The organism is Roseovarius sp. EL26, assembly GCF_900327775.1.
Classification (GTDB): domain Bacteria; phylum Pseudomonadota; class Alphaproteobacteria; order Rhodobacterales; family Rhodobacteraceae; genus Roseovarius.
On record NZ_OUMZ01000002.1, the window covers coordinates 57672 to 115342 of the forward strand.

Consider the following 57671-nt stretch of genomic DNA (forward strand, 5'->3'; position numbering starts at 1 on the left):
GTTGTGTACAAAGGTATCATTACCAGTCCCGCCAGTTAGCACATCGGCTCCGGGCCCACCAGTCAGCGTATCGTTGCCACCACCGCCGGTGAGTGTGTCATCTCCAAGATCGCCGTTGACGCTATCGTCACCAAAAGAGGCGTCGATGACGTCGTTTCCGGCCCCACCCGTAATAACATCATCATCGACCAAAGGCCCGACAGCACCTGTCGTTTCAAGCGGCGTTGGCGTCGCGCCAAACTCTGCACCACTGATGTTAACATTTAAATTATCTGGGGTAGCAGTGGTGTCCTTTGCATAGATGATGACAACATCATGAGCGCCTTCGGTTAGCGTAACAGACCCATTAAAGGTTGCGTTTCCGAAGGATTGAGTGCCGCCAAGTAAAACCCCGTCAACATAAATTGCCGCAGAATTGTAGAAATCCATATCAAAGGTATACGTTCCACCCTCAACATGAAGCTTAGTTTCAAACCGGTATGCATGGCCAAAAGTATCACCAAAGCCGATTTGACTATTCAGTGCATTGGGGTCGATGGAATTTGTGTCAGCGTCACCAAATGGATTGACCGCGATTGTCGCCCCTTCAGGGGTAGTTTGCCCTGTTGCAACATCAATCGATCCGTCGGCCAAGTTAAAGTATGTATCGAGAAGAACGGATTCTAGATTCGTCGTGAGGCCGTTAACATCAACGTATTGAACATTGAATATCCCAATGTCTGTGTTGCTGATCGCGTCGGACCCACTAGTACCATTAATCGTTACCACATCGTTAATCCTTCAATTCTCGATCGGTCCAATGCCAGAGGCTCACCGAATAAGGCCGTTTGACGATTGATATCGTATTTTCGAGGTATTGGCTATTTGTGAAAACTGAATTTTTGGCAGCGTCAACTTATTGACCTGCTATCGACACATATACTCTTGGGAATTGAGATGCAGGAAGACTTGTTTGGCCATTCAGTGATTGGTGGCAATTGGTCATTGCCAAGTTATTTGGAAACAAAAGTGGGCAACCACCTGACAGCTGATTACGGGCGCATTTCGCGCGTATATTCGGCCCAAAAATCGAAAACATCGCTTCTTGCGTGGCGGTATGACTTTGCAAAAAGGCGATATTTGCGGGGACGAAAAAGCATGTTGATTTGGTCATAAGCTGCAAGAAACCTCTGAGCTTGGCGCGGAGATCTGAAACGTCCCATGGTCTTTTCTCGTTTTCGTGTGGGTCTATGCGACCCCTCGCAGAACCTGTTTTTCCGCCGTTCCATAACTTCTTAATTTGTCAGTTATTATGACACGCGGGAGGCCAAATTGGCTAATCAGTTTTTGGAGAAACCGTTTCGCCGCCTTCGTATTCCGGCGCGACTGCATTCGAATATCAAGCACATTGCCATCAGTGTCGACCGCGTGTCACAACCAGTATTTGACGCCATTGATCGGAACAACCACTTCATCCAAATGCCACTTGTCACGAGGTTTCGGCCGTTTCCTGCAGATACAATTAGCGAAAAACAGAATCCTTTCACACGGGGCAAGTCAGCTAATTTCTTCATCTCTACCGCTTCGCCGATCATGTGTGCATCAACAACTTGGCAATGCCGTACATAGTTATTGCTCGGTCTGCGATTTGTTCATCAATCCCCTGATATGGCGTGCAAACAACCATGTTGCCGGTATGCCAAGTGGCAAGGACACCAAAATCGCATTGAGTGGCGTGATAACAGGCACACCGAGCCATGACAAAATGAGAGAGGCAAAATAGACATTGAGTGCCATTGCGCCTGCCCCAAACGGGTAAAGCACAGCAGTGATCTTACCTACACCCCAGCCAGTTTGCGTCATCGGCGCGACACCAGTTTTTGAACGCCCCACAAGGCAACAATCAGGGCGAATGATGCGATCAGAAACCAGAGCTCGGCGGTTGCTGACTGGGCTTGAGGAATAGGACGCTCATAAGCTTCGGCATGTGCAAGAAGTGGAGTGAGCAGAAATGCTACTAAGGCTATGTAACGCATGATCAGGTCTCCTGTGTGAGGGATCTATAAATATCAGGAAGGGCGCGAAGCAGGCGCTCAGGCTGGGGGAGCAGGGTAAAACCGCCGCGCCCGAAAATACGTGCAAACCAGTCTTGCCCGTCTTCATCAACAATGATGCCATGCACAGTCTGGCCAATATTGCGGGCTTCACGCACCGCCATGTGGCTGTCTTCGATCCCATGCTGGCCTTCGTAGTGATCAAGATCGTTGGGTTTCCCGTCAGTTAGAACCAACAGAAGTTTGCGGCTGGCTGGCTCCTTATCAAGCTGCGCGCTGACATGTCGGATTGCTGCCCCAAGACGGGTGTAGTGCCCGGGCTGAAGGCTGCAGATCCGATCCTGCACCTCTTGTGAAAGCGGCGCCTCAAATGCTTTGCATCGGTTGAGAAACACCCGGTCCCGGCGCAACGACGAAAACCCCCAGATGCCCAACCGATCGCCAGCCGCATCAATGCCCCCAGCCAAGGCGGCAAGCGCATCCCGTGCGACGTCAATCACGCTGCTGTCGCCAACGGCTGCCTCGGTGGACCTTGAGGTATCCAATAAGATGGCCACTGAAAGGTCACGGTCAATCTGGCGCAGGCTTTGGTAGATCCGGTCGCTGCTCTGCCCAGTGGCTTGTAAGTCGATCTGCGCGGCAATCACCGCATCAAGGTCAAGCTCAGCCCCGTCCAATTGGCGCGGGCGCAGGATGCGTTTGGGGTGCAGGGTTTCAAATTGGCGTCGCACCTCGCGCATACGGCGTTCATTGGGTACCAGCGCATTGTCGGGATCTGGTACGACCTCAGCATCAAGCACACGACAATGATCGGGCATATAGCTGCGGCTGCGATGGTTCCATTCTGGATAGGTGTATTCGCCAGCCAACCGTTCGTGGTCGGCATCCGCGGGGGAAAGATCAAGGTGCAGGCGAAGTCGCGTTGCGGCCCGGCGATCATGGCGCGACAAGGTGATGTTGTCCTGATCGTCTGCTGCCTTTTGCGCGTTCTCGTCGTCGTCATCGTCCACACTGCGATTAAGATTCATGCTTTCAACCCAGCTTAGGATCGCTTCAAACCGGTGAATGATGAAACTGTCTTTGCGCATCGCTTCCGATGCGTCTTTGCGTAAGCCAAGTTTTCTGGTTGTGGTGCTGGCTGCAGGTGATTGGTTGGTGGTCTCTTCTGGGTTTGCGTCAGCCAGACCGCCAGAGCCGGGAGTTTGAAATGACAACCAAAACGGCACCGGTGCAAACGAATGATACTTGTTTGATGCAGCAAGGGGTGCCGCCACTGTGAATGCACTCCCCTTCAAAGCATCACAGATCGCAGCTTCCAAATGGCCCTCAGGCGCAGGGCGCTTTACATCCGGGCGTGTATTGAGCGTTGCGATACGCATTTTTTCATAACTGTGCCGAAGTCCCGGACAACGGGCGTAGACCGCCTCTGCAGCTTTTGAATTAGCCTGCACTTGCGTCCAATCCGCGGCAAGGGAATCTTTGGGGATTTCTGGACTATCACTAAGCGCGGCTGTGGCCACCAGCCAAAGATAGGTCGCGCGGTTCATGTCTGTGTCAGGAAAAGTGGCTATCTCAGAGGGTAACAAGAGCTTTTCGCCGTCAAAGCTGGCGCGATACAGACGCAGATCAGCGTTGCCCAGTTTTCGGCGTGTCCCGATCCGATGTTGTGATCGGGTGGCCGGGGCTGGCGCAATTTCGACGGCCCCTGATCCACCCAAACCGCGAAACAAGAATAGCAAACTGGTGCGCATACTGTTTAGGGCAACCATCGCCTCTGGATAAGGCAGCGTACAATCGGGCTCTGACACAAGGCCGTGCCAGATATTCCCAACCGTTTCCTCGGGCTCCATCAGATCAAGGGGACGCAGCGCCATTGTCTTAACCGTAGACCACTGTGATTAGATCACGCAGGGCCGTTTTGATATCCTCATCATCGGTCAATGGTTCAATAATTGCAGCCTCTAATGCGTGATTGACGTTCATGCCGGTTTTCATCAACATCGCCGCATAGATCAGCAAACGTGTCGAAACGCCTTCCTCCAGATCCATACCTGACAGGTTACGAATATGCCCCGCAAGCCGTACTAGTGAGGTTACGCGTGCATCATCAAGACCAGATTCTTGCACAACGACAGCGGTTTCCGTCTTAGGGTCAGGAAAGTCGAATGTGATCGACAAAAACCGCTGTCGGGTTGATGGCTTCATGCGCTTCAAAACATTTTGATAACCGGGGTTATAGCTGGCCACCAACATGAAACCGGGTGGTGCGTGCAGCTCTTCGCCCGTGCGATCAATCATCAATGTGCGGCGGTTATCTGTCAGGGGATGCAGAACCACTGTTACATCTTTGCGGGCTTCAACCACCTCATCGAGATAACAAATCGCGCCTTCGCGCACCGCGCGGGTCAGGGGGCCGTCGACCCATTCGGTTTCCCCACCACGCAGTAAATAGCGCCCGATCAGATCCGCGGCAGACAGATCGTCATGGCAAGCCACTGTATAGAGCTTACGCCCGGTACGTGCCGCCATATGTTCAATATAGCGGGTTTTGCCGCAGCCGGTCGGCCCCTTCATAAGAAGGGGCAGACCACTGTTTTGTGCCGTTTCAAATAAAGTGCATTCATCGCCAGTAGGCTGATAAAACGGCGTATGCAGATCTCTGACAGGCATGTTCATTATCATTCACCTGCAACCTGCGCGGCATCACCCGGGGTGATGACCTCGGATTTGCGGACAACCAGCATGGCGTAAATGAACACTAGTGCCCCAACGACCACGGCAAATCCTGCCCCAAACCGCATGACATAAAACAGGCTCAATGCGTCTTGCACATCCATGTAGTAATCACCGACCACACGTTGCAGGTGGGTCTGGACGGTACCCGCAAAAGTCAGCACAAAGGTCATGAACGCCATGCCACCTGTCATCAACCAGAACGATGCCATGTTAAGCACCTGATTGTAGGGCGCACGTTCCCGCAGCATTGGGATCGCATAAGAGAACATCGCAAGGTTCAGCGCGACATAAGCGCCATAAAATGACAGATGCCCGTGTGCCGCAGTGATCTGTGTGCCGTGACTATAGAAGTTCACGCCGTGCAATGTGTGCAAGAACCCCCAGACACCTGCGCCGAAGAAGGCCACCGTCGATGATCCAAGAGACCACAAAAGCGCGGCCTTGTTGGGGTGGTTCCGCCGTCCTTTCCAAACCATGACAAACGCAAAACTCATCATCAGGAAGAACGGGATCACCTCGAAGGTTGAGAAGATCGAACCAATCCACTGCCAATAGCCCGGCAGACCAATCCAGTAAAAGTGGTGACCCGTGCCAAGGATGCCGGAAAACAGCGCGGTGGCGACGATGACATAAAGCCACTTCTCGACCACTTCGCGGTCTACACCGGTCAGCTTCAGCAGCAAGAAGGCCAGAATTGATGCCATCACCAATTCCCATGTCGCCTCGACCCAAAGGTGCACCACAAACCACCAGTACATTTTATCCAGCGACAGGTTGTCAGGGTTGATAAAGGCAAAGACCCACAGCAGGCTGAGCAACCAAAGCCCCATCAGCAAGACATTGGTGATCGCTGTTTTGCGTCCAGCCAAGACGGTCATTGAGATGTTGAACAGAAAGATCAGTGCGGCAACGAGAATGCCAAATTTCACCCAAAGTGGTTGCTCTAAGAATTCCCGTCCACCGTGGATGCCAACAAGGTAACTTCCGACGGCACCTAGTGTTCCCACCATCAGCAGGATCAACTGGATGTAAGCCAGTTTGACTGAATAGATCTCCTGCTCGCTTTCCTCGGGGATCAGAAAGTAAGCCGCGCCAAAAAAACCCAGCAAGAGCCAAACGATCAATGCGTTGGTGTGGATCATGCGGATAATATTGAAGGGCAGCAGTTCCGATAAAAAATTAGGTGAGACGTAAATCCAACCTGCCAATAAACCGCCAACGACCTGAATGCCGAACAGGAGCATTGCACAAAGGAAATAGGCGTAGGCCACTTTTTGAGAAGCGTATTTCATTGGAATTCCCCCTTATCCGGCATCGTTGGGCGGCCAGCCCTGAGTGTCAGTTTGATCGGCCCAACGCAGAAATTCAGACAAAGCCCGCATTTCTTCGTCTGTGATTGCAAAACTCGGCATCTGGCGGCGGCCTTCGATGCCACTAGGCTGAGCATCCATCCAACCTTTGAGCACTTCAAAAGCAGCTTCGGGATCGTCAGCGACACCCCAGCGGGTCATGACGTTGCCAACTTCGGGCGCGAAATAGGCGCCTTCGCCGTGTAATGTGTGACAGTTGATGCAGCTGTGCCGTTCCCAGACATGTTTGCCCAAGGCAACCTCTTCGGTCAGAGGCATGCCAGCGGTTGAAGTCGTGACCACATAGCGATGGCTGTGAACGGTGAGCACGATAAATATCACCACGAAGAACAGTGATCCTCCGTAGAAAATATTGCGCGCGCGCGATTTGGTGAGGAATTCTGACATTTCCTGCGCCCTCTTGAAATTTCATTGCCTTCGGAAATAGCGCGTTCGGGACATTGGGAAGTTGTGCCAGCACAAAGAAAGCGGCAAAAACCGATCTAGGATTGGATCAGGAAAAGGATCCGATTGTGGAACAGGTCGCCGACATTGATGATCCAAATATGTTGCTGTGCGACATCATGGAAAGGTGGCCGCAGACCATTCCGGTTTTTATCAGACATAAAATGCTGTGTGTGGGCTGCGCGATTTCGCCATACCACACAATTCAAGATGCATGTTTAGAGCACAGAGTTTCCGAAACTATGTTTCGAGAGGAGCTCGGCCAAGCTATCAACACGCATTAGCTACTGTGCAACACCAATTTATGCGGGTCGGTGACCACAATCTTTTTGCGCGTGCTTTTGATTGTGCCTTCGCGTTCCCATGCGCTGAGCAACCGGCTGATCGTGTGCAAGGTGCTGCCTGTCATTTCGGAGATATCCTGCCGGGTGATTGGGAAATCAATCTCAATCCCATCGTCAGTTTTACGACCAGTTTGATTGATCAGCCGTAACAAAGTATTGGCAACTCGTTGTTCAACCTGCTGCGTGGCAAGCTCTAAAATCCGGTTGTTCATATCGGCTACACGGGTGCCGACCGTTTTATAAACTCCGTCTGAAAAGCCAGTGTAACTTTGTAGAAATCCGTTCAGATGCCTCATCGGCCAGCTCAGGCACAGGCACTCTGCTGCTGTGACAGAGGTGGCGGGGTATGTTGTGTGACCAAGAGCAGCAGCAATGCCAAACAAATGCCCACTTGGGATATGCAGGGCAATGATTTGTTCGCCAGCTGGAGTCAGGCGCACGACGCGAATATAGCCATCCAACAACAGATAAAAATGCTCGGCGGCTTCGCCCTCTTCAAAAACCGTCGCACCTGCGTCAAAGCGCCGGGTGGTCGCAAGATCAAGTATGTCACGGATCTGGGCACGATCCAGTTTCGCAAAAAGCGGCAGGTTGGCCAACAGGCTCTCGTCGAGTTTGTTCACATTCCGCCCCATAGGTTGTCTTGGCACAAAGAGTGTTAAGCCCAATTCCCTCACATTGCCACCAATTCAAACACATCCAACCCCGGAAAGGAAACTGTGATGTTTGTGAAATCTTTGGCGATTGTCGCCACTTTGTGTATTGGCAGTGGCGCACTTGCGGAAACCATCGAAGTGAAAATGCTTAACAAAGGGGAAGAGGGCACCATGGTGTTTGAGCCTGCTTATATCGCAGCCCAACCCGGTGACACCATCCGTTTCATTTCAACCGACAAAGGGCACAACGTGGAATCCATAAAAGGCATGCTGCCTGAAGGAGTTGAGAAATTCAAAAGCAAACTGGGTGCCGATTTTGATCTGCAGGTTGATGCCGAAGGCGTGTACGGGATTAAATGTACACCGCACTACGCCTTGGGAATGGTCGCGCTGATCCAGGTTGGCGATGCGGTTAATCTTGAGGATGCAAGCACCGTCAAACAAAAGGGTAAGGCCAAAAAGCGGTTTGTTCCTTTGTTTGAAAGCGTTCAGTAAGTTTTCATAGGACGTACACGGACGGCGGCCCTGTAAGGGGTCGTCTAAAATCTATTTTAGCTGGATTAGATGACAACACCTCGGCTTCCCATCTTGTTCAATCTGGGCTTCAGGCCTTTCTTTTTGCTTGCCACCGGGTTTGCAGTGGGCGCCATCGCGCTTTGGATGATGATTTGGCACGGATTGCTGGTACTGCAAGGTCCCTTCTCACCCACGGATTGGCATATTCACGAAATGCTATTTGCCTATAGCTCGGCGGTCATTGCCGGGTTCTTGTTAACCGCAATTCCCAATTGGACCGGAGGCGTACCAATCAAAGGTTGGGCCTTGGCGTTTTTGGTAATTTTGTGGGTGGCAGGGCGGATTGCAGTTCTTGGTGCAACCGGACTATCTGCTGGTTGGATCATGGCAATCGACAGCAGTTTTTTAGCTGTGCTCTGTATTGTTACCGCATACCAGTTGATTGCCTCTCACAACTGGCGCAACTTGATTGTCATTGCATTGATCTTTCTGCTGCTCGCTTCAAACATGGCCTTTCATTATGAGGCGGTGACGTTCGGCACTACTGACTATAGCCGCCGCGCAGGGATGGCTGTGTTGACCCTGCTGATTATGCTGATTGGTGGGCGTGTGATTCCTAGCTTCACACGGAATTGGCTGCTGAAACAGAAGATCACGCCTTTACCCGCGCCATTTGATCGGTTTGATGCCACATCACTGGGCATCGCAGCGATTGCTTTGGGTTTGTGGGTTTTCAAGGGACCTTTGATGCTTACAGCCATAGTATTGAGCATCGCCGCCGCCGCTCATCTGGTCCGGACCCTGCGGTGGCAAGGGTTTCGCGCACGGCGGTCTGCCATCTTACTGATGTTACATGTCTCCTACCTTTGCCTTCCGGCAGGTTTTGCCCTGCTTGCGCTTTCACTGATCCGATCTGATGTGAGTTCAGCGGCGGGCCTCCACGTGCTTGGGATGGGGGCGGTTGGCGGAATGACAACGGCCGTCATGTTGCGGGCTAGCCTGGGGCATACGGGGCGGGCTCTCGCTGCGGGGCCGACCCTCAGTCTGGCGTTCACCTTGGTTTTGATTGCGAGCCTTGTGCGAGCCTTGGTGCCAAACATAGCACTCGCAGGCGTATCAGGCGTTCAGATCTCAGCGCTTCTCTGGATGGCAGGTTTTACCCTGATCTGCACCCGCATCTGGCCTTGGTTTTTAGCTCCAAGGGTGGATTAATTTTCACGGATCAGTCGGATGACGAGATGATCGGGCGGCAGGCCAACCGCACAGCCCCCGACACTGGCGTCACGGACAAAATCGATAATAAACGCCCGGTGCACACCTTGCGCCAGACGAACCCCGCAATAATCTTCGCTTTCCTTGATGACCCGCCCGTCTGCATTGATCTCACCTTTTTTGAAGCAGGTGGTGGTCCACTCCCAGACGTTGCCGCCCAGATAGCCGATACCTAGAGAATTCTCGTCGTATGTTCCTAAGGGGCTCAAGGTGGGGTCGGCGTTGTCACGTTGTATCGCATTCGCCCGGTACGCTTTTATCCAGCGCTGTGCCGGATCGTCAGAGTTATCGGCGTCCTCTGCAACGATTTCATCCACGTATCGTTCTGCCGCCGCATAGGCCCATTCAGGGCCGCTAGGTAACCGCCAGTTTTGCCCCGTGCGATCAGATTGCCACTGTGCAAAATCCACAGCATCACGGTAATTCACCAGCGTTTGCGGAAGGTGTTCCGCTCCTGAAGACAGCGTCACTTTGCAGGCCCCCGCTTCGACGCAAGTGGCATAAGCCGCTTGCGTGACAGGATACCGCATGATTTCCAGCTTGCCGGGGATTGTCACCACTTGTTTTGGGGCGTTGCGTACGCGCGTCCCAGTCCGAAAGTCTCCGACGGGTCGGTAAGTTGTCACACCGGAAGGCAAGGCTCGCATTTCGGGCAAGTCATCAGGCAATTCTGCCGGTCCCCCCAAAAAGCCTGCAAGATAGGCTCCCATCAAGATCGTGACGCCCCCGATACCCAACATGCTGAGAACGAATGCTCTCATAGTTCCTGCTCCTGTTTTGATTGAAAAAGGGGCCCGCAGATGCGCGCCCCCAACCTGTTGCCGTCCAACGTGGCCGCGTACTTATGGCAGGGCAGTACGCCCTTCGTGCATTACGTCATATTCAGTTGGTGCAACAACTTGAGCCATCAGGTCGTTGTTCCATTGGCCTTCGACAACGACGTGCGCAGTCGCACCAAGATTAACAGCTTCGATCAGGTTATGATTCACGTAGGCGTAGACGCCGGGTTGCAGGAACTCATAGAGCGCCGCACCGGCCGATCCGCCGCGAATAAACCAGGTTTCAAGATCGCGCTCTGGGATGTTGTTGAACTTGCCCGCTTCCCAGACCAGGTCACCATGACCACCAATCAAGTGGGGACGGCTATCGCGGTTGGCCTGACTGTGGATGAACAAGACATTTTCGCCTTGCTTGGCCGTCAGTGCGTTGTCGCCAGTTAATGCGCCGACTTTGCCGTTGAAGGTGACATGGGTAGGGATCAATCCGTTCATCACGTCCAATGTCTCGGGATAGCTTTCGCCGACATCTTCGTAGCGCTTGTAATTGCCGTCTGCATCCTTGGGAATGTAGAAGTCATTCTCGCCGATATAAAACACTCGATCATAAGAAACAGATTTGCCGTTGTGATCGCTCAACCCATCGCGAGGCAGGATCATGATGGCACCGGACATGCCTGACACCACGTGCCATGGGATCATCGGGCCACCGGGAGCGCAATGGTAAACAAATGTACCGGGGCGAGTGGCCTTGAACCGAAGCACGGTTTTTTCACCGGGGTTCACCAGAGTTAAAGACCCACCGCCAAGCGCGCCAGTTGCGGCGTGAAAATCAATGTTGTGCTGCATCAGGTTCTCTGGCGGATTATAGAGTGTCAACTCGACATAATCACCCTCATGTACAACCATCAGAGGGCCGGGAACGGACCCATTGAAAGTCATGGCCTGCAGATAAGCATCATCATCGACCTGGATTTCCTTTTCGATGATTTTCATTTCAAATTCATGGATCACCGGATCACCGGTTGCGACTTGCTCATGTGGATGCACAAATGGAGGCTTCACCAGCTTGTGTTTGACCCGTTTCAAGGCTGACAGATCAACCGGTTCGGCGCCCGAGGTATCCATGATTTCCTCAGCGCTTGCTGCTTTTATCAGCGCAGGCGCCGATGCAAGAAATGCGGTTCCCAATAGTGCTGTTCTTCTTGTGATCATGGCTGTGGTCCTTCGTAAATCAGAAAGCTGCCCACAGTGTAATCTTGCGTTGGCTGCCAAACGTTGTGTCAGAACAATGTTTGACTAGTTGGTCGCCACTCAAGCCGGTCGGTATTTATGTATTTGTGCGCCAGCGGTATCTACGACGGATGAGTGGGCAGGCGGCGTGATCATGGTTTTGGGGCATTTCGATAACCATTTGTTCGCATCAGAGTCTCTCACTCCCAACGAACACTTTCTTAATGATTTCTTGACATATCATATCATATGATTAGTATGATTGCATCATAAGGAGAGTCTTGTGTTGAAACCTATTCAGTACGCTCCCGAGCAAGGCATCGTGCAGCCAGTAACGGAGGCAGATAAGATTGCAGCGATTGTCAAAGCCGTTGTACGTGCAGCGGACGCCTGGGATTTGTCCAACGCTGAAGCAGCTGCGCTATTTGATGTCCCAAGCGCGACTTGGAGTCGAATGAAGTCCGGGGCCTACAAGGGGGTTCTTGATCAAGACAAAGTCACACGTGCGAGTCTGTTGATTGGACTCTTCAAAGGGCTGCGCCTCTTATTCAATGGTCCTTTGACTTACGGATGGCCAAAGACCGCAAACTTCGGTTCAGGGTTTAATGGGAAGAGCCCTGTCCAGGTTATGCGCGAAGGAGGCATTCCAGCGATGATGAAGGTTAGACAGCACATTGATGCACTTCGGGGTGGAGTGTGATCAGAATCGGAGATCTCAAGGAAGTAGAATTCACTGATCCGACAACAGTTCGCTTGATCTCAACAGCGTACATCGATGAGCCAGCAATGGCCCCATTGGTGGACGATGAGGACGACTTAGCGATTATAGAAGAGATTGAAGGGCTCACGTCTGCGCGTCGCGCTGTCACGCTTCCCATTCCAGGTGGGCTAGATCCTGCAGAACTTCTAACCGAGGCCGCTGGATACGGATGGACTTATGTGAATGCTGCCTTTTGCTATACGAAGGCCATCGGCAATCGGTTTAATGGACCGGAGCGTGGTGCGTGGTACGCTAGCCACGGAGAAAGTTCTGTCGATACTGCTCAGGCCGAAGTGGCTTGGCATCTGACACGAGAGCTGGAAGCGACGGGTGTATTTGAGAACATCACAGCATACCGCGAGCTACTTGCAGGGTTTACGACACGATTGCACGATCTCGATAGTAGGGTAGGGGACGGCGCTCTGGGTTCGGATCCGACAGAAGCTTACCCGATCGGTCAAACCCTTGCACGGGATGTGCTCGGGTCAGGAGGAAATGGATTGCTCTATCCCTCGATCCGACATGAAGGTGGGCAATGCATGGTCGCTCTTCGCCCGCACTTGGTCCAGAATGTCCGTCAGGGCAACACATGGACGTTCGAATGGGCTGGGGAGCTCAAACCGAAGATCACAAGAGCAAAGTAACATTGCGGCTCGTGCAGATTGGGCGGCTTCCGGTCATTCGCCGCACATGCGATATCAAGGTCTTGAAAATAAAAAAGCCGACATTCCGTGGTGCGCGTGCCGTAGCTAGAGTAGTCTTTGACAAGAAATTAGCACTCAAGTTCGAGAGTGCTAAAGGCGTGGAGTTTGTTCTGGTTTTGTGCTAGCCTCTTGTAGTGGGCGGGTGCTTTGATGCGAATCGCATGAGACGCTGCATCTTGATGAAAGCACAAAAGATGCCACCAAATAATGTGGCGCTGACCTGTTGCACAATATTGAGGCTGCCATCGAGAAGGACAACGAACATGGGCATCGGAGAAGATTTTGAGGAGCTGCTGGACAACCTTCAGGTGTTGAACAGTGAGACAATTAGCTTGAGGTACGGAGAGGTAACCTCGGCTCTCAACAAAGAGTTTCGCGACACCGATTCAAAGACCGCAAACAGCCTTCGAGTTGGATCAATCGGCCGGTTTACCGCGATCGACGGCGTGTCCGATCTCGACATGATATTCATTATGCCTTCATCCAGTTGGGATGACTACAAGGACGGCGGACAGTACAAGTTATTGAAAGCCGCGAAGGATGCTATCAGCGCCAGGTACCCTACGACAACGGTCAAGGTTGATCGTTTGGTGGTGAGGGTTCTCTACAAGGACTTTCACATCGAGGTCCAACCGGCCTTCGAGTTGACAGACGGCAGTTTCAAATACCCGGACACCGTCGGTGATGGCTCTTGGAAAATCACCAAGCCTCGCGAAGAGATTGAAGAGATGGCCGCGTCAAATAATCGAAAGAATAGAAACCTGCGGCGGCTCTGCAAGATGGCCAGGGCGTGGAAAAACAAGCACGGCGTGGCCATGGGCGGACTATTGATTGACACGCTGGCTTACAACTTTTTGGAGTCAACCGACGTCTACGATAAACGCAGTTATTACTACTACGACTATATGACCCGCGACTTCTTCGAATACTTGTCTGAAGAAGAGGATCACGAGTATTACTTGGCAGTTGGTAGTCGGCAGCATGTGAAGGTGAAGAAGAAGTTCCAGAGGAAAGCCAAGAAGGCATACGAGCTTTGCCAAGTTGCCATCGATGCGTCCGGGCAAAAAAATGAGCGCCAAAAGTGGCGCGATGTCTTTGGAAAAGTTTTTCCTGCACCTGCGAAGCTGGAGCAAAATGCCCATGCTCATGTCTTCCGAAATACCGAAGAGTTTGTAGAAGACCGGTTCCGCGTAGATATTCGGTTCGATATGTCGGTCGATTGTCGATTGTCGAGTATCGCAGAAGGGCTTCCGACCGTCCATGTTGACCGAGATGATTTCTCGGCACATCCCATTGTTGCGCAACAAAGACCTGCTTTTCGTCGCCGATACCCGAAACCTTCCGCAAGGTTGTGAACTTTTCTGGAAGGTGAGGAATCGTGGCGCAGAGGCGGAGTCGCGAGATGAAATCCGCGGTCAGATCGTGAGAGATGACGGTTCTAGCCAGAAGAGTGAACGGACGTCATTTGCGGGAGACCACTTTGTCGAGTGCTATGCTGTTCTGCGGGGAGTAGTGGTTGCCCGTGGCGCAACGGTGGTACCTATCAACTGGCGCCAAGCGGAGGCTGCTTGATGCCAGAAGACGGTTTGAAAACGCAATTCGAAGATCAGATCCGTGAGTGTTTCGGCCGCGTGGTCTACAGTCACAAGACACACTTAAAAATGGCGGATCGGTGTGCAGCCAGAATGGCGCAATACAAGGTGGCACAGATTGCAGTCACCGCGCTGACAAGTTCAGGTGCGGTCGGTGTCGTTGTCTTCGATGATTTCCGATTGAAGTTGGCTACGGCCCTACTATCGTTTTTGTCATTATTCATCGCGGCTTACCTGAAGAACTTCGATCCTGGTGGAACGGCGCAGAAACATCGGGATACCGCGTCAAAGTTATGGGTAATCCGAGAAAGCTACTTTTCGCTGATCACAGATCTACCTGAGATGGAACTAGCAGATGCACGTACCAAAAGGGACGAGCTTCAGGAGCTACTGGAACCCATATATGCCTCCGAGCCACAAACTGACGGGAAAGCGTTTGCAGCAGCACAGGACGCCTTAAAGAACAACGAAGAGCTTACCTTTAGTGCGGATGAGATTGACTGTTTTCTTCCGGCCTCACACAGAAGGTCTGAGTGACCTGCATTGTCATTTTAGAGTATTAAGGAGCAGCGATTGTTGAATATTTTTCCAGACCCATTTCCGTGGACGTCTGTTGCAAGCACCCTGTTGACTGTAATCCTCAGCTTCGGCGGCTTCGTTATTGGGATACGTGCTGGGAAAAACAATCGGGATCGCGGCTTCCTCAGAGATACTTACAAGTCCATTTACACCCATCTGAGGACGTTGAAAGAGAGCATTGCGTTAGGTAAGCCCATGCAGTGGGACAGTTTTCGAACCGAAGGGAATAAGTACATCCCTCCTGTAAAAGCACTGGAGCTGGACGGTACGATCAATGCACTGCCAGATGGATTGGCAAAGTCGCTCATTGATGTCGAGCAAACCACACTTTTTAACAATTGGCAGTGGAAGAAGATGATCGAAGATGGCGTCGGTCCGGAAATCAAATCGGCGATGCATGACAAGATCGACGGCGAAGGTAAGTCACTAGAAAAACGGCCGTACAGGCAGGTTAGAATTTCTAGTCTCATGTTGCTTGATTCCAACCAGACCGCCGAACTTGCGGAAGGGCTGGAAACTGGCGACATTGGCTTGGGAATCGAGTTTTCGCTGCAGGGCGGCAGAACCGATATGCTTCACGCTTACCCTGAAACACTAAAGTCAGGAACACTGCCTGATTTCGTGAAAGAGATCAAAGAGCTCAGCTTGGCTTCTGACGAGGCGAGGGGCTTGGCGGACATCCACAGAACCAAAGTGAAAGAAATCGAGAGCCTTATGTTCTTGGTGGCAAAGAGGATCAAGGATCCACACCCCTTTTGGTCATCCGTGCGACAAGCGCTGCGAGACCCGTTCAGTTGAATGGCGGTTCACGTACATTGACCGCTACTCAATGATTGATTGCGAATGTCTGCAATGCTGAATGCAATCGCAGCTACAAGCTAAGTCAGCGGATGGCGGCTTTGGGCCGTCCTTATCGGAACGAACTTCCCTTGCCGAGCAGATGCTGCGATTACTCCGATGGCGGCAGTGAGCCCCTTAATGACGGATACTGCAAATGGTACGAGCGACAGCTTTCGTTATAAAACTGCGCTGAGCTGCACTCCATGTCAGGCTGAGATGGGCTTATTGATCTTCTGTAGTAAGGCTCGATCCATCCAGGTGATGCGCCGATAGCGCGTGCTCTGTAAGGCTGGCGATTAAATCTTGGGCCGCGCCAAGATCGACCGGTTGCGCTCGGGTGGCGTGCTGCAACCAAACACCATCAATCAGGGCTACGATCAGGTGGGCTATGTGCGTCGCTTGATCCACGTCGAACAGAGGCGAGATTGCTGAAAGGATCACCTCCAGGTTTTTCCGTTGATAGCGTATCAGCTCAGCATGACAATCTGCATCCGATCCGGCCAGACAATAGAGAGTGAGCCAGACCGCTGACAGGCGCTTGTTGGATTGCTCTGGCGCAAGTGCCATTCTTACAAGGTCTAACACCTTATCGCGGGGCGGGGTGTCCTGAGCCGCGATGAGTTCAGATTGCTTGCCGTAAGCCGTTACCGCATGGCGTATCACCGCGAGAAGAAGACCGTGTTTGGTGTCAAAGTGATGGCAGATTAATCCTGCAGAGACGCCTGCTCGTCGCGCAACATCTCTTATCTTAAGGGTGCAAAAGCCCTGATCGTTTAGCACGTCCATGGCGGCCTCAATGATCTGGACCTTGCGATGTTCCGTGTCCGTAGTCCGTGACAAAAGTAGAGCCTCCTGATGTTTGCTATAGCTAACGCACCACCAGTTGGAGCGCCACAAAAATTATTGAACAACTGTTCAGCGAATCATTGAACAGCGGTTCAGTCAATGCTAAGCGTTGAGAAACGTCATTAGGAGCCAAGCTATGATTCGCGCCATAGACCTGACCGATGCCCGGACCCATGCGCTGTTGGCTGACCCGCGCCAGATGGTAATGAGCGCGCCTGAGGTTGCATCACCCAAGGAATGGGAAAACCTGGTGATTGATCATGCCTCTGACGAAGTGCGCATAGGCACATGGAAATGCGAGCCCTACACAGATGAGATCGTCGATTATGGATATGATGAATTCATGTACATGATCGCAGGCACGGTTGAGCTGATTTATCCTGATGGAACGTCGGACAATTTTGGTCCCGGTCAGGCGTTTTTGCTGCCCAAAGGGTTCACCGGCACATGGAAACAACCCGAAACAGTGGTCAAATTTATGGCGATGGTTCGCTGATCGGGATGGAGAGGTACGACTACATTATCATTGGTGCCGGATCAGCGGGCTGCGTATTGGCGTATCGGCTTGGAGAGGACACACGCAAACGCATCATGGTGATCGAGGCCGGTGGAAACGACAACGCCACCATCGTTCGGATGCCATCTGCGCTGTCGATCCCCATGAATACCAAGCGGTACAACTGGGGATTTGCAACAGAACCTGAACCATACCTGGATAGCCGTGTAATGAACCTGCCGCGTGGTAAGGGTTTGGGCGGATCAAGTTCGATCAACGGCATGTGCTACGTGCGTGGCAACCCGATGGATTATGAGCGTTGGGTTGATTATGGGGCCACCGGTTGGGATTGGGCAACGCTCCTGCCTTACTTTGAACGCCTGGAATGTGTCGCGGAAACGGGCAAGTTCCGAGGGCGCAGCGGCCCAATCCATGTAAAGCGCGGAACCGAGACGAACCCGCTATATCACGCATTTATCAAGGCAGGTGTCCAAGCCGGTTATGCGCGCAGCACCAATATGAACGATCTGCAGCACGAGGGCTTTGGCCCGATGGAAATGAACGTCAAAGACGGCGAGCGGTGCAGTGCCGCCACGGCCTATCTGCGCCCTGCCATGGCGCGGGGCAACCTTCGGGTTGTGACACATGCTCATGCGACCCGCCTTCTTATGGAAGGCCGCAAGGCCGTGGGCGTCGAATACGAACACAAAGGCAGACTGGTTCAGGTGCGGGCGGCTGAAATGATCCTGTCCGCAGGCTCGATCATGTCACCGGTGGTGTTACAACGATCCGGTATCGGCCCGAAGGAAGAGCTACGCCGAGCGGGCGTGGCGGTTGTCCACGATTTACCCGGCGTCGGTGGCAATCTGATGGATCATCTGGAACTTTATGTGCAGCAGGAATGTAAGCAACCGGTTTCACTCTACCATCATATGAATTTGCTTGGCAAAGCTAGGATCGGCCTGCGCTGGCTGCTGCGCCGTGACGGGTTGGGGGCGACAAATCACTTCGAAGCTGGCGCCCATATCCGCAGTCGCGCTGGCATTAGCTATCCCGACATTCAGTTTCATTTCCTGCCACTGGCAATTTCCTACGATGGCAAGTCACTGGCGCAGGGTCACGGTTTTCAGGCTCATGTCGGCCCCAAGCGATCGAAAAGCCGTGGATGGGTGCGTCTGGATGCTTCGGACCCAAGGAATAAACCCCGTGTGCGATTTAACTATATGAGTGAGGAAGATGACTGGATAGAAATGCGCGCCTGTGTCCGACTTACACGTGAGATTTTCAATCAACCTGCCATGGCAGCTTTCGCAGGGCGCGAACTGGCCCCTGGGCCAGACTGCACAACCGATACGCAAATAGACCAATTTATAAAAAACAAAGTTGAAAGCGCCTATCATCCTTGTGGTACCTGCCGAATGGGGACTGATAAGGACGCGGTTGTGGACCCTGAAACCATGCGCGTGCGCGGGATCGAGGGGCTGCGTGTCGTTGACGCTTCAGTCATGCCGCAGGCAACCGCTGGGGATATTAACGTACCAACGATAATGCTGGCTGAACGGGCTGCCGATCTGATCAGAGACAGACATCTACCTGCTGCCGATACCGCTCCTGTGATGGTCGACGCGAACTGGCCAAGTTGTCAACGATCACCTCACATTGAACAGAACCTAAGTGGCAGCGACATGCGTGCCCTGTTTGCCAAAGAGCGCAGCCTTGTCGGTGGAAGGGCTTGTTTATGACAGAGAGATCAAATCCGTATATCGTTTTGATCGGCAATGCGCACATATCAATGTGCCGCTACGCGGATGTTTTGCGGGCAATTGGAGAATTGAATTGAGTACAACGGTCTTTCTTGCCGTGTTGCTAGCAGCCTGTCTGCACGCGATCTGGAATTCACTGGTAAAAGGCAGCGACGATAAACATGCGACCATGTTGGCGGTCGTGCTGGGTCACGTACCCGTCGCAATGCTGGCTCTCCCGCTGGCTCCTTCTGTTAGCATGGCAGCTTTGCCTTGGATCATGGGCGGCGTCGCATTGCACCTCGGCTATCAGCTTTTTCTCATCGCAGGCTATCGTGCTGGCGACCTGACACTCGTCTATCCCATAGCGCGTGGATCCGCCCCGCTAATTGTCACGGCGGTTTCCATCGGCATCCTGGGTGTGTCATTTACGACTATGGAGCTGTCAGGTGTCTTTTTAATAGTGCTTGGCCTCGTGTCTCTCACGCTGGTGAGACGCGCCGACAAAACACGTAATTTTCGTGCCGTGGTTATGGCCCTTTGTACAGGCGCATTTATCGCAGCGTATTCATTGGTGGATGGTATCGGGGCTCGGGTGGCGACAAGTGCGCTCGGATTTTGGTGTTGGGCGGCGATCGGAAATGCGATGGTATTGACGATGTGGATGGTGTTTATGAGACCATGCACATTCAACGTGTTAAAATCTAACCGTTCGGTTGCCCTGTCCGGCCTGTTAGGTGGGACAGCATCTTTTGCCGCCTATGGACTTGTCATCTGGGCCTTTACTCAAGCGCCAATCGCACTCGTTACCGCACTGCGTGAAACGTCCATAGTGTTCGCTATGCTCATCGGGGTGGGGGTCCTGAAAGAGCGGCTCGATCTCGTAAAAGTCATCTCGACTTTTGTTACGATCCTTGGCGCAATCCTTCTACGCACGTCAAAATCATAAACCTTGAACTGGATATCGTAATGACAAAATTGATATGGATGTCAGACCCGCATTTCACGCAGAAGGGTGATGTGCTGGGCCATGATCCACGCATACGGCTTCAGGCGGCAATAGATCACATTAATGATCATCATTCCGATGCTCAGATGTGCCTTATAACCGGGGACATGGTTAACCGTGGTACGCAAGCCGACTACCAGGCAGTAGCAACCAGATTGGACGGCCTTGCCATTCCTTATTTTGCCATGGTCGGCAACCACGACGACCGAGGCTTATTCCGGCAGGTTCTACCATTGCCGGGCTCCGTCATGGCTGATTTCATTCAGTATAGGGTGACTACGCCTGATGGGCTAATTGTTTGCATGGATACGCACAAAGCGGGATCAGATGCAGGAGAGGTTTGTCAGGCGCGAAGTGAATGGCTGCGTGATACACTTGAAGACGCTGGAAACACACCCGTTTTTCTGTTCATGCATCATCCTCCGATGCAGCTCGGGTTGCCGATGCAGGATACGGAAAATATGGACAACGGACAAGCGTTCATGGATCTGATTTCAGACTTTGAATGTGTAAAGTACTTGTTCATAGGCCACGTCCACCGGCCCATAACGGGCACGGTTGGCCGCATTCCGTTTTCAACCATGCGGTCCGTCCTGTACCAGGCACCAGCTCCTCAGCCAGACTGGAACTGGGACACGTTCAAGCCAAGCACGGAAGCACCGAATATCGGGATAATCCAGTTCGCCGGCACATCAGTTATCCTGAAATATGACCAGTTCTGCGATTATCAGCTAGGCGTGACCGCGTATTAGATTAAATAGATGGGTCACCAAATCCAAAAGCTGGCATTGGTGCAGATGCAGCGAAGGGCAACTATGTCCCGCGTTGCAGTCATCTGTTGATACTCAATGCTGCGCTCCGGACCAACGTCTGCTCTGGGGAAGCTGTAACGCAGCGGTTGATGACTGGGTCAATGTCCGCATTGGGCCGTTCTCGCTGGCCATTGAATTTGACTTTAGTCCGATGCTGCTCTGCATCCGAGGTCGGGTATGAGCCCAACCTGTAAATTCGAAATTCCCGCTGCGCGCGCTCGCAGTAAGCGAAATGCTGCAGATGCGCGAAGTCTTGCACCGCCTTGCTACAGAGAAACCAGCCGTTCATCCAAGGCGCTACGAAGATCGATCAGGCATGGACCAGTGCGCGAACCTTGCCATTGGCGAGTACCACACACCGTATTCCTGGCAGCCAAATCTGTATGTCGGACGTCACCATTACACCGCTGAATAGCACAGCCCCGCGAACGGGGCCGTGCACGAATTTTCTAATGTTCAGCCAGAGAACCACCAACGGCTCGGGCCGCGGGCGCCATCAAGCTCCCAGCTTGCGGCTAGGTTCGGGCCGTGCATGACATTGCTGCGCCGTGCATAGACGAAGTTATTGAACATCGGAATGATGGTACCACCGTCATCTCGAGCAATGACCGCCATTTCGCGGTACATTTCTGCACGCAATCCGTCGTCAAGCTCTCCCTTCGCTTGCAGAAGTAACTCGTTGAACCGCTCATTCTGCCAGAAGCTCTCGTTCCACGCGGCGTCATCCTTGTAGGCCAGAGTGTACATCACATCTGGCGTCGGACGCGCACCCCAGGACACAGCGCAGAATGGTTTTTGCAACCAAACGTCATTGTAGTAGCCATCGTTGGGCTCACGCACTACGTTGATAGTGATGCCGGCGGCTTTTGCCTGTGCTGCGTAAAGCACACACATGTCGACAGCGCCGGAAAACAGGCTGTCTGCGGTTGAAATGTTTACGGTGAGGCCTTCCATACCAGCTTTCTTGAGAAGCGCCTTGGCTCGATCCGGGTCATATTCGCGCTGTTCGACATCGTCTGGCCAATACGGCTGGGCCGGAGAGTGGTGGAAATCATTGCCGATTGATGCTGCACCAAACGCAATCTTCTCGATGATCTCGTTGCGGTCAATCGACAGCTTGAGTGCATTGCGCACGTTGACGTCGTCGAAGGGGGCTGTGTTGCAGTGCATCGGCATGGTGATCGCCGCGCCGGAAGGCACATTGTCAATTGCGATGTTCGGATCACGTTCCATGAGCGCCGAAGTCTTGAGGTCAATTGATGTCACCGCATCCACGTCGCCTGTGACCAATGCGGCTTGGCGCGCGTTCGGATCGTTCAGTACCAACATCTCGACCTTGTCGAAATAGGCACCTTCAAGATGCCAACCTTCATGGCGGCTCAGTCTCCAGCTTACGCCCCACTCGCCAGCATCGATCTTATAAGGGCCCGATCCGTCGCCACTCTGCCAGTTCATGGTTCCGTCTTCATTGGCCGGACAGATGGGCAAGTGGTAGTCAGTCATCAACCACGGAAGATCAGCATTGCCACTATCCAATGTGACGACGACAGTATTGTCCCCATCCGCCTGCATGTCCGTCACCGAAGCCAGCAACGCCTTCGCCGCCGACGTGGAATCGTCTCCTCTGTGATGGTTTAGCGAGGCGATGACATCTTTTGAAGTGACCTTGCTACCGCTGTGGAAGGACGCATTGCGGTTTAGCTCAAACGTCCAGACAGACGCATCCGAGTTTGCCGCCCAATTAGTCGCAAGATCTGGTCCAAGTGTGCCGTCTGGCTCGATCAATGTCAGGTAGCTTCGGTATTGGTGTGCCAGATAGATCTGCTGACGTGACGAGTATGTGCCAGGGTCGTGGGTATCTGACGTGTTACCATCGTGCATTCCGACCTTGAAGGTACCGCCCCGGCGAGGTTCCTGCGCGTGGGCACTGCTGGTCCACAAACATGTGGCTGCGCTTGCTGTCATGCCAGCCGCCATCGAATAATGCATGAAAGATCGGCGTGAGATTCCGCCCATCTTTGCAGCATAGGCCAATTTATCTAATAGAATTTGATCGGTTTTCTTGGTCATAAAGACACCTTTCCAGTTGGGTTTCGTTTCTAAGGTTGTGCACGTGTCATCCAAGTTTCCCGGCATTCCCCAAGTGGCTTGTCGGGCGAAGACAAAACAGGCTGACTTTTCTCGTCGCAGCAACGGACGTCTTTGACACATCTCGGCTGCGGTATTCGAATTGCTGGGATGCGAGCGTGAGGTTTTTGGCACTCCCCGGGACATTGATGCGTCTTGATTGGTATACCTATATAAATGTAAAGCACAAGATGATTCGATTTAGTGCCGATATTAGGAGAATTACTCTTGCAATTCGCCACTATATCAATTTATTGGTGTACCTAATTTCTTTTTCTCATCACCACACCCAAAAGGAGGTCTTCATGAACGTTGCAAAAAAAGAACCCGGTGGAACGGCTCCGTTTCCCATTTCGGAACTATCCGCACGTGTTCAATGTGCCTCTGCCGCCCTGTCGGCTAACGACCTAGATGGGATTTTGATTTCCGTACCCGAAAGCATCTACTGGTTGACCGGGATGGATCACTGGGGGTTCTTCGCTGCGCATGTTCTGGTGCTGAACCGAAATGGTGAGATGGGCCTTGTCTGTCGCGCGATGGAGAAGATTACTTTTGACAACCAAGTCTCGAATGCGCGCTTTTATGGGCACAAGGATCATGAAGAACTTTCGGATCATGTCCTGCGCGCCATGTCTGATCTGGGCTTGAAGGGTGGGCGCGTGGGAATAGAAAAGCGCAGCCTGTTTCTAACCCCTCGTCATGCGGAACTGATCCAGACAGGCAACGCCGAGGCAGACTGGATCGACGCCTCCGGTATCATCGACGATCTTCGGCAGGTCAAATCGCCTTTGGAAATGGAGTACACGCGTGCCGCGGCGCGTGCCGCTGATTTGGGCACTCTGGCCGCGATCGAAGCGGTGCGAGACGGCGCATCAGATTATGAAATTTCTGCCGCCTACCACCACAAGACGATCCTGGAGGGAAGCGAATACCCCGGCTTCGGACCATTTTTTCGCCCGACAACCCGGCTGGGTGAAGAACACACCACATGGCGCGGTGACATCTTTCACAATGGTGATGCCGTGTTCATGGAAACTTGTGGCGCCTATCGCAAGTATCAGGCGCCGATGGGACGTTTGGTCTATGTAGGATCTGCGCCAGAGGGGGCTGAAAAATCCGCCGAATTGGCGATCGACGGGATGAAGGCGATTTGCGGTGCACTGAAACCGGGGGGCAAAGCTGGTGACGCATACGCAGCCTGGCGGGACGTTGCTGCTTCTGCTGGCCTGCATGATTACGAACGTCATCATTGCGGCTATATGGTCGGCATTGGTTTCCCGCCCAGCTGGACAGGCGGATCAATGGTGACATCGCTGTTCCCGAATTCACAACGCACGCTCGAAGTTGGCATGGTTTTTCATGCCCATTCCTGGTTCACTAACACTGATGTGGTTGATTATTTCATTTCGAACACAGTGTTGTTGACTGAGAACGGTGCTGAAGTTCTGACCAATCAAACACCTGAGACCCTCATCATTCGATGAGGGACTCCAATTGCTCCGGGGTGCGCTCTCCCTCGTGCCCCGGAACGGATAATGCATATGAAACCATTGACCAAACAGACCCTGACCAACGTGTGCGCACAAATGGCGAGCCATACGTGGACCGAAGAGGAACTGGATGAACTGGTGGAGCCTAAATTGGGCATAATCACTGGTTTTCAAGAGCTTCTGGACGAATTGGAAACATTGCGACAGATCGACCTTGGAACAACGCCCCCCGCGCTTACAGTTCAGAAAAGATAAACCCATGACGGAAGAGCTTCCATTCCTTGACGTACGATCCTTGAAACGGCTCCTTGATACGAGAAAGATAACGCCCAGTGAACTTGTTGAAACCTTCGCTGACCGCATTACACGTTTCAATGATCTCTCTCACGCGTTCATCACCGTCACGGATAAATCTGCAGCTGAGGACGCAGCAAGGCTTACGACTAAAGACCTTGCAATATCACCTTTTGCCGGCATTCCATTTGCCAGCAAGGATCTGTTCGATGTTGAAGGTGTGTTGACAACAGCCGGATCCCGTGTGTTTCACGACCGGGTTGCCTCGGAAGATGCATTCACGATCAGGCAGCTGCGTGCCGCCGGTGCCTTGAGCATGGGCAAGACCAACCTGCACGAATTTGCCTATGGGGCAACCGGAGAAAACGACGTCTACGGCACTTGTGTCAACGCCTATGATCCGATGCGTCTTGCAGGGGGATCCTCCAGCGGTTCGGCCGCTGCCGTCGCTTTCGGTTTGGTGCCCGCCGCCTTGGGGACGGATACAGGTGGATCAGTGCGTGCACCCGCGGCCCTAAATGGCCTGGTCGGACTGAAACCCACGATTGGACGCGTGCCAACTACCGGTGTCGTGCCCTATTGCTGGACACTGGATCATGTAGGCCTGATCACACGTACCATCACCGACTGCGCCGATCTGTTGGGTATCGTTGCCGGTTTTGACCCACGCGACCCGGCATCATCCAATCACCCTGTCGATAACTATGCCGAGCACCTTGGTGGCGACATTATGGGTCTGCGCGTGGGTATCCCTGCGAATTTCTATTACGAGCGCACCGATTCGGAAATCTTGGAAGCGGTGGAACGGGTCAAATCACACCTTTCAGAGCGCGGCGCGCAATTGCGGCCTGTTACCTTTCCGGACATGGAACACAGCCGCACTATTTCGCTAACCGTTCAGATGCCAGAAGCCCTAAGCGCGCATTCCGCATACCTGCAAGAGCGGGGAGAGCTTTACGGGAAAGACTTTCGCGCAGGTTTGGCGCTCGGTCAGTGCCTGTTGGCCGAGCATTACGTACGCGCCAGGCGATTTATTGAACGATATCGGCAGCAAACCAACGCTTTGTTTGAAGATGTCGACGTGATCTTGACACCAGCAACACCGGAAATTGCACAAAAACTTGGAACGGTGAAGACCATTCGCGACGGTGTGGAAGAAGCAGTCGGGAATGCGATCACCCGCTTCACAACCTTCTTCAACATGACAGGGCATCCAGCCCTCACAATGCCCTGCGGCATGCACTCAGAGGGCTTGCCGATTGCGCTGCAACTTGTTGGCCGTTACTTCGAAGAGAGTACAATCCTCAAGGTTGGTCACTCCATCGAACGCAACGATGAGTTCGCAATTGCGTTGCCAAAGATTGACGGTGGCGCCGGTTGATTGCCAGACAAACATCATCAAACTTGAGGGCCTATGGGAAACATAAAAAAAATTGGAATTGCCGGAACCGGCGCAATTGGAACCACCGTGGCCCAAGCGTTGAGCCGCGGCGATATACCGGGGTTCAAACTGGCGGGTATCGCTGCAAGTAGCCAGGCGCGGTCGGACGCATTGAATGCTACGCTGTCGACACCTGTACCTTTCATGAGTTTCGGCGAATTGGCAAACGAGTGCGATTGGGTATTAGAGGGCCTCCCTCCGGCATTATTCGTTGATTTGGCGCGCCCTGTTCTGTCGGCTGGCAAGGTATTGATCGTGCTGTCTTGCAGCCAGCTCCTGGAGCATCAAGATTTAATCCCGCACGCGCAAGAACACGGCGCGCGGATCGTCGTTCCTTCCGGCGCAATGCTTGGTTTTGATGCCCTCAAAGCGGCCGCGGTTGGCGAGATTCATTCGGTCGTCATCGAAACCCGTAAACCCGTTGCCGGTTTGATCAAAGCTCCTTATCTAGCCCAAGAAAAGATCGACCTGACCGGGATCACCGAAGCGGTTAGGATTATCGAAGGATCCGTCACCGAGGTGGCGCGCGTGTTTCCAGCCAACGTCAACGTAGCAGCCGCACTCAGCCTTGCGGGTATTGGCCCTGACCGGACTCGCATGGAAGTTTGGGCAGACCCAACTCTGGATCGCAACACTCACACGGTAAGGGTCACCTCTGACAGTTCGGATTTCACGGTCGCGATTCAAGGTCGGCCCTCCGCTAAAAATCCGGCAACCGGCCGGATTACGCCATTGAGCGTCATAGCGATGCTACAAAACCAGTCAGCAACATTGCGAATCGGGACCTGAAGATGCTGACAATCGATATGATCCGTGCTGCTTCGGAAACATTGCGAGGCGTCAGCCGGGTCACTCCGTTGCTTGAATCTGAATTGTTGAACCAAAAGCTTGGGTTTCGGCTGATAATCAAGCCGGAATGTCTTCAGGAAACCGGATCGTTTAAAATTCGCGGGGCGTATACGAAAATCGCAACTTTGAGACCCCGGGAACGGGCCGCTGGCGTTGTCGCTTTTTCTTCAGGAAACCACGCGCAAGGGGTGGCAAAGGCGGCCTCCATGCTCAATGTGCAAGCAAGCATTGTTATGCCGTCGGACGCACCGACCATAAAGCTGCAGCGCACAGCAGAGTATGGTGCGAACGTCATCACCTATGATCGTGAAAAAGAGGATCGCGCAATGATCGCGAGCGACATCGCGGGGTGCACCGGGGCGATATTGATCCCACCATACGACGATTTTGTCTTGATGTCGGGCCAAGGGACTGTTGGTCTGGAAATCATTGAGCAACTTGCGCAGTTGAACATTCGTCCTGACGCCCTTTTTTGTCCTGTCGGAGGCGGCGGTCTAATCGCTGGCGTGGCGACTACCTTTGCAGCGCTCAGTGAACGGACATCTGTTCACCCCGTCGAACCGGAGTATTTCGACGATACGGCGAGATCGTTGGCGCAAGCGACGCGAGTTGCTAACACGCCGGGCATTTCTTCGATTTGCGATTCGATCGTGACCCAAATCCCCGGGAAGCTTACATTCGCTATCAATCAAAAGCTGCTTTCTGAGGGATTCGTTGTTAAAGAGGCAGAGGTGATAGCAGGCATGAAAGCCCTTTTCGAGGAATTCAAGATTGTTGCAGAACCCGGAGGCGCAGTTGCAGTCTCGGCCGCAGTGAAGAGAAGACAAGATTGGGCGGGCAAAGTTGTCGTCGCCATTGTATCCGGCGGAAACGTCGACAGGGAGAGTTTTTGTCGGTGGATAATGTGAAATACAAAGAGAGCGCCCGAGAGGCCATTCGTTACAGTAAAGCAGAGATTTATCAAATTCTGCGAAAACGCATCTGTCTTTTGACTTACGAGCCCGACTCTCGGTTGAATGAGCGTGATCTGGCCCAGGAATTTGGGATCAGCAGAACACCGTTGAGATCTGTCCTGCAACGCCTCGAGAATGACGGTTTCATCATCAGTCAACATGGCCGCGGAACAGTCGTGGCTCCGATTGACCTAGGGGCTATGCGGGACATCTATGTCATCCGTATGCACCTAATGAATGCGGTCGCAGACTCAACGCCAGTGGAAATCGAGGCCTCCATACTTGAAAGTGTTGAAGCGCTGATCGGGCGTTGTCAAAAACTGAGAGTTACATGCGACAAGCAAGAATTCGCGCGCATTATCATCAGGCTGCACGAGATACTCCACGGGCTAGTCAGCAACCAGATCCTGAGAGAGTTCAACGATACGCTCTTCTATCAATCCGCCCGGTTCTGGTTTTTACTGCTGGACGACGTCGACTTTGACGAGCAGACCGATGAGCTGCTTCATGAGATGGAGATGCTATACCGCAGTCTGGAACTGGGGGATATCAAACTAGCCTCTTCGATTCATAAAGCGCATCTGGGATTAGTTTTGGCCCATTTGAAGAAAGTGCGATAGCTCAGTGTGGCAGCAGGGCGTAGCAGAACAAAAGGCGGCGAAGTCTGCGTCCACCGTATCCACACACGATGCGGCGAAAGTAAGGTCCCGGTTCGAGCTAAATATATGCCGGCGAACGACCGGTTTGGCGACACGCGCCGCGTCGCAACAGTTTACTCGCTACGCCTGCGAATAGATGCTGCGACAGCAAGGTCAGGAAATCGAAGGTCGGGAAAGTCCGCTAAGCTGCCATTGCAGGTTTGTTTGGCAGGTTTTCCCTAATAAAAATCATCAGATGTCCGCTTTGAGCCCATAGTCACAAATGCTGTGCAATAAACAAATGGCCGCTTATTGGAAAACTTAGCCCAGATAGTCGATTATCGGACAATCAGGTCGGTGGTCTCCACGGCAAGAGGTCACCAAATGCGCGAGTTCATCGTGCAGGGATTGTAACTCGCGCTGTTTCTCTTCTATTTCCTCAAGTCTTTTGGAAGCAATCCGCTTAACTTCCGCGCTGGTGCGGTGTTGATCCTGATAAAGGCTCAGAAGTTCACGGCACTCTTCGATGCTAAACCCAAACTCGCGCGATCTGCGGACAAACATCAGCTTGCGTACTGCAATATCGTCGTAGGTACGATAGCCTGCTTCTGAACGTGAGGGCGCTTCTACCAAACCGATATCAGCATAATAGCGAACGGTTTTGACGGGTAACCCAGCGGCTTTGGACGCAGTAGAAATATTCATTGGCACAACCTCTTGACCTTCCAGTTACTGGAAAGATTATATCCAAGTCATTAGCGCTTCAAGACCGCTCAACGCGGACGAATAGAGGATGGCACCAATGCCAAAAGATACATCGATAAAGACGGCTACTCTTCATCGCATGGTGATGGCCGATCACATGTGTCCCTATGGGCTTAAGGCGAAGGACTTACTGGAGCGACACGGCTTTGTCATTGAGGATCACCACTTGACCAATCGGGAAGAAGTGGATGCGTTCATGGCAGAGCATAAGGTCAAGACAACCCCTCAAATATTTTTCGATGGGAAGCGCATCGGTGGCTATGATGATCTGAGTAAGCATCTTGGCATAACAACTAATGCACAAGACGCCACGACCTATAAGCCCGTAATTGCGCTTTTCACAATCGCGGCTTTGATGGCCATCGCAGTCACTTGGCTCAGCACGGGTTCAGTATTTTCAGGGCGGATAATTGAGTTTTTTATTTCGATCTCGATGGTTCTGCTTGGCTTGCAAAAACTTCAGGATGTGGAACGCTTTGCGACCATGTTCCTAAACTATGATCTGTTGGCGCAACGGTGGGTGCGGTACGGGTATATCTACCCGTTTGTTGAGGCTGGCGCAGGTTTGTTGATGATGGCGGGCGTTTTGACATGGATATCAGCTCCGGCAGCGTTGTTCGTGGCTGGTATCGGAGCGATCAGCGTCTTCAAAGCGGTCTACATCGACAAGCGTGAACTCAAATGTGCTTGCGTCGGCGGAGATAGCAAAGTCCCACTCGGTTTTGTCTCATTAACGGAAAATCTGATGATGGTCGGCATGGCTTTGTGGATGATTTCAAAATTGTGACCCCAAAACACTGAAAATCCAAAAGACCAAGGATATAACTGAGGGACATGAAAGGAACACTGATGAAGAAAACACTCTTGACGGGTCTCGCGATGATCTGGGCCACATCGACATCAGCACATTCACCACTGGAAACCACGTTACCTGCGAACGGCGCGACCCTCACAGAAGCTCCTCGTGAAATCATCCTGAATTTTACAGGCAGCATTCGCCTCACTCGTTTGACGTTAATTCACACGGAGCATGAAACTGACCTCGATCTTGATGGCTACAGCGGCTTTGTTTCTGACTACACCATTCCAATGCACTCGGTGGGCGCAGGAACCTACCAAGTTGAATGGCGCGGCCTTGGCAACGATGGTCATCCGATGAATGGAACGTTCAGCTTTACGGTAGAGAAATAGTGCCAGATATCTGGGGACTGGCCGCGATTGCCGCGAAGTTTCTACTGTACCTTGGAGTGCTGACATCCACAGGTACGGTTTTTGCAGCCGTGATTTTTCAAGTTGTAAATATAAAAGCCTTCACCATGGTCTTTGCTGTTGTTGGGATGATCGGTGCCGTCGCCAGCTTCGGACTAGGTGGCGCGGCCCTGACGGGTGATGCCAGTGGAATGATGGACCTTGAAATGCTGGGCCTACTTTGGGACACGCCAGTGGGAACTGCTTTGAGTTATCGCCTTGTTGGTTTGGCTCTTTTGATTGCTGGTTTGTTGTTCGGTCGCCCAGGCATTTGGATGTCATCACTTGGCGGTGTTCTTGCGTTGTGGTCTTTCGTTGCCGTCGGCCACGTACCAAACCGCGACATACTGTGGTTGAACGCGCTGTTGTTTGTCCATCTAGGGGGCATCGCGCTATGGATCGGCATCCTTGCCCCTTTGAAGGGGTTGGCAAAAGAGCGGGCCATTCTCGAAGCCGCTGAACTTGGGGATCGTTTTGGCCGTTTGGCTGCAGTTTTTGTACCGCTTCTCATTCTGGCAGGCATTGTCATGAGCTATGTTTTGGTTGGATCAATCTCTGCTTTGATCGGCACTGGCTACGGTCAAGCTCTCATCGCGAAGGTTATAGTTGTTTCATTTCTTATGGGCCTCGGAGCGTTGAACAAGTTACGCATCGTTCCGCAGTTGATGGTTGGTGAAGCTAATGCTGCTTTGCATCTATCACGGTCAATCTCGTTCGAATGGATGGCCGTTGTCCTCATTCTATTCGTCACGGCAATCCTTACATCTGTTTTGAATTTGCCTTCATAAGGTTCACGATGAGATCAAGATTAACGCCGTTGACCGTGTCTTGGTTTAAGCCAATCACAGTAAAGTTAAGGCGTTCGCGCTTGGTATGCATGCAAATTTGGGGTATTGAAACAACATGCGTCTTTTAAAGTGGCTCATCATTCAAGCAAGCCTACTTGCTGTTGTGTTCAGTGTTTCACTGAGCGGCTATGGTATGGCTCAGGCGCATAGCACGATGATTACGGATGCTACGGGGATTGAGCACTCGGCCCATGCAAACATGGACCACAGCGCCCATGATACGACCAATGTCGATCATGGGTCGATGCACGAAGACCACGCGAATTGCCCGATGATCGCCTGCTGCCATACAGGTGGAATTTCCGTTCCGTCAATTCCGGCTTTAACTGGTGTCGTAACTTGCCAGATCCGCCCTTCTGCTAACTTGCTACTCGATAAGGCAGAGCCTGAAAGCGCGAAAAAACCTCCAAAACACGTCTGACCTTCTGACAAACCGCCCTTGCGCTTGCTTGGGCTTTCACTGCGCGGTCTTTCTGTGTCCGCGCGTCAAAAGCAGGACGAAAGTATGCGTGGAAGATACGTTGCATTGGTGATCTTGGCACTCGGAGCGGGTGCCGCAGGTGGCGTTTGGTATGAACGCGAACAAAATTCGATGGCAACAAACGCTGCCGATGCCGGATCGGAGGTCCTCTATTGGGTCGCTCCGATGGATCCTAATTTTCGCAAAGACGGCCCGGGAAAATCCCCAATGGGGATGGACTTGGTTCCAGTCTATGAAGGTGATGAGCCTTCTGGCGATCCAGAGAATGTAAGCCTAAGTGCCGCCGAGGTGAACACCATCGGTGTTCGCACCGCAGTTGCTCGGGTTCAGGAGGTTGCACAGCGTATCGAGACCGTGGGTTTTGTCGGATATGACGAACATGCCACGAGCCATATTCATACGCGTGTAGAAGGCTGGATCGAACGCCTTGAAGTGCGCGCTGAAGGCGATCCAGTTGGGCAAGGGGAGCTTCTGTTTGATCTCTACGCCCCGGAAATTACGGTGGCCAGTTCAGAATTGATCCGCGCTGTCAAACGCAAGGATACGGATGAAATTAACATTGCACGCTCCAAGCTTAAGAATTTTGGCGTCAGTGACCGCCAGATCAAAGAGATGGCAGAAGCGTCTGTTCCCGCCAAACGCATCAGGTACTACGCGCCACAGGAGGGGGTCGTAATTGATTTGACTGCCGCTGATGGCATGTATCTGCAGCCAAACACGCGGGCTATGTCTTTGGGAGACTTGTCGTCGATTTGGCTGCTTGTGGACGTGTTTGAACGCGATATCGGGAGGCTGTCGACAGATATGTTGGCCGAAGCCCATTTTGAGCATATCCCCAACCGCGTCTTTGAGGGCGAAATTGACTATATTTTCCCTGAGTTAGATGCCATGACCCGCACATTGCGTGTCCGGCTGCGGTTCGACAATTCTGACCGCATCCTTAGACCCAACATGTTTGCAAATGTCGCCCTTCTGCCGCGCACAACACGTGAGGCGCTGACAGTCCCATCCGAAGCTGTAATCCGCACAGGGCGCGCCGAACGCGTTATTCTAAAAACTGACGAAGGGACATTCCGCCCCCGCCTTGTCACGACCGGTCTGCGAGAGGGCTTCGGTGCCGAAGGCCGCACTGTGATTGAACAGGGTCTTGCCCCGGGTGACGAAGTCGTTGCTTCAGCACAGTTCTTGATCGACAGTGAAAGTGCATTGAATGCGGGGATGCTCCGGTTTGCCCCGACAGAGGCCGAGCCGGTGGAGGCCAAGGGCATTCTGACTGCTTTCGCTCCCGACTCCCGTATCGCCGTGATCCAGCATCAAGAGATCCCTTCATTGGATTGGCCTGCGCTTGAAACAGAGTTTGCCATTCGTTCGGACGTTTACCTCGATAATTTGACCATTGGAGACGAAGTGAAGTTCAAGGTCTTTCGGGGGGCAGACGGTCTATTGGCAATCAGTGCGCTTGGTCGGAATGACGGTGTGGATGCCACCGGGGTGGGAGTGGTTCATGCAATCACACCGGATGGTAAACTGAGCATCAGTCACGACCCTATTCCTGCACTGGGTTGGCCCGCCATGCAGATGGACATGAGTGTGGCCGGTCTGGACACAACCGAGATTCCATTGGATGCCAACGTGGAATTTGACCTCGCTCAAGGTGAAGACGGGCTTTACGTGATCGTAGGCGTGCGCGCCGAAGGCATGCAAACGATGATGGAGAAAGAGCCAGTGTCTGAAATATCGACTGAGGCTGCTGCCCCTCCCATTGTGGTGGATGGGGTTATCCAATCCGTCGATACCGAAGCGCGCAAAGCGATGATTGCCCATGGTCCGATTACCGAGATTGGAATGCCCGGTATGATGATGGCGTTTGATCTGGCAGATGATGTTGATCCGAACAATCTGCCCGTTGATCAGGAATTGCTGCTGACCTTCGCACGCCCGGACGGGATGACGATGATCCTGACATCCTATGAGACCACGGCCAAACCTATGAAGGTTATGGGTACCGTCAACAGCATCGACACGGATGCAGGCACCGTAAATATCACGCATGGGCCAATTGCTGAGATTGAGATGCCGGGTATGACGATGGATTTTCCGTTGGACCGCTCTTTGGACCCAACTTCGCTTCCGCTTGGTGAGGAAACCGGCCTCTTACTCTTACAGGGAGATGATCTATCCCTCACCCTCAAAGGCCTGTCGGAGGGGGGATCATGATTGCAGCGCTCATCCGTTGGTCTATTGCCAATCGTTTCATCGTGATCGTCTTGGCTTTCATGCTGGGGGTTGCCGGGTTTTGGGCCGCGCGCACCACGCCAGTGGATGCCATCCCCGATCTGTCTGACGTCCAGGTGATCGTCAAAACACCTTACGCGGGGCAGGCTCCTCAGGTGGTTGAGGATCAAATCACTTATCCCATTGCCACCGCCATGCTGGCAGTTCCCGGTGCTGTGGACGTGCGAGGTTTTTCCTTCTTCGGAGATAGTTATGTCTATGTGGTCTTCGAAGATGGAACCGACCTCTATTGGGCGCGCTCGCGTGTCTTGGAATACCTCGCGCAAGTCCAATCCCGGCTTCCTGCAGGTGTAAATCCAGAATTAGGGCCAGATGCGACCGGTGTGGGCTGGATATACCAATATGCATTGATCGACCGCACGGGTGGGCATGACCTTTCTCAGCTCCGAGCAATTCAAGATTGGTTTCTGAAGTTCGAGTTGCAGACCATCGAGGGTGTATCAGAAGTCGCCACCATTGGTGGCATGGTGAAGCAATATCAGGTTGTCGTCGACCCAAATAAGCTGCGCGCCTTTGATGTACCGCTGTCTGAATTGTTGCAGGCCATTGATATGGCCAACCGCGAAACTGGTGGTAGCGTCATTGAAATGGCCGAGGCCGAATATATGGTACGCGCCACAGGTTACGTGAATGGGCTTGATGACCTTGCAGCCATCCCGTTGTTGGTCAATGAACGCGGTGCCGCACTGACCCTTGGGGATGTCGCGGAAATCCGTCTTGGCCCCGAGATGCGTCGCGGTGTGGGCGAGTTTAACGGTGAAGGCGATGCCGTAGGGGCGGTGGTGATCATGCGTTGGGGTGAAAATGCTCTGACCACGATTCAGGCCGTGGAAGAAAAGATAGACGAGTTGCGAGGCTCCTTGCCGGAAGGTGTCGAGATCGTGACCACCTATGATCGCTCGGGCGTGATTGAACGGGCGATTGACAATCTGCAGAGCAAGCTAACTGAGGAATTTATTGTCGTTGTTCTCGTCTGCGGCGCGTTCTTGCTGCATCTGCGCTCGTCGTTGGTGATCGTTTTATTCCTGCCACTTGGCGTATTGGCCGCCTTTGTGGTGATGCGCCTACAGGGCGTGAATGCCAACATAATGTCACTGGGCGGAATTGCCATTGCCATTGGGGCCATGGTGGATGCAGCCATTGTGATGATCGAGGCGATGCACCGAAAGATCGAAGACGGCAAGCTTACCCGCGAAAACCGATGGAAAGTAGTAGGTGATGCGGCTGCCGAAGTGGGCCCGGCGCTGTTCTTTTCGCTGGCGATTATCACGGTCAGTTTCATTCCGGTTTTTGTGCTGGAGGCACAGGAAGGACGGCTATTCAAGCCACTCGCCTTTACCAAGACCTATGCCATGGCGGCGGCTGCCATCCTGTCCGTTACGTTGGTTCCGGTGCTTATGGGGTATTTCATCCGAGGACGTATCATTCCCGAACGGCGTAACCCGCTCAACGTGATCTGCCAATGGTTATACCGGCCATTCCTTGATGCAGCAGTCGCTTGGCCCTGGGCGACAACTCTTTTGGCTGGCGCATTGGTGGCCTCAATGTGGTACCCCGCCCAACGTCTTGGGACTGAGTTTATGCCTGCCTTGAACGAGGGCGATTTCCTTTACATGCCCTCGCTTTATCCCGGTGTTTCCATAGGCAAGGCACGCGAGGTGCTGCAACAGACCAATCGTTTGATTAGTGAGGTGCCCGAAGTCGAAAATGTGCATGGCAAATTGGGCCGTGCGGACACCGCCACCGACCCGGCTCCTCTGACGATGATCGAAACAACCATTCAGCTCAAACCGCTGGAGGAATGGCGCCCTGGTATCACGATGGATGATATCCGCGCCGAATTGGACAAGCGGGTGCAGGTGCCTGGTGTCACGAATGTCTGGATACAGCCTATCAAGAACCGGATCGACATGCTGGCAACGGGCATCAAAACACCCGTGGGTGTTAAGATATCCGGGGCCGACCTGGACGTGATTGAAGAAATCGCCGTGGCGGTTGAGCGTGCTGTTGTCGATATTCCTGGCACCACTTCGGCCTATGCAGAGCGGCCGGTGGGCGGACGTTATATCGAAATCGACATCGACCGCGCTGCTGCCGCCCGATATGCTCTTTCGATTGTCGAGGTGCAGCAAGTGGTGCAGACTGCCATTGGCGGGCAAACTATTGCCGAAAGCGTTGAGGGGCTGGAACGTTTTCCGATCAACCTGCGCTATCCGCGCGATTGGCGTGACAGTCCTGATCGCTTGGCAAACTTGCCGATGGTCACGCCTTCCGGTGCACATATTCCACTTTCGGCCGTAGCCGATATCAAGCTGGTAGATGGGCCAGGTATGATCCGCTCAGAAAACGCCCGGCGGACTGGGTTTGTGTTCATCGACATTGCCGGTCGCGACTTAGGTGGCTATGTCACCGAAGCGCGCGCCCATGTGGCAAAAACCGTCGAACTGCCACCGGGATATTCGCTCTCCTGGTCCGGACAGTACGAATATATCGAACGCGTACAGGAAAAGCTGTCCATTGTTGCGCCGGCCACCTTGCTGATCATTGTGTTGATGCTGTTCCTGGCCTTCAATCGGGTGACAGAGGTGGCCATTATTATGCTGGCCTTACCCGTAGCCTTAGCAGGTGGCGTTTGGCTGATCTGGTATCTTGGTTTTGCGATCTCAGTTGCGGTGCTCGTGGGCTTCATCGCCCTAGCTGGTGTGGCCGTAGAAACGGCAATCGTAATGCTGCTCTATCTCAATCTGGCTTGGGACAAGCGCGTCCAGGCAGCGCGGGCAGAAGGGCGTTCCTTGGTGCGTGATGATATCGAGGAGGCCGTGTTCGAAGGCGCACTCCTAAGGCTTCGTCCTAAGCTGATGACAGTGGCCACGATCTTTGCGGGCCTCATTCCGATCATGTACGGCACAGGTACGGGGTCAGAGGTTATGCAGCGCATCGCTGCCCCTATGATTGGCGGTATGGCCACTGCCACGATCCTGACGCTGTTCGTCATTCCCGCGATCTTTGTGATCTGGAAACGCGTCAGCCTGCGCAAGACAAATCGCCTGATGGCGAGCGATCCACCAAACGAGACTGTCTTTGCTCCGGGAGAATAACCCGTCAATATTTTATTCTAATTGGAGAACATCATGCGCAACTCAATCCTGACAATGACCTTCGTCGCTCTATTAGTTGCAAATGCATCCGCCGAGGAAGACCACTCCATCCATGGAGCCAAGCATGACGGTGTGCAAACGGAAGCCATCATCAATAGCATTGTCGGTAATACGGTTAACTTGTCACACGGTCCCATCCCTGAAATCGGTTGGCCTGCAATGACGATGGACCTGCAGTTGATTGAAGGGGCAGAGGTCGGGGGCGTTGAAGAAAGTCAGGGCGCGCTGATCACACTCGAAAAAGGAGAGGATGGTATGTATGCAATACGGTCGCTCAAACCTGCAGAGTAAGCCAATCTTTAATCGAAGACGTCTGATAGTTTCCCGGAGATATTCTCGGTAATCTCATCGAGTGCTCAGCGGTTGGGTGTTTCTTGCGGAAATTCCTAGGTGATCGTCGCCCAAAGCAGCCATTCACCTCCTATTGAATAATGGCGGTTTAGTCCCGCGTTGCAGTCATCTGGTAAATCGAAATGCTGCACCCTGCACGAATGTCTGGTTCGAGGAAATCGATCAGTCAAAATTTGACGCATCGAATGTCGGCTGTGGGCCGTGTCTGATCGACCAGCAACGCTAAGAAGACCTTGCACGTCATCCGACATGATTTCATCCGATTGTTTGTCCGGACACCCAGTTGATCCATTTTGTGAAACAGGCGATAAGCCAATTTGGCTCATCGCCTGCGCTGTTTGTAGAATTGATCCGTCTGTCCGGGTCAAATCGAGTCAAAGACGGACCTAGTCGACAAGCTTCAGCCTGGTCCGGCGCCTGCGCGGGAATGCGAACCCGAGGGCACGAGTATTGGCCAGGCGGCAGCATTCAAGGCATCCCAATGGTCGGGCCGTACCGCGATGCCCTGTTCCAGCGAGAGATCGAAGTTTGCTGCAAGCTGTGCCGTCGAATTCTCAATCCGCTTCACGCCCGGCAGCTCCGCCTGACGGGTTACCGCGTCCGCCAGCAAGGCCGATTGAGTGGTGCAGATGATCGTGACGGTTGAATACTCCTTACCCGCGTCAAATTTTTCCACGCGCCAGTAGTGTGGAAATATCTCCCCGCGCTCAAAGCTGGCACCGTGCGACCCTGCCTTGTCCGTCCAATAGGCGGCAATGAAGACGCCTTGCTGCGCGACCAGCGATAGGCAACGCAGGATCAGATCGGGATAACGGCAATTGGCGAGTTCGACGATGGCGAAGCCCGCTTTCTGTGCCTTGGAAAAAGCCAGATGGGCAGCCAGGGACCCATGCTCGCATACATCCGCTCCTCCAGCATCGATGACGGCGATACCGTCATTTTCAAACACCAACCGAGGGGTTGCGCCGCCTTTCGGACCTATTGGTGGCAAGGCGATGCGGTCGAAACTGCCCAATCCGCACATATGAGACCATGTGACCAGTTGGGCTGCGTCTTCGTAATCACCGATTTGATGACCAGCACCTTCGTAAGCGCGCGACAGGGCCGCGACCATTTCGTTGCGAGACACTCTCATGCCCGGGCCTCCTTCATTTCGGGTTTCAGTGGCAGGAACCAGCTTTCGTATGTCTGGCCGATGTCGTCGATCAGGGGGGCGCCCTGATACATGGTGTTACGTACCCATAATTTGGAGCGCGGATCAAACTTGCCCACGCCGAAGAACGCAAGCTTACATCGCAAGAGATCCATCGGGCGTACATTGCGATCCGCCAAGTTGGCCCGGATTTCCGCGTACTTATGCCGCGACATCGTTTGAATGCGACGGACAATGCTTTTCATCGCAGGGCACCGAAGCAGGAAGTGTACCACGTCGCTGTCAGGCTGTTCGGCAAGGTCCTCAACCAACAAATCATAACACTCGCGCACGCGGCGCCCGATCGGCAGGGGCATCTGCTTTTCGATCCCAGGATCGGCCTCGGCAAAGCCAAGCCGCGGCTCCAGCTTTTCCTCTGAGCGATACCAGAAGGCGTCCGAGTTGCTCGGGTCGGAAAAATCAATCGCCAACGCCCAATCGTATCGAGTTTCGATTAGGTGCCGCAGCGCATCTGTCGTCATGGCCGGATCGATCACCGGGTTGGGAATGACGGCAAAACCTTCTTCCAGATCATTCACCAGCTCGGGGTGAATTTCCAAGCAGATGGCGTGGATCAATTCCTGCGTCTCAAGACTCCAGACGTCGCGGGCATGGTCCGACAGGACCGACCAGGTCTCCAGCGTGTCGCCCTGGCCTGATGCCCATGCAGTCACCTCGTCCAGCTCTGCGATCAGCACGCGATTTCGCTCGATCTGTTCGTCGTCACCGGTGACGCTTTCAGCGAAGTGCTGCTTCGCTTTTTGGACAAGCTCGTGAAATAGGTTGATCCGCCATTCGGTTGGGGCCGCCTTGTGCAGCACCTGCGCCAACGCGGTTTCCCGCATCTCCACCCATTGGCTGAACAGCTCGCCATGGTTCACCAAATAGGGGGCCATACCCAGTCCGGTTGAGTTGCCGATCCCGAAAAAGCGTTTCAGGCGATCATCTAACGCCACCGCTGTCTTAGGCGCGCGCGCCTTGGCAATATGGTCGACCTGATCCAGGCTGAACTGGCGCAGCATGTAGCAGATGAACATTTCCGGTGCGAAGGGGCGGTTGAAATCAGCAAATTTGCTGCGCACCTTGTTCCAGTCCGCCATGCCCAGTTTACCGCTGCCATAAACCGCTGTCGTGCGATACAGGTAGCCGACTTCGGCAATCCGGTCGGCATCCGGCTGGCGACCGTCGCAGAGCTCTTCCAGAACGTAATTGAAGAGACGTGAGCTGCGATTGGCGCGCGACAGGCTGAAGACGCGCGCATCAACCCGGCCGGCTTCCTGCTTGGGCACGTTACGGCGCAGGTCTTCTAGCCAGACATCGTCCACCTCGCCCTCGCACAGTGCCATGGTCAGATCCCAGCTTGTCGCGATCACCCGGTCGTTACGATCTTCGTCGGAAAGGAGATTGGAAAAGAGAACGAAGTTGAAAGTGTTATTGGGTGTCTCAACCCGGTAGATCGCGGTGCCATATCCGTCATTGTCGAGATCAAAGTGCGACCGTTCGATGGTCCATTCTTCTTTCATGATCCGCCGAACAAGCGTGCGCATGAAGCTGAGCGTAGAGGAATGCAATGACCCAAGCCTGACAAGGTCCATGACCTCGGATTCGGGTCGCATTCTTTCTGATAGAGCTGCGAGCATGTTGTGCCCTCCTTGGCAAATGGCGCGTTCGGAAACTGCTTCGCGCAACAGGAGGGCAAAGTAAAATTTGAAGAATCGAACTGTTTATTTGGAAAATAAATAAATCATGCCGCAGACGTGACCGGTTTCACCGTATAGTTCGGAAACATTGAAGAAATTTCATGAGATTGGCCAAGCAGAAATTCTATGAACTTACCGGCGGCAGAGGGAAGCAGGCGGTTTTTCGGGGTGATAAGCTGCAGTTTCCGATACAGTACCGGCTCAGAAAGACTCCGGTAAACCAGCGATGGATTTAGATAATCCGGGGCCGCCAACGCGGGCAGGGCAGAAACCGCTTCACCGCTTTCGATGATACCGACCAATGCGGCAATCGTGAGTACGGTGGAATCGGGCGATAGAACACAAGTTGGCAAGCCCTCAACACCTTTGGTCAAGCGGCTGGTTCCGGTATCTGGCGCCATGCCGACAAAGGATAAATCCGTCAAGTCGGACCAGGTCAAAGGGTTTTTGCGTCGCGCCAGTTTGTGATCACCTCGGCATATCAGACCGACCTGGTCCCGCAGGAACGGCCTGTATTCAAGTTCCGCATTGTCAGACCAGCTGTTGGATATTCCGAAATCCGCTTCTCCTTTAAGAACCTGTGCCTCAACCCCGCGACCATTGTCGTCTTGCATGTGGACTTTCACCTCGGGCGCCAGCGGTAAATAGCTGCGAATGGCTTGCGGCAAGACCCGAATGGCGACGGAGGGCAATACCGCGACACTGACACGGTTTTTCTGTTTCTCCGCGCTTGTGCGGGTTGAAAGAATGGCAGTTTCCACATCCGCCAGTATCTTTTCCGCCTTTGGCAGAAACTCCTGCCCCAGAGGTGTCAAAGAAACGGATCGGGTTGTCCTGGAAAGCAACAGGACACCAACGATCTCTTCAAACTGCTGAATGCTCAGTGAAAGGGCAGGTTGTGAAATTGCAAGTTCCTGTGCTGCCTCACTAAAGGACCCGCATTTGGCTACGCTGACAAAAGCGCGGAATTGCTTAAGTGAAAGGTTGCGGGCGATCTTATTTTCCATGTTGTCAGCATACCTGTCTTGGGATTCACGTTGAACAGGACAAAACGTCCATGCGCCAGTTCCACTCACAAATGCTGCAATGAGCACCAATGTCGGCTTTCGGGAAGCCGGATAGGTGAATTTAGACTGACGCGAATGTCGGTTTAGGGCCGAAACCTAAAGTCACTAATAAGCGCTGCGTGGTCCTTCATCCGGCTACATCTTACCCAATTCGGCTACATCTCAGCTAAAGACGGCAGCAGCGGTAGGGAAATAAGTTCCTCATCAGTAACAGCTCAAACGAAAGGGCCAAGCAGATGAAAAATCTATCAACAATTGTCGCTGCCGGAGGAATTCTTATGACCACCACACTCGCTTTCGCAGATGAACCCAAAGCCGTTCGGTATGATGCCGATGATATGATCGCGTCACTCGAAGACAATGATCCATCGAAACATGAAGAACTGACCATCGAAGATGGACGGCTCAAGGTCGTCGGCGATGGCGAAGGCATCGGATGGTTCTCCGACAGCCAGGGGCCGCTTCTCTATAAAGATGTGACTGGCGACTTCATGATCGAAACTGAGGTTTCGATGCATCGCAAAGATGGCGAAGCGGGGCTACCTGAAGGCAATTTCTCGTCCGCTGGCTTGATTGTCCGCGCTCCGGGCGGCACTCAAGGCAATGAAAACTGGCTTATGTTCAACATTGGCTTTCAGAACCGTTTTTACGGGCGCGAGCTGAAGGTCACCCGCCCCATGAGCATTCCCAAAGAAGAAAACCCGCTTTACGATGCAGGCTTTCACTCGCTTTCAACGCTCTATCTTTTGCCTGAAGAAAACACCGAGCCGATGAAACTGCGTGTTGCCCGGATCGGAGATGAGCTTCGCAGCTACTATTTCACCGATGGCCAGTGGCATGAGCAAGCGCTGCAGCAAGGGATGGAAGTTTTTGGCAACGGGATTAACGAACCCGTCAGCGAATTCGGCAATGGTCACTTCCGCCCCAATGGAATGAATCTTCCTGAAACTGTTCAGGCTGGCATCTTGGTCAACGCAGGTATCGACGGAACCAGCTTCGCACCAAAACGTGATGGCTATGCTCTGTTCTCCTACGTCGAGATCGCCCCGATTTCGAATTTTGACGAAGCGTTGAACTAAGTTACGCAAAAAATGCTAGTGTAGTGCCATATGATGAAACACACCGAAGTCCAACATGTCGCCACAATCTCAGAGTTGCATCGCAACTTGGAATTGGCAAAACCATTGCATCCACTTGTCAGCCTGATCAGGTTGGATGATCTGGACTTTAGCGACTATGAAGAACTGGTACGATTTTCATATGGTTTCTACACGGTATCACTGAAACGCGGACTTCGAAACAAGGTTCGTTACGGGCACCGGAGCTACGATTTTGACGAGGGTGTTCTTGCCCTTGTCAAACCGCATCAAGTTATGGCGATGCAGGCTCATCCAGACGACAACATAACCGGCTGGATGCTTGTTTTTCATCCCGACTTTTTATCGGGATACCCGCTATCAGAAAAAATCGGTAAGTACGGATTCTTTTCATACGATGTAGATGAAGCACTGCACTTATCTGATCGCGAAGAACAACTGTTGCTGAACCTTATGCAGCAACTCCATGAAGAATATTCTGATCGGATCGATGTCTTTAGCCAAGATGTCATGATTTCTCAACTCGACCTGCTGCTTAGCCATGTCAACCGCTTCTACAATCGCCAGTTCTTGACCCGGAAAAAGAACAATACGGATGTGCTCTCGCAGCTTGATGCCTTCTTTGATAATTACTTTGACGGTGGGGAAGCCTATTCAAAAGGATTGCCTGCTGTTGGGCGCTTAGCCGAACATCTGTCAGTTTCTCCAAGTTACCTCAATGATTTGATAACATCACTTACAGGGGCATCGTCAACTTGTTGACCTGTGGCCGACACATACGTAGCCCACTCCGATGATTTGTACGATCTCCCCATCCCGCCTGAAGGGTCACCGCTTCCCAACTTCTATCATTTCCTACGCGGTCTGGGCCTACCATCGCTTTGCTCTCAGCTTGCAGGATGTTGAGGATCTGCTCGCTGAACGAGGTATTACCGTCAGCTACGAAACGATCCGCGCGTGGGTTAAAAAACTCGGTCCTGGAATCGCGAAACGGATCCGCGCAAGCCGCAATCGGTCCAGCGATAAATGGCATCTCGACGAAGTAGTCATCATGATCCGGGGTGTGAAACACTGGCTTTGGCGTGCAGTGGACAGCAACGGTCAAACCCTTGATATTCTGGTCCAAACTCGGCGCAATACACGGGCTGCTAAACGGTTCATCTCCAGATTAATGGCCCGCTGGGGCGAGCCCCGCGTTATTGTGACAGACAAACTCCGCAGCTACGGTGCGGCTCTACGCAAGCTTGAGTTGGATGTGGAGCATCGGGCGCACAAGGGATTGAACAATCGTATAGAAGGGTCGCACAGACCGACGCGGAAACGAGAAAAGATACAGGGCAGGTTCAAGTCAGCTCGTCAGGCCCAGAGATTCCTCTCCGTCCATGATGAAACCGCTAACCTGTTCCGTCCATACCGCCACAAGATGACTGCCTCAACCTATCGCCAGAAACGGGCCACCGCTTTCGAACATTGGAACGGCTGCGCCAAAGAACTGGCAGCCTGATACTATTTTCATGCATTGGTTGTTCTTCAGAAAATTAACCTGACAATGCCTTGAAGACATATCGTGTCTGAACGTATCTCTTGTGGCAATCAAGGCCGAAAGTTTGCGACAAAACCCTTCAGTCTTGATGCTCCTCGGTAGTGCGCCGTTTAATGTATTCCCTTAGGAGGTTCACCAAAGATTGTGCATAGCTGCGCTCAATTGCGATATGGATGTCACTCGTGATGTCCCACCACATCACTACTGGCATGCGACCTATGTGGGAACGCACAGTTCCAGCAGCACAAATTGGCTCTCTGCACAAATCGACTGGTGTGTAATCCGTGAGAAACGTTAGCGCGCCGGATCCACGCAAACGCAGGATTACTTGACCATGGCTTATGTCCGTTCCCCCCTCCATCGTTTGGTTCGGATCGTAGATGCACCAAATCCGATCCGGCCAGTGACGAAGGCAAAGTACGTTTGAAACATTCGTCTTGTTGCCCATCCTGGGACAGCCACCAGTGTCATGTGAAATATGGATTTTGAAGGGCTGCTCGAACAACTGCAATCCTAACCCGAAGGGGCCCAACGCATCTGTCGCCCCAAATCTTGTAGCTAAACTATCCATGCAACCGCTCCCCTATTGGATCATAAAAGTGTGGTGAGCTTATTGTAACCTCAACCGAGGTATTCGCGATTGGTGAGACAACCCATGCTGTTTTCCCAGTTCGGGATAATCCGCCTGTCATAAACGCCAACGCTATGGAATGGCCCATCGTTGGGCTGTCGATAGCGGCGGTAAGGTAGCCTTGAGTTTTCTGGGGACCATTGGTTAATGGCTCCGCAGTAATGTGCCCGCCTAGCGGAATAGATGACCTGCCATCTACCGGCGTCAGGCCAACAAGCTGAAGGCGAGTGTTTGACTGAAGAGCCACGCGGTTCAATAGGGCACTTCCAACAAAATCCTTCTTGTTTGAAACCATACGTCCTAGCCCAAGATCGGCAGGTGTGCGTCGCCCGTCAATTTCTGTACCGATAGAAAGATGGCCCTTTTCAATCCGTAACACATCTAAGGTTTCCAACCCGTAAGGTGTGATATCCCATTCGGCCCCCGCGGTCAGAACGCGGTTCAGTAGGGTTTTAGCATAGGACGCGGGCACATTTATTTCATAACTCAGCTCACCAGAGAAACTGACTGAAAACACCCGTACCGGCAGATCACCCCCAAGCTTACCTTCCCGGATAGCCGCAAAAGGGAAGTCCTCACGCGCGGTTTCAAAATCAGGTGACAACGCTTGCAATAGCACACGGGCCTGTGGCCCCGCGATGGCGAGTGATGCCCAATGATCACTGACATCAGTTAGCTGAACATCCAGATCAGGCCAGTCAACCTGTGCCAACTTTTGCATATGCCGCCAGACCGAGTCGCGATTGCTGGTGGTTGCCGTTACAAGGAAATGATTGGATGCTAGGCAGGCAATAGTTCCGTCATCAAATACAATCCCATCTTCGCGCAACATCAACCCATAGCGCAACCGCCCCGGTGCAATTGTAGCAATGTTATTGCAATAGAGACGAGATAGGAATTCATGTGCATCTTTGCCGCTAATGTCGAATTTTCCCAAGGTCGACATATCGACACAGCCTAGGCTAGTGCGAACAGCGCGCACCTCACGAGTGATCGCCGCGTGCATATCTTCGCCGGGTTTAGGAAAATAGCGTGCATAAAGCCAATCGCCAGAAGTTTGGAACTGGCAATCTAGAGCCTCAAAGGCGTGGTGAAAAGGCGTGCGCCGGATTGGGTGCATAGCCTGTCCGATTTCCGCCCCGACCAGTGCACCGATTGTAACAGGAGAATATGGTGGCCGAAATGTTGTATGGCCAATTGTAGCAGCAGGAATTTTGAGTGCGCTTACAATTTCATCCACGCCGTTGGCCCAACTGGTTTTTCCTTGATCGGTTCCCATCCCCAATGTCACATAACGTTTAACTAATTCGACATCACGGTAGCCTTCGTAAGTAGCTTGAATGATATCACCGCGGGTGACATCATTTTGCAGATCAACAAACGCTTTGCCTTTACCAGCTTTAATTTTCTGACTCTGCCGTGGAATTGGCTCAGTCAGGTTGGCAGGCATGGGTGCATTTATTTTCAGATCGCCCATCAACTGCTGGGCGGCGGCACGGCCTTCATCAGCTGCCAGATCTTTGTCAAAGGTTCCGCGTGCACCACCAATGGGCATCACAACTGGGTGTGGGCTCGCTGGGATCTGACCAAGTCCGTCGCGATAGGCCAGCTTTCCACCTGCATGGGCATAAAGATGCGCGGCTGCTGTCCAACCTCCTGATACACAAAGTAAGTCACAGGCCAACCGTTCTCGATGCCCGTTGGCACGGCGCACTGCGACGCTTGATAGATGCTTGCCACCTCTCGTGCCGATCAACTCATCACCCGGATCCACGGTGCCCGCGATTTTGATGCCAACCTCTGCAAGCCTGCACTCTGTTTCGGCCTGCGCATCAGGGCATTCAATGGCCAGCACTGCGCGTTGCCCGGGTTTTACGGCAAAGCGGCGGATGTAACTGCGCACTGCACTGGCCAGCATGATTCCCGGCCTGTCATTGCCGGGGAACACCAGTGGCCGCTCAATAGCGCCGCTCGCCAGCACGATGCGGCGGGCGCGGATCTTCCACATGATTGCGCGGCAGGGATTGTCGCGTCGCATTTGAACGGCGTGGACCATACCGTGATCATAAATGCCAAAGGCAAGGGTACTGGTTAAAGATGTAACGTTGGAAAGTGTTTTCAACTCTGCTTCGGCATCTAAAGCCAGTGCATGCGCAGCGGCATCGCCAGCCAGCAATGCACCACCCATTCTGAAATCTTGTTCCAGCACAACAGTGGTTGCACCGCCATGCGCAGCAGTCGCTGCCGCTGCCAATCCCGCCCCACCGGTGCCGATGACCAGAATGTCACAGTTCAGGTAACGTTTGTCATAAAGGCTCGGGTCAGCTGTCGGGTCGGTGGTGCCATGTCCCGCCATACGCCGGATGGTCGATTCATAATGATGGTGCCACGCATTTCGCGGCCACATGAAAGTTTTGTAGTAGAACCCAGCGGACAGTAACCGCGATCCTGTCTGCAACAACGCCCCAGCATCGTGATCCAAAGACGGCCAATGGTTCTGACTGCTCACGCCCAATCCCTCGCGCAAGACCACCTCGGTGGCTTTCAGGTTTGGAGTCTTTCCTTGTCCATCACGTACAGACAGGAGCGCACTAGGTTCTTCCAAACCGGCACTGAGAATTCCGCGTGGGCGGTGATATTTGAGCGACCGGGCGACATGATGCAGACCGTTCGCCAGCAGCGCTGAGGCCAGTGTATCACCAGCACATCCCTGAAGTTCTTTGCCGTTGAATGTAAATGAAATTGGCTTTGATTGGTCAACGAGGCCGACACCGTGGAGTCGAAAGGGTTGTGTCATAACTTAACCTCTAAACTGAACTCATGTGTTTTTAAGTCACGCCTGAGATAGATCCAGCGAGCACAGCCTGATTCGTGATACCAAAGCTCAGCCTGAATCTCCGGGTTAGCGGCACGCAGGTGTATAGCTTCGTGCCACTTAACCGATTTGGCACTCAACGCGGGTTGGGGGGCATGGGTGCCGCCATAGAAAAATTCGCTTTGATCACGCGGGCCGCAATGTGGACAGGGGATAAGTAGCATTTACGATCCTCAGTGGAGCCAGGGATAAGGGCCAATCCCCCCATCATCGATTAGTGCGCCTGTTTCGAACCGCTCTAACGCAAAGGGAGTGATCAGATCTGGCGTTGTGCCGCTTGACAGCATCTTTGCCATCTCATGACCTACGGCGGGGGTCGCTTTGAACCCTGCATATCCCCAACCGGCATTAACTTTCAGCCCAGCCACCGGTGTGTCACCCATGATAGCATTGCCGTCCATGGTTATGTCAGCCGTGCCCGACCAGTGGCGCATGAGTCGAAGACGGCTGAGAAAGGGAAACATCTGCACCGCACGTGCAAGCGTGTTCTCAATCGCATCAAAACTGCCGCGTCGGGCAGTCGAATGATACCCATCAGTTGCCCCACCCAATACCAATTCGCCTTTGTCGGTCTGGCTGACATAGCTTAGACCGGCGTTGTAATTTACTACGCAATCAAGAACTGGTTTCACGGGTTCAGTAACAAAGGCCTGAACATTCACTGGGCTCAACGGAAGCGCAAAACCGGCCAATTCGGTCACCTGCCCGGATGCCCCGGCAACAGAAATCATTGCTTGGCCGCATGTCACATCGCCCAGCTTTGTCCGCACACCCTGAAGACGGCCGTTTTCTATATTAAAACCGGTGACTGGACAGTTCTGAAAAACATGAACTCCTGCGGCGGCGGCCTGGCGAGCAAAACCCCAAGCGACAGCGTCGTGGCGGACAACACCACCGGCCTCCTGCACCAGTGCGCCACATACAGGAAATCTATCATCATCGTTCAAAGCCAGTTGAGGCACACGGGCTTGAAGTTGAGCAAGATCAAGGATATCGGCCTGTGCTCCATCTTGTGCGCCGTTAAGGTTCATTGCGTTGGCACGCAGTGTAAAATGTTCCAACTCGCCGTCTGAATGGGCTAGATCCACATAACCACGGGGTGAATACATCAGGTTGAAATTGAGATCCTGACTAAGTGAAGACCAAAGCCCAAGCGCCTTGTTTTTTAGTTGAAAGCTAGCATCCAGAAGATAATCAGATCGTACTATTGTGGTATTTCGCGCGGTATTACCTCCACCGATCCATCCCGCTTCGAACACTGCGACATTGGTAATTCCGTGTTGCCGCGCAAGATAATATGCCGTTGCCAAACCGTGTCCACCGCCGCCGATAATGACAACATCATATGAAGCACCAAGATCGCAATCGGGAAGGATGGCTGGCCAGTGTCGTTGCCCTGTGACCGCATGCCGGGCTAAAGATAAGCCTGAATATGTCATATGTTTCGGCATTTTCTGAACTGATTGCCTTTGTCGTGTATGTTTAATTTGATCTGTGATCTCAGATTGTGCATATCTTCGAGCGAGTCAATTGCAAACTGGATATGTCATGAATGATTCTGATTTTCAGATGGGTGTGCGAAACCTCCTGATGAACTGCGCCAAAACCCAACCTGATGAAAAAATACTGATCGTTGGGGAAGACGGTGAAAATACATTCTTTGAACCGGAATTGGCAGGTGATGTCGCACGCGCGGCTGAACGAATGGGATTGCAAGCAACTCATATTCTGGCGAAACCCGTCGCATCGGCAAACGAGTTTCCTGAGTCCGTTCTTCGAGCGATGGAAGAAACGGACATCACCATTTTTTTCTCACGGCTTGGTGATCAAGTGCGGTTTCTGCCATCCCTCGGGGCAGGGCGAAATGTGATGACATATATATTGACGCGTCGTCATCTGGCCGCCTCCTTTGGCACAGCCAACTTCTCCATAACCGAACGTACTCTGGAAAAACTGATCGAAGTAATCACCGCCGCGACACATTACCGGATCACTTGTCAGGGTGGTACCGACATGACAAGTGATCTTAGTCAGGCTGAAACCGAATCCGACTTCGTTCCATTTTCGCTCAAGTTGTTTCCGACAATGATTTTCCCACCCATAGGTTTTCGGAACCTAAATGGTACGTTGAAAATAAGTGATTTTACCTTGTCCAGCTCTACACGTGCGTATGATGATAGTGTGCTGAACATTTCATCGCCAATACTTGCCGACGTGCATGATGGTTTGATGACCGATTTTGATGGTGACGCTGGAGTAATACAAACCTTTCAGGAGCAATGCATACGGGCTGCAGGAATTACAGGTGGTGAGCCGTTTCGCCTAAATTCATGGCATACAGGGGTTAATCCTTTTACGTTCTTCGAAGGCAATCCGCATGATGATCTGGAACGGTGGGGAACGGTGGCATATGGATCACCCAGATACACGCATATCCATGCGGCAGGCAAAGATCCCGGTGATCTTGCGATACAGCTTTTTGACGCTAGTATTTCCTTTGATGATGAGTGGATCTGGAAAGACGGGCGTTTTGTTTTTCTTGATCGGCCAGACATGCGGGAAATGCTTGATGCCAATGGGCAAAAAAATCTAACATCCGATGTTCGTCTTGATATTGGAATGTGAGAAAGGTTGAGTAAAGTGCCGAACAAATCTGTGGCATGGGTGAAGTGTATTGAGGAGCAGGATGCTACTGGCGATGTTGCAAAGGCATATGCACATGTGGCCGGCCCGGATGGGGTAGTTGAAAACCTCTATAAGGCGATGTCTTTGACGCCGGGCGTGATCAAACCCGCTGATGACCACTATCTGGCCTTACTACATAATAAATCTTCGCCATTGGAACCATGGCTGTCCGAATTGATAGCAACATATGTATCGATCTTGTGCGGTAGTGAGTATGCTGCGCTAAACCATGGCGAAAATTTTGAACATCACTATGGAAATAGACAGGAGTCTTCGACGATCCTTCGTTCGTTGTACGATAGTGAACCTAAGGTCAAAGGGTTGCCGGCAGCCACCTGTGTCGCCATCGATTTCACGCGAAAGCTAAGCCTCTCACCACAACAAATTTCCAGCACTGACATTGATCAACTTCGTGCAGTAGGATTTTGCGACACTAGCATCAGTTATATAGCACAGATTGCTGCATCTTTCGCGTATTGGGCCCGAATTACCAATGCTTTGGGAATCGAGCTAGGCGACACAATTGGCTTAACTGGCAAGCCCACAGAGGCCTAGCATGGCAGTACAAGTTTGTTAATCAGGAGATTGCGCTTTAGGATGTTCCTAAAACTAGATCAGAAAGTTTGGTGCATCTGTGAATGTAATTCCACACGAAAATAACAGCCTTAGTGAAGCAATATATCAAGACCTGCGTATGCGATTGATTGTTGGCGATTTGGCCCCCAATGACAGCCTCTCAATCCGCAAGCTGGCCGAGGATTTCAGCGTGTCCACCATGCCGGTTCGAGAAGCCTTGAAGCGACTGGAAACTGAAAATGCGCTTCGTGGTTCAGCAAAGCGAGCCTACCGCGTACCAGATCCATCTCTACAGGAAGCTACAAATATTTTCTTTATACGTGCAACGTTAGAGGGGGCGGGGTCAGAGTTGGCGATGGATCATCTGACCGCAGAGGATCTCATTCAATTACGACAATATTCGTTTGCCATGGACGATGCCTGGGGCAGACTGAACGCACATGATTTTCTTCTGAATAATTTTCAGTTCCATTCTTTGATTTACCGGGCAACGCAAAACTTGGATCTATCGGAAATGGCTGAGGCTCTATATGCGCGAAGTGGCCCTTGGATGGGGCGCGCAATACGAGATTTCACTCCAGGATCAGATTGGGCAAATGAACATCATGATATCATTGATGCATTTGAGGCAGGAGACAAACGGAAGGTTCGTAAGCTGATCGAGGCCGATGTAAGTTGGGGAATTGCTTATTTTCAGGATCATGAACCATCGCCAGGTAACTGAGTCCTAGCCATAGATAAAATCTGAGATCACAGAATTCCTTGACTTGCACATTCCAGTCGGGCAGCTTTGCATTAATCAAAAGTGTGATCACAGATTTGATCACAAAAAATGCAGGGAAACTAAAATGAAACCTCTCTCAAAAATCTTAACAACATCCGCAATTTGCACGATTTCTACACTATCACTATTCACTGCGTCCGCCTCAGCAGAGGGTACTTTCCGATTCGCCCATCCGATAGGTATGGGTGGTTCAGAAAGTATGGATCCAATCAGCGAAAGCAGATTCTACTATGCAATCCTCGCGACGCAGAACAAATTAGTTCGTATTGCGCCTGATGGCCGTCCAGAGGGATCGCTTGCTGTCAGTTGGGAGGCTTCAGATGATGCCACCGATTGGACTTTCAAACTGCGTGAAGGCGTAAAATTTCACGATGGAACGGAATTTGACGCAACGGATGTGATAAAACAGTTTGATCGAATTAAAGACCCAGCCAATGAATCTCCACTTGCATCCGCGCTAGCGCTTGTCGATTCAGTTGAGGCTGTAGACGATCACACCGTTACGTTTCACCTAAATAACGCTCATGCTGATTTCCCCCTGCTTCTGACCGATTACCGGGTTCGTATGGTACCGTCCGAAGCGGGCGAAGAGCTTGCTGAAACTGGAGTTGGTACTGGCCCATTCAAGCTGGAAACTCTTGATGCTGAAGGCACGACAGTCCTTGTCGCCAACCCGGATTATTGGGAAGGCGCGCCCAAGCTGGACCAGATCGAAATCGTTGGGATTGCCGATGCTCAGGCTCGTGTGCAAGCCATGCTGGGTGGCCAGATCGACTGGCTGCTGTCAGTAAATGCACAGCAGGCCCCGCTTTTCGCAAATAACCCAGGGTTTCAGACACAGTCCTACTCGGCTGGGGATTGGAAGGGAATATCGTTTGATGTGCGCGAAGCACCGTATGACGATCCGCGCGTTCGCAAAGCACTGAGGATGGTTGTCGACCGCAAGGCTATGGCAGAACTGGTGGTCGGTCCGAATGGAGGCACAGTTAGCTGTGACAATCCGGTTTTTCCTGCAGACCAATATCGCGCTGACTTGAGTTGCGAGCAGGACATCGAAGGAGCAAAGGCCTTGTTGGCCGAGGCGGGTTACCCAGACGGAATAGATATTGAGATCAGTACATCCGATCTTGATCAGCATTGGGTGAATATTGCCGAGGTCTATCAGCAGCAAGCTGCTGAAGCAGGTATCAACGTTTCCATTAATATGACCCCTTCTGATGGATACTGGAGTGATGTATGGATGAAGGACCCGGCATTTCTGTCCTGGTGGAGTGCACGTCCGGCCGATCAAATTTTGAACGAAGCCTTCAGAGGAGGCGCGTCTTGGAATGAATCTCGCTACAGCAATGCAGATTTTGATGCCAATCTTGATGCCGCACGCAGTGCACCCACATTTGAGGAACGCGCAAAATTATATGGCGAGGCCCAAGAATTGCTGTGGAAAGAAGGCGCAACTATGATCCCCTTCCACCTGAATATTACACGGGTGCTTGGCAATGGCGTATCTGGCTTTGATGAGATCGACGAACAACACACGCGCTGGCATCTCATCAATAAAGAATAATCCAGTATCGTGAAATTTGCTGCGGCTTTCCACCAAGTGAGCTGCAGCAAGCCAAAATGTTTGGATAGCGTTTGCTAAACCTACTTTTAAAACGGCTTGTTCTTGCTGCTTTTACAATTGTGATTGTTGTCACGATTGTATTTCTTGCGGTCGAAGCGCTGCCGGGTGATGCCTGCACATCATTTTTAGGTCGCGCGGCCAAAGGAAACCGATTGCTTCTTTGTCAGGAAGAGTTTGGCCTGGATCGACCTGCCGTCGAACGTTTTGTCGAATGGGTTAGCGCAGCCATGCATGGTGATCTGGGTCAGTCGATGGCACGCCGAGATACGGTTGCCGAATTAGTCGGTATTCGTCTAAGAAACACTCTGCTGCTAGGGCTATCCGCCTGCGCGCTTGGCATTCCGCTCGCGATTATTCTGGGTGTCGTCACAGGTTTGTGGCGCGATCGCCCGCTGGACATCGGCCTTTCAACATTCGCAATTATTATCATGACAATCCCCGAGTTTGTTATGGGCACAGTGTTGATCCTCATCTTTTCGATCTGGTTGAAGTGGCTGCCCGGGATTGTGATTACGCGGCCGACAGCACCTTTGGGCGATTTTCTGGGCGACATCATCTTACCCGTCATCGCGCTGGCCGGAATTATGACAGCCCATATTATGCGCATGGTCCGAACCAGTGTAATTGATGTGATGGGCAGTGAATATGTAAAGATGGCGAAGCTTAAAGGTGTGCCATATTGGAAAATGATCCGTCGTCATGTCCTTCCAAATGCGTTGGTGCCTACGATCAATCTAATCGCGTTGACCATTGCCTGGATGCTGGGCGGAGTTGTTGTGATCGAAGTGGTGTTTAACTATCCGGGCATTGGCCGTCTGATCGTTGATGCCATCGGCGATCGTGATCTGCCTTTGGTACAGGGGATCGCACTGGTTCTTGCGAGCATATATGTGGGCCTGAACCTTGCGGCGGATATTGCGACACTCATGCTCAATCCAAAACTTCGCACGTTGAAAGGGCATTGAGATGACCGTTGAGGCCACCGAAACCGACCTGCGTCCACCACTCCATATACGTCTGATTCAGGTTTTTGCCGCGATGTGGCGGCAGCCATCTGGCAAAGCTGGATTGACGCTTTTGTTTATTCATCTGTTTGTTGCGGTTTTCGCGGGATTGCTCGTGTCTCATAATTTCGCGGCACAGGATGCAGCTGCAATCTTTGCCAAGCCGAGTGCTGAACACTGGCTGGGTGCCGACAATCTTGGCCGTGACGTGCTGACACGCACAATGCTGGGCGGGCGCCCAGCATTGATTACAACTTTTTTCGGGACCATGCTGGCACTTTTACTGGGCGGTTTCCTGGGAATTTTACTCGGCTTCATTGGTGGCACGATTGATGACATAGCGATGCGCGTTGTCGATGCGTTTCTGGCCATTCCCTGGCTTCTTCTTCTGCTTTTGATTGTTGCTATTTTTGGCACTGCCACGTTCGTAATGGTCCTGACATTAGGGTTCCTATACGCCGTGGCAATCATTCGCATCATACGAGCGGCAACACTTGATGTGGTGGCACAGGACTACATTACCGCCGCTCGTACGCGCGGCGAGCGGAAGGTCACAATCGTGATCAAAGAACTGCTGCCAAATGTATTGGACGTGGTGTTGGTTGAAGGCGCCATGCGCTGGAGTTGGATGCTACTGACCTTTAGCGCATTGTCATTTCTTGGTTTCGGTGTAACTCCACCCACGCCTGATTGGGGCCTGATGATTGCGTCATCACGAAATTTCATGTCGGTTTCTGTATGGCCCGTCGCGGCACCTATGATCGCGCTCAGCACCTTGATTATCGGCCTCAACCTTTCTGCTGATGCCTTGGCCAAGGCCCTTGGCGTAGATCGCGCGAGGATCGGGGGATGAAGGATTTACCTGAGCTACTGCAAACGCGGGATCTGCGCATCGGAATACCGCTGAACAATGGTGAGTTTAACATTGTCCGTGATATCAATCTTGGAATTCGCGCTGGTGAAGCCATTGGATTGGTCGGTGAATCTGGCAGCGGAAAAAGCACAATCGCCCTGTCCATGATGGGATTTTTGGGTAGCGGTCTAGAAGTTCTTGAAGGATCATCAAGTTTTGAAGGTAGCTTTGTTTTTGACCTTCCGCTTGCCGAGTTGCAAAAGTTACGTGGCGGCCGCCTTGGGCTAATCCCACAAAATGCCGGGCAAGCCTTATCGCCAAACCTACGAATTTCGGCGCAGCTGATCGAAGCTTTGGAGCTTCATTCGGACGTTGCAACTACTGATCGCCAAGCGCGCATGGTGGAACTTCTATCGCAGGTACGTCTGCCGGACCCGGAAGTCATACTTGAGCGATATCCGCACCAATTGTCGGGTGGACAGCAACAACGCGTAGCGATCGCCATGGCGCTGGCCGGTGAACCTGATGGCTTGATACTGGATGAGCCGACAACAGGCCTGGATGTGACGACGCAGGCCCATATTCTTGAACTTTTGGCGCAGCTCCGTGTCGAGCGAAATTTGGCAATGGTTTTTGTCAGTCATGACCTGGGTGTCATCGCGCGTGTTTGCACCCGTGTAGTTGTTCTTTATGCAGGTGAAATCGCCGAAGATGGACCAGTGGCTGAGGTTCTACGTAAACCGGTGCATCCTTATACTCGGGGCTTGATTGCTTCGATTCCAAAGCTTTCTGATGCGGCCATTCCCGCGTCGCTGGAAGGGCGTCCCCCCGCTCCGGATCAGCGTAGCGGGGGCTGTCTATTTGCCCCTAGGTGCATGCATAGCACTGACATTTGCACACAAACCAAGCCGAATTCGCGGCCTGCAGGCAGCGGCCATGTTGTCCGCTGCCACCACGCTGAGAAAATCGTTCAGGGTGCGGCGATGCCCGAATCAACCCAGCGAGAGCAGGTTTCACTTGGTGAACCAATCGTGACCTTGGAGAACGTGCAGATTCGCTATGATCAGCCAGGATTGATCGATCGCCTGACCGGAAAACCTCGTCCGACACCGACATGTGATCGGGTTGATCTGACAATTCGTGCCGGTGAAACATTGGCCCTAGTGGGTGAGAGTGGCTCGGGGAAGTCGACGATTTTAAAGGCAATTTCCGGACTTGTGCCGCCAAGTCAGGGCAGGATTCTGGATCGGGCCGGACAGACATTGCCGCCGTACCTCGATAACCGGACAAAGGACCAAAAACGCAGATTTCAAATGGTTTTCCAAAATCCTGACCTCTCGCTTAATCCACGCCAAACTGTTGAAGAAATCATTGGCAGCCCGCTGAAACTCTATGAAGGACTTGCCGGGCAGGCTTTACGTAATCGCGTGGTTAATCTGCTGGATCAGGTGCGCCTCGGGGCATCTTATTTGCGGAAACTGCCATCTCAGATGAGTGGTGGTGAAAAGCAACGGATTGGTATCGCCCGTGCCTTTGCCGCGCGCCCGGATCTGATCCTGTGTGACGAGGTCACATCTGCACTGGATGTGTCAGTTCAGGCGGCTGTCCTCAGCTTGCTAGTTGACCTTCAGGCGGAAACCGGAACAGCATTACTTTTTGTCAGCCACGATCTTGCTGTGGTTCGCGCAATATCCGACAAAGTTATGGTGCTATATCAGGGGCGCATGTGTGAACTGGGATCAGCAGAATCCGTGTTTGCTGAGCCCTACCATCCTTATGCATCAACGTTGTTGAATGCGGCTTTGGAACCTGATCCGGACAAAGCCCCCATACTTCTTGCTGATGACGTTACCGAACTGTCACCCCCTGCGAAGGGATGCCCGTTTCAGCGTCGATGTGCCCACCGGATCGGAGAGATTTGCGATTCTGAACGCCCCGGAAACGCACTCGGAGCGGATAATCCGCATGAGATTCTCTGCCATCTGAAAGAAAGTCAGCTACAGAGCATTTAGATGCTTGCGCGTTATTTAAATCTGTGATCACAGTTGATAAAAAATAGGCGTGGATGACATGGAATCAACAGCAAGAGTTGTAGTAATCGGAGGCGGCGTCGTTGGCTGCTCCATCCTTTATCACCTGGCTAAAAACGGGTGGACGGATGTAACGCTATTAGAGCGTCAGGAACTGACTTCGGGATCGAGCTGGCACGCTGCGGGCGGGCTTTTCACCGTAGTGCGACCAAACTCTGCGGCTGAGATGCACCGCTATACGTTCCAAATCTATCGCGAACTGGAAGAAGAAAGTGGGCAGCCCTGCGGCTTTCACTTTACTGGCGGCTTGAA

Annotated in this window: 56 protein-coding genes and 1 pseudogene (2 of these 57 cut by a window edge); 37 read left to right on the plus strand and 20 right to left on the minus strand. The window is 52.6% G+C overall.

Translation table 11 applies throughout. The features are described 5' to 3' along the window. From D9A02_RS00730 to D9A02_RS00765, 8 genes and pseudogenes are all read right to left on the minus strand, one after another. On the minus strand, nucleotides 1–768 hold the beginning of the coding sequence (locus D9A02_RS00730; RefSeq protein ID WP_120499078.1) for a Hint domain-containing protein. It extends 918 nt beyond the left edge of the window; only the first 768 of its 1686 coding nucleotides appear in the window; it begins with the start codon at nucleotides 766–768; its stop codon lies beyond the left edge, outside the window. A gap of 263 nt (nucleotides 769–1031) precedes the next feature. Then, nucleotides 1032–1509 (minus strand): annotated as a pseudogene (locus D9A02_RS00735) (transposase); the annotation flags it as partial. A gap of 99 nt (nucleotides 1510–1608) precedes the next feature. Further along, nucleotides 1609–1842, minus strand: a complete 234-nt coding sequence (locus D9A02_RS00740; protein WP_120499079.1) for an NnrT protein — start codon at nucleotides 1840–1842, stop codon at nucleotides 1609–1611. Continuing rightward, nucleotides 1839–2015 carry a protein NnrT gene (locus D9A02_RS00745; protein WP_120499080.1) on the minus strand — a complete coding sequence of 59 codons (177 nt, stop codon included), beginning with the start codon at nucleotides 2013–2015 and terminating at the stop codon, nucleotides 1839–1841. Before D9A02_RS00745 ends, D9A02_RS00740 begins: the two co-directional genes overlap by 4 nt. 2 nt (nucleotides 2016–2017) lie before the next feature. Continuing rightward, nucleotides 2018–3907 carry a nitric oxide reductase activation protein NorD gene (locus tag D9A02_RS00750; protein ID WP_120499081.1) on the minus strand — a complete coding sequence of 630 codons (1890 nt, stop codon included), beginning with the start codon at nucleotides 3905–3907 and terminating at the stop codon, nucleotides 2018–2020. A 4-nt stretch (nucleotides 3908–3911) separates the two neighbouring features. Then, nucleotides 3912–4709 carry a CbbQ/NirQ/NorQ/GpvN family protein gene (locus D9A02_RS00755; protein WP_120499082.1) on the minus strand — a complete coding sequence of 266 codons (798 nt, stop codon included), beginning with the start codon at nucleotides 4707–4709 and terminating at the stop codon, nucleotides 3912–3914. Nucleotides 4710–4711: 2 nt separating this feature from the next. Continuing rightward, complete coding sequence (locus tag D9A02_RS00760) at nucleotides 4712–6061, minus strand: cbb3-type cytochrome c oxidase subunit I (RefSeq protein WP_120499083.1); 1350 nt, start codon at nucleotides 6059–6061, stop codon at nucleotides 4712–4714. Between the two features lie 12 nt (nucleotides 6062–6073). Beyond that, a complete protein-coding gene (locus tag D9A02_RS00765; protein ID WP_120499084.1) occupies nucleotides 6074–6526 on the minus strand; it encodes a cytochrome c in 453 nt (150 codons plus the stop codon). Between the two features lie 158 nt (nucleotides 6527–6684). Here D9A02_RS00765 and D9A02_RS00770 point away from each other — a divergent pair, with 158 nt between their 5' ends. Further along, a complete protein-coding gene (locus tag D9A02_RS00770; RefSeq protein ID WP_120499134.1) occupies nucleotides 6685–6867 on the plus strand; it encodes a DUF1858 domain-containing protein in 183 nt (60 codons plus the stop codon). Here D9A02_RS00770 and D9A02_RS00775 read toward each other — a convergent pair. Then, nucleotides 6864–7550 carry a Crp/Fnr family transcriptional regulator gene (locus D9A02_RS00775; protein ID WP_120499135.1) on the minus strand — a complete coding sequence of 229 codons (687 nt, stop codon included), beginning with the start codon at nucleotides 7548–7550 and terminating at the stop codon, nucleotides 6864–6866. The genes D9A02_RS00770 and D9A02_RS00775 overlap by 4 nt on opposite strands. Before the next feature lie 99 nt (nucleotides 7551–7649). On the opposite strand from D9A02_RS00775, the gene D9A02_RS00780 reads away from it, so the two are divergent. Beyond that, on the plus strand, nucleotides 7650–8078 hold the full coding sequence (locus D9A02_RS00780) for a pseudoazurin (RefSeq protein WP_120499085.1): 429 nt from the start codon (nucleotides 7650–7652) through the stop codon (nucleotides 8076–8078). 69 nt (nucleotides 8079–8147) lie between these two features. Next, on the plus strand, nucleotides 8148–9311 hold the full coding sequence (locus D9A02_RS00785) for an NnrS family protein (RefSeq protein WP_120499086.1): 1164 nt from the start codon (nucleotides 8148–8150) through the stop codon (nucleotides 9309–9311). Here the strand turns inward: D9A02_RS00785 and D9A02_RS00790 are convergent. Both D9A02_RS00790 and nirK read right to left on the minus strand, forming a co-directional pair. After that, nucleotides 9308–10132 (minus strand): SUMF1/EgtB/PvdO family nonheme iron enzyme, encoded by an 825-nt coding sequence (locus tag D9A02_RS00790; protein WP_254054495.1) that lies wholly within the window; start codon nucleotides 10130–10132, stop codon nucleotides 9308–9310. The two genes, D9A02_RS00785 and D9A02_RS00790, sit on opposite strands and share 4 nt — an antisense overlap. An 81-nt stretch (nucleotides 10133–10213) precedes the next feature. Beyond that, a complete protein-coding gene (gene nirK / locus D9A02_RS00795; RefSeq protein WP_120499087.1) occupies nucleotides 10214–11362 on the minus strand; it encodes a copper-containing nitrite reductase in 1149 nt (382 codons plus the stop codon). 301 nt (nucleotides 11363–11663) lie between these two features. Here nirK and D9A02_RS00800 point away from each other — a divergent pair, with 301 nt between their 5' ends. From D9A02_RS00800 to D9A02_RS00825, 6 genes are all read left to right on the plus strand, one after another. Continuing rightward, nucleotides 11664–12080, plus strand: a complete 417-nt coding sequence (locus D9A02_RS00800) for an antitoxin Xre-like helix-turn-helix domain-containing protein (RefSeq protein ID WP_120499088.1) — start codon at nucleotides 11664–11666, stop codon at nucleotides 12078–12080. Next, nucleotides 12077–12784 (plus strand): RES family NAD+ phosphorylase, encoded by a 708-nt coding sequence (locus tag D9A02_RS00805; RefSeq protein WP_216824925.1) that lies wholly within the window; start codon nucleotides 12077–12079, stop codon nucleotides 12782–12784. Before D9A02_RS00800 ends, D9A02_RS00805 begins: the two co-directional genes overlap by 4 nt. 323 nt (nucleotides 12785–13107) lie before the next feature. Then, on the plus strand, nucleotides 13108–14199 hold the full coding sequence (locus D9A02_RS00815; RefSeq protein WP_254054496.1) for a nucleotidyltransferase: 1092 nt from the start codon (nucleotides 13108–13110) through the stop codon (nucleotides 14197–14199). Further along, nucleotides 14117–14416 (plus strand): hypothetical protein, encoded by a 300-nt coding sequence (locus tag D9A02_RS19360; RefSeq protein WP_254054497.1) that lies wholly within the window; start codon nucleotides 14117–14119, stop codon nucleotides 14414–14416. Before D9A02_RS00815 ends, D9A02_RS19360 begins: the two co-directional genes overlap by 83 nt. Then, on the plus strand, nucleotides 14416–14973 hold the full coding sequence (locus tag D9A02_RS00820) for an SLATT domain-containing protein (protein WP_120499091.1): 558 nt from the start codon (nucleotides 14416–14418) through the stop codon (nucleotides 14971–14973). The genes D9A02_RS19360 and D9A02_RS00820 overlap by 1 nt, the downstream gene beginning before the upstream one ends. Before the next feature lie 39 nt (nucleotides 14974–15012). Next, complete coding sequence (locus D9A02_RS00825) at nucleotides 15013–15813, plus strand: hypothetical protein (protein WP_162932913.1); 801 nt, start codon at nucleotides 15013–15015, stop codon at nucleotides 15811–15813. 264 nt (nucleotides 15814–16077) lie between these two features. Here the strand turns inward: D9A02_RS00825 and D9A02_RS00830 are convergent, their stop codons facing one another. Then, nucleotides 16078–16695 carry a TetR family transcriptional regulator C-terminal domain-containing protein gene (locus D9A02_RS00830; RefSeq protein WP_162932914.1) on the minus strand — a complete coding sequence of 206 codons (618 nt, stop codon included), beginning with the start codon at nucleotides 16693–16695 and terminating at the stop codon, nucleotides 16078–16080. 142 nt (nucleotides 16696–16837) lie between these two features. On the opposite strand from D9A02_RS00830, the gene D9A02_RS00835 reads away from it, so the two are divergent. The 4 genes from D9A02_RS00835 to D9A02_RS00850 are packed head-to-tail and all read left to right on the plus strand — an operon-like array spanning nucleotide 16838 to nucleotide 20700. Further along, nucleotides 16838–17197 (plus strand): cupin domain-containing protein, encoded by a 360-nt coding sequence (locus D9A02_RS00835; protein WP_120499094.1) that lies wholly within the window; start codon nucleotides 16838–16840, stop codon nucleotides 17195–17197. After that, nucleotides 17149–18939 (plus strand): choline dehydrogenase, encoded by a 1791-nt coding sequence (gene betA, locus D9A02_RS00840; RefSeq protein WP_367946739.1) that lies wholly within the window; start codon nucleotides 17149–17151, stop codon nucleotides 18937–18939. The genes D9A02_RS00835 and betA overlap by 49 nt, the downstream gene beginning before the upstream one ends. Next, on the plus strand, nucleotides 18920–19888 hold the full coding sequence (locus tag D9A02_RS00845) for a DMT family transporter (protein ID WP_254054499.1): 969 nt from the start codon (nucleotides 18920–18922) through the stop codon (nucleotides 19886–19888). The genes betA and D9A02_RS00845 overlap by 20 nt, the downstream gene beginning before the upstream one ends. Nucleotides 19889–19908: 20 nt before the next feature. Then, nucleotides 19909–20700, plus strand: a complete 792-nt coding sequence (locus D9A02_RS00850; protein WP_120499096.1) for a phosphodiesterase — start codon at nucleotides 19909–19911, stop codon at nucleotides 20698–20700. A 516-nt stretch (nucleotides 20701–21216) separates the two neighbouring features. Here the strand turns inward: D9A02_RS00850 and D9A02_RS00855 are convergent. Beyond that, entirely contained in the window at nucleotides 21217–22830 is a 1614-nt protein-coding gene (locus tag D9A02_RS00855; RefSeq protein ID WP_120499097.1) for an ABC transporter substrate-binding protein, read from the minus strand. A gap of 362 nt (nucleotides 22831–23192) precedes the next feature. Between D9A02_RS00855 and D9A02_RS00860 the strand changes: the two genes are divergently transcribed. From D9A02_RS00860 to D9A02_RS00885, 6 genes are read left to right on the plus strand one after another with little or no spacing between them, the layout of a single operon-like run. Further along, nucleotides 23193–24371 carry a Xaa-Pro peptidase family protein gene (locus D9A02_RS00860; protein WP_120499098.1) on the plus strand — a complete coding sequence of 393 codons (1179 nt, stop codon included), beginning with the start codon at nucleotides 23193–23195 and terminating at the stop codon, nucleotides 24369–24371. A 57-nt stretch (nucleotides 24372–24428) separates the two neighbouring features. After that, entirely contained in the window at nucleotides 24429–24632 is a 204-nt protein-coding gene (locus D9A02_RS00865) for a hypothetical protein (RefSeq protein WP_120499138.1), read from the plus strand. A 4-nt stretch (nucleotides 24633–24636) separates the two neighbouring features. Beyond that, nucleotides 24637–26052 (plus strand): amidase, encoded by a 1416-nt coding sequence (locus D9A02_RS00870; protein WP_120499099.1) that lies wholly within the window; start codon nucleotides 24637–24639, stop codon nucleotides 26050–26052. Between the two features lie 33 nt (nucleotides 26053–26085). Further along, entirely contained in the window at nucleotides 26086–26901 is an 816-nt protein-coding gene (locus D9A02_RS00875; RefSeq protein WP_120499100.1) for an aspartate dehydrogenase, read from the plus strand. Nucleotides 26902–26903: 2 nt separating this feature from the next. Then, on the plus strand, nucleotides 26904–27869 hold the full coding sequence (locus D9A02_RS00880; RefSeq protein ID WP_120499101.1) for a threonine/serine dehydratase: 966 nt from the start codon (nucleotides 26904–26906) through the stop codon (nucleotides 27867–27869). Next, complete coding sequence (locus D9A02_RS00885) at nucleotides 27857–28534, plus strand: GntR family transcriptional regulator (RefSeq protein WP_162932915.1); 678 nt, start codon at nucleotides 27857–27859, stop codon at nucleotides 28532–28534. The genes D9A02_RS00880 and D9A02_RS00885 overlap by 13 nt, the downstream gene beginning before the upstream one ends. Before the next feature lie 339 nt (nucleotides 28535–28873). Here the strand turns inward: D9A02_RS00885 and cueR are convergent, their stop codons facing one another. Then, the gene (gene cueR / locus D9A02_RS00890; RefSeq protein WP_120499103.1) at nucleotides 28874–29257 is read right to left on the minus strand and encodes a Cu(I)-responsive transcriptional regulator; all 384 of its coding nucleotides are present in this window, start codon (nucleotides 29255–29257) and stop codon (nucleotides 28874–28876) included. 97 nt (nucleotides 29258–29354) lie between these two features. On the opposite strand from cueR, the gene D9A02_RS00895 reads away from it, so the two are divergent. From D9A02_RS00895 to D9A02_RS00925, 7 genes are all read left to right on the plus strand, one after another. Continuing rightward, a complete protein-coding gene (locus tag D9A02_RS00895) occupies nucleotides 29355–30104 on the plus strand; it encodes a MauE/DoxX family redox-associated membrane protein (RefSeq protein ID WP_120499104.1) in 750 nt (249 codons plus the stop codon). A gap of 62 nt (nucleotides 30105–30166) precedes the next feature. Next, nucleotides 30167–30508 (plus strand): copper resistance CopC family protein, encoded by a 342-nt coding sequence (locus D9A02_RS00900; RefSeq protein WP_120499139.1) that lies wholly within the window; start codon nucleotides 30167–30169, stop codon nucleotides 30506–30508. Continuing rightward, nucleotides 30508–31353 (plus strand): copper resistance D family protein, encoded by an 846-nt coding sequence (locus D9A02_RS00905; RefSeq protein ID WP_120499105.1) that lies wholly within the window; start codon nucleotides 30508–30510, stop codon nucleotides 31351–31353. Before D9A02_RS00900 ends, D9A02_RS00905 begins: the two co-directional genes overlap by 1 nt. Before the next feature lie 115 nt (nucleotides 31354–31468). Next, nucleotides 31469–31834 (plus strand): hypothetical protein, encoded by a 366-nt coding sequence (locus tag D9A02_RS00910; protein ID WP_120499106.1) that lies wholly within the window; start codon nucleotides 31469–31471, stop codon nucleotides 31832–31834. 84 nt (nucleotides 31835–31918) lie between these two features. After that, entirely contained in the window at nucleotides 31919–34111 is a 2193-nt protein-coding gene (locus tag D9A02_RS00915) for an efflux RND transporter periplasmic adaptor subunit (RefSeq protein WP_120499140.1), read from the plus strand. After that, entirely contained in the window at nucleotides 34108–37287 is a 3180-nt protein-coding gene (locus D9A02_RS00920) for an efflux RND transporter permease subunit (RefSeq protein ID WP_120499107.1), read from the plus strand. The genes D9A02_RS00915 and D9A02_RS00920 overlap by 4 nt, the downstream gene beginning before the upstream one ends. A gap of 33 nt (nucleotides 37288–37320) precedes the next feature. Beyond that, nucleotides 37321–37638, plus strand: coding sequence for a copper-binding protein (locus tag D9A02_RS00925; protein ID WP_120499108.1), 318 nt, complete (start codon nucleotides 37321–37323; stop codon nucleotides 37636–37638). A 460-nt stretch (nucleotides 37639–38098) separates the two neighbouring features. Here the strand turns inward: D9A02_RS00925 and D9A02_RS00930 are convergent, their stop codons facing one another. The 3 genes from D9A02_RS00930 to D9A02_RS00940 form a co-directional block, all read right to left on the minus strand. After that, nucleotides 38099–38833: a DUF3726 domain-containing protein gene (locus D9A02_RS00930; protein WP_120499109.1), complete on the minus strand. Its 735-nt coding sequence runs from the start codon at nucleotides 38831–38833 to the stop codon at nucleotides 38099–38101. After that, a complete protein-coding gene (locus D9A02_RS00935) occupies nucleotides 38830–40530 on the minus strand; it encodes a hypothetical protein (RefSeq protein WP_120499110.1) in 1701 nt (566 codons plus the stop codon). Before D9A02_RS00935 ends, D9A02_RS00930 begins: the two co-directional genes overlap by 4 nt. Nucleotides 40531–40634: 104 nt before the next feature. Next, nucleotides 40635–41597, minus strand: a complete 963-nt coding sequence (locus D9A02_RS00940; RefSeq protein ID WP_120499111.1) for a LysR family transcriptional regulator — start codon at nucleotides 41595–41597, stop codon at nucleotides 40635–40637. A gap of 338 nt (nucleotides 41598–41935) precedes the next feature. Here D9A02_RS00940 and D9A02_RS00945 point away from each other — a divergent pair, with 338 nt between their 5' ends. The 3 genes from D9A02_RS00945 to D9A02_RS00955 are packed head-to-tail and all read left to right on the plus strand — an operon-like array spanning nucleotide 41936 to nucleotide 44258. After that, on the plus strand, nucleotides 41936–42736 hold the full coding sequence (locus D9A02_RS00945; protein ID WP_120499112.1) for a hypothetical protein: 801 nt from the start codon (nucleotides 41936–41938) through the stop codon (nucleotides 42734–42736). A 33-nt stretch (nucleotides 42737–42769) separates the two neighbouring features. Beyond that, the gene (locus D9A02_RS00950; RefSeq protein ID WP_162932916.1) at nucleotides 42770–43516 is read left to right on the plus strand and encodes an AraC family ligand binding domain-containing protein; all 747 of its coding nucleotides are present in this window, start codon (nucleotides 42770–42772) and stop codon (nucleotides 43514–43516) included. 31 nt (nucleotides 43517–43547) lie between these two features. After that, nucleotides 43548–44258, plus strand: coding sequence for an IS6 family transposase (locus D9A02_RS00955; protein ID WP_120499114.1), 711 nt, complete (start codon nucleotides 43548–43550; stop codon nucleotides 44256–44258). A 602-nt stretch (nucleotides 44259–44860) separates the two neighbouring features. Here D9A02_RS00955 and D9A02_RS00965 read toward each other — a convergent pair. Genes D9A02_RS00965 through D9A02_RS00975 form a run of 3 tightly spaced genes read right to left on the minus strand, consistent with a single transcriptional unit; the run spans nucleotide 44861 to nucleotide 49242 of the window. Continuing rightward, a complete protein-coding gene (locus D9A02_RS00965; RefSeq protein WP_120499116.1) occupies nucleotides 44861–47725 on the minus strand; it encodes a 2Fe-2S iron-sulfur cluster-binding protein in 2865 nt (954 codons plus the stop codon). Further along, nucleotides 47722–47967 carry a sarcosine oxidase subunit delta gene (locus D9A02_RS19540; RefSeq protein WP_120499117.1) on the minus strand — a complete coding sequence of 82 codons (246 nt, stop codon included), beginning with the start codon at nucleotides 47965–47967 and terminating at the stop codon, nucleotides 47722–47724. Before D9A02_RS19540 ends, D9A02_RS00965 begins: the two co-directional genes overlap by 4 nt. 9 nt (nucleotides 47968–47976) lie before the next feature. Continuing rightward, nucleotides 47977–49242: an FAD-dependent oxidoreductase gene (locus D9A02_RS00975; protein WP_120499141.1), complete on the minus strand. Its 1266-nt coding sequence runs from the start codon at nucleotides 49240–49242 to the stop codon at nucleotides 47977–47979. Between the two features lie 109 nt (nucleotides 49243–49351). On the opposite strand from D9A02_RS00975, the gene D9A02_RS00980 reads away from it, so the two are divergent. The 8 genes from D9A02_RS00980 to D9A02_RS01015 form a co-directional block, all read left to right on the plus strand. Then, entirely contained in the window at nucleotides 49352–50428 is a 1077-nt protein-coding gene (locus D9A02_RS00980; protein WP_120499118.1) for a hypothetical protein, read from the plus strand. 6 nt (nucleotides 50429–50434) lie between these two features. After that, entirely contained in the window at nucleotides 50435–51043 is a 609-nt protein-coding gene (locus D9A02_RS00985; RefSeq protein ID WP_162932917.1) for a hypothetical protein, read from the plus strand. 79 nt (nucleotides 51044–51122) lie between these two features. Next, entirely contained in the window at nucleotides 51123–51788 is a 666-nt protein-coding gene (locus D9A02_RS00990; protein WP_301951077.1) for a GntR family transcriptional regulator, read from the plus strand. Between the two features lie 259 nt (nucleotides 51789–52047). Beyond that, nucleotides 52048–53412 carry an ABC transporter substrate-binding protein gene (locus D9A02_RS00995; RefSeq protein ID WP_216824926.1) on the plus strand — a complete coding sequence of 455 codons (1365 nt, stop codon included), beginning with the start codon at nucleotides 52048–52050 and terminating at the stop codon, nucleotides 53410–53412. A 71-nt stretch (nucleotides 53413–53483) separates the two neighbouring features. Further along, nucleotides 53484–54437, plus strand: a complete 954-nt coding sequence (locus D9A02_RS01000) for an ABC transporter permease (protein WP_120499122.1) — start codon at nucleotides 53484–53486, stop codon at nucleotides 54435–54437. A gap of 1 nt (nucleotide 54438) precedes the next feature. After that, entirely contained in the window at nucleotides 54439–55329 is an 891-nt protein-coding gene (locus D9A02_RS01005; protein WP_120499123.1) for an ABC transporter permease, read from the plus strand. Beyond that, nucleotides 55326–57341: an ABC transporter ATP-binding protein gene (locus tag D9A02_RS01010; RefSeq protein ID WP_120499124.1), complete on the plus strand. Its 2016-nt coding sequence runs from the start codon at nucleotides 55326–55328 to the stop codon at nucleotides 57339–57341. The genes D9A02_RS01005 and D9A02_RS01010 overlap by 4 nt, the downstream gene beginning before the upstream one ends. Before the next feature lie 58 nt (nucleotides 57342–57399). Next, nucleotides 57400–57671: the 5' portion of an FAD-dependent oxidoreductase gene (locus D9A02_RS01015; protein WP_120499125.1), read on the plus strand. 2137 nt of this gene lie beyond the right edge of the window; 272 of the gene's 2409 nt are visible here — the first part of the coding sequence; it begins with the start codon at nucleotides 57400–57402; its stop codon lies beyond the right edge, outside the window.

Excerpts from the sequence above, each read along its gene's own strand:
- D9A02_RS00980 (WP_120499118.1), top strand. The coding sequence starts at position 49,352 with ATGAATGATTCTGATTTTCAGATGGGTGTGCGAAACCTCCTGATGAAC.
- D9A02_RS00950 (WP_162932916.1), top strand. The coding sequence starts at position 42,770 with ATGAAACACACCGAAGTCCAACATGTCGCCACAATCTCAGAGTTGCAT.
- D9A02_RS00880 (WP_120499101.1), top strand. The coding sequence starts at position 26,904 with ATGCTGACAATCGATATGATCCGTGCTGCTTCGGAAACATTGCGAGGC.
- D9A02_RS00935 (WP_120499110.1), bottom strand. The coding sequence starts at position 40,530 with ATGCTCGCAGCTCTATCAGAAAGAATGCGACCCGAATCCGAGGTCATG.
- D9A02_RS00760 (WP_120499083.1), bottom strand. The coding sequence starts at position 6,061 with ATGAAATACGCTTCTCAAAAAGTGGCCTACGCCTATTTCCTTTGTGCA.
- D9A02_RS00900 (WP_120499139.1), top strand. The coding sequence starts at position 30,167 with ATGAAGAAAACACTCTTGACGGGTCTCGCGATGATCTGGGCCACATCG.
- betA (WP_367946739.1), top strand. The coding sequence starts at position 17,149 with ATGGAAACAACCCGAAACAGTGGTCAAATTTATGGCGATGGTTCGCTG.
- D9A02_RS00745 (WP_120499080.1), bottom strand. The coding sequence starts at position 2,015 with ATGCGTTACATAGCCTTAGTAGCATTTCTGCTCACTCCACTTCTTGCA.
- D9A02_RS00875 (WP_120499100.1), top strand. The coding sequence starts at position 26,086 with ATGGGAAACATAAAAAAAATTGGAATTGCCGGAACCGGCGCAATTGGA.
- D9A02_RS00930 (WP_120499109.1), bottom strand. The coding sequence starts at position 38,833 with ATGAGAGTGTCTCGCAACGAAATGGTCGCGGCCCTGTCGCGCGCTTAC.
- D9A02_RS01010 (WP_120499124.1), top strand. The coding sequence starts at position 55,326 with ATGAAGGATTTACCTGAGCTACTGCAAACGCGGGATCTGCGCATCGGA.
- D9A02_RS00850 (WP_120499096.1), top strand. The coding sequence starts at position 19,909 with ATGACAAAATTGATATGGATGTCAGACCCGCATTTCACGCAGAAGGGT.
- D9A02_RS00945 (WP_120499112.1), top strand. The coding sequence starts at position 41,936 with ATGACCACCACACTCGCTTTCGCAGATGAACCCAAAGCCGTTCGGTAT.
- D9A02_RS00785 (WP_120499086.1), top strand. The coding sequence starts at position 8,148 with ATGACAACACCTCGGCTTCCCATCTTGTTCAATCTGGGCTTCAGGCCT.
- D9A02_RS00925 (WP_120499108.1), top strand. The coding sequence starts at position 37,321 with ATGCGCAACTCAATCCTGACAATGACCTTCGTCGCTCTATTAGTTGCA.
- D9A02_RS00835 (WP_120499094.1), top strand. The coding sequence starts at position 16,838 with ATGATTCGCGCCATAGACCTGACCGATGCCCGGACCCATGCGCTGTTG.
- D9A02_RS00940 (WP_120499111.1), bottom strand. The coding sequence starts at position 41,597 with ATGGAAAATAAGATCGCCCGCAACCTTTCACTTAAGCAATTCCGCGCT.
- D9A02_RS00865 (WP_120499138.1), top strand. The coding sequence starts at position 24,429 with ATGAAACCATTGACCAAACAGACCCTGACCAACGTGTGCGCACAAATG.
- D9A02_RS00765 (WP_120499084.1), bottom strand. The coding sequence starts at position 6,526 with ATGTCAGAATTCCTCACCAAATCGCGCGCGCGCAATATTTTCTACGGA.
- D9A02_RS00740 (WP_120499079.1), bottom strand. The coding sequence starts at position 1,842 with ATGACGCAAACTGGCTGGGGTGTAGGTAAGATCACTGCTGTGCTTTAC.
- D9A02_RS00915 (WP_120499140.1), top strand. The coding sequence starts at position 31,919 with ATGCGTGGAAGATACGTTGCATTGGTGATCTTGGCACTCGGAGCGGGT.
- D9A02_RS00965 (WP_120499116.1), bottom strand. The coding sequence starts at position 47,725 with ATGACACAACCCTTTCGACTCCACGGTGTCGGCCTCGTTGACCAATCA.
- D9A02_RS00750 (WP_120499081.1), bottom strand. The coding sequence starts at position 3,907 with ATGGCGCTGCGTCCCCTTGATCTGATGGAGCCCGAGGAAACGGTTGGG.
- D9A02_RS19540 (WP_120499117.1), bottom strand. The coding sequence starts at position 47,967 with ATGCTACTTATCCCCTGTCCACATTGCGGCCCGCGTGATCAAAGCGAA.
- D9A02_RS00860 (WP_120499098.1), top strand. The coding sequence starts at position 23,193 with ATGAACGTTGCAAAAAAAGAACCCGGTGGAACGGCTCCGTTTCCCATT.
- cueR (WP_120499103.1), bottom strand. The coding sequence starts at position 29,257 with ATGAATATTTCTACTGCGTCCAAAGCCGCTGGGTTACCCGTCAAAACC.
- nirK (WP_120499087.1), bottom strand. The coding sequence starts at position 11,362 with ATGATCACAAGAAGAACAGCACTATTGGGAACCGCATTTCTTGCATCG.
- D9A02_RS00910 (WP_120499106.1), top strand. The coding sequence starts at position 31,469 with ATGCGTCTTTTAAAGTGGCTCATCATTCAAGCAAGCCTACTTGCTGTT.
- D9A02_RS19360 (WP_254054497.1), top strand. The coding sequence starts at position 14,117 with ATGATTTCTCGGCACATCCCATTGTTGCGCAACAAAGACCTGCTTTTC.
- D9A02_RS00855 (WP_120499097.1), bottom strand. The coding sequence starts at position 22,830 with ATGACCAAGAAAACCGATCAAATTCTATTAGATAAATTGGCCTATGCT.
- D9A02_RS00770 (WP_120499134.1), top strand. The coding sequence starts at position 6,685 with ATGTTGCTGTGCGACATCATGGAAAGGTGGCCGCAGACCATTCCGGTT.
- D9A02_RS00790 (WP_254054495.1), bottom strand. The coding sequence starts at position 10,132 with ATGAGAGCATTCGTTCTCAGCATGTTGGGTATCGGGGGCGTCACGATC.
- D9A02_RS01005 (WP_120499123.1), top strand. The coding sequence starts at position 54,439 with ATGACCGTTGAGGCCACCGAAACCGACCTGCGTCCACCACTCCATATA.
- D9A02_RS00895 (WP_120499104.1), top strand. The coding sequence starts at position 29,355 with ATGCCAAAAGATACATCGATAAAGACGGCTACTCTTCATCGCATGGTG.
- D9A02_RS00780 (WP_120499085.1), top strand. The coding sequence starts at position 7,650 with ATGTTTGTGAAATCTTTGGCGATTGTCGCCACTTTGTGTATTGGCAGT.
- D9A02_RS00820 (WP_120499091.1), top strand. The coding sequence starts at position 14,416 with ATGCCAGAAGACGGTTTGAAAACGCAATTCGAAGATCAGATCCGTGAG.
- D9A02_RS00955 (WP_120499114.1), top strand. The coding sequence starts at position 43,548 with ATGATTTGTACGATCTCCCCATCCCGCCTGAAGGGTCACCGCTTCCCA.
- D9A02_RS00870 (WP_120499099.1), top strand. The coding sequence starts at position 24,637 with ATGACGGAAGAGCTTCCATTCCTTGACGTACGATCCTTGAAACGGCTC.
- D9A02_RS00815 (WP_254054496.1), top strand. The coding sequence starts at position 13,108 with ATGGGCATCGGAGAAGATTTTGAGGAGCTGCTGGACAACCTTCAGGTG.
- D9A02_RS00995 (WP_216824926.1), top strand. The coding sequence starts at position 52,048 with ATGGATCCAATCAGCGAAAGCAGATTCTACTATGCAATCCTCGCGACG.
- D9A02_RS00975 (WP_120499141.1), bottom strand. The coding sequence starts at position 49,242 with ATGACATATTCAGGCTTATCTTTAGCCCGGCATGCGGTCACAGGGCAA.
- D9A02_RS00755 (WP_120499082.1), bottom strand. The coding sequence starts at position 4,709 with ATGAACATGCCTGTCAGAGATCTGCATACGCCGTTTTATCAGCCTACT.
- D9A02_RS00920 (WP_120499107.1), top strand. The coding sequence starts at position 34,108 with ATGATTGCAGCGCTCATCCGTTGGTCTATTGCCAATCGTTTCATCGTG.